This is a genomic window from Symplocastrum torsivum (genome assembly GCF_059505465.1).
This window is the reverse complement of the sequence record NZ_JCACKQ010000126.1, coordinates 136,345-181,420: the sequence shown is the minus strand read 5'-3', so window position 1 is coordinate 181,420 and position 45,076 is coordinate 136,345. Positions and strand designations below refer to the sequence as shown.

The 45,076-nt window shown below is 45.4% G+C and carries 43 protein-coding genes; 29 read left to right on the top strand and 14 right to left on the bottom strand.

Going from position 1 to position 45,076, the window contains the following annotated elements; genetic code table 11:
• Window positions 1-169: 169 nt before the first annotated feature.
• From AC5JL3_RS32145 to AC5JL3_RS32130, 4 genes are all read left to right on the top strand, one after another.
• The gene (locus AC5JL3_RS32145) at window positions 170-1,120 is read left to right on the top strand and encodes an ABC transporter ATP-binding protein (protein WP_496078319.1); all 951 of its coding nucleotides are present in this window, start codon (window positions 170-172) and stop codon (window positions 1,118-1,120) included.
• 144 nt (window positions 1,121-1,264) lie between these two features.
• On the top strand, window positions 1,265-2,968 hold the full coding sequence (locus AC5JL3_RS32140; RefSeq protein ID WP_496078318.1) for an ABC-2 transporter permease: 1,704 nt from the start codon (window positions 1,265-1,267) through the stop codon (window positions 2,966-2,968).
• A gap of 412 nt (window positions 2,969-3,380) precedes the next feature.
• Window positions 3,381-3,668 (top strand): hypothetical protein, encoded by a 288-nt coding sequence (locus AC5JL3_RS32135; RefSeq protein WP_496078317.1) that lies wholly within the window; start codon window positions 3,381-3,383, stop codon window positions 3,666-3,668.
• A 173-nt stretch (window positions 3,669-3,841) separates the two neighbouring features.
• On the top strand, window positions 3,842-4,147 hold the full coding sequence (locus AC5JL3_RS32130; RefSeq protein WP_496078316.1) for a hypothetical protein: 306 nt from the start codon (window positions 3,842-3,844) through the stop codon (window positions 4,145-4,147).
• Between the two features lie 311 nt (window positions 4,148-4,458).
• Here the strand turns inward: AC5JL3_RS32130 and AC5JL3_RS32125 are convergent, their stop codons facing one another.
• Window positions 4,459-5,193 (bottom strand): DUF4388 domain-containing protein, encoded by a 735-nt coding sequence (locus AC5JL3_RS32125; RefSeq protein WP_496078315.1) that lies wholly within the window; start codon window positions 5,191-5,193, stop codon window positions 4,459-4,461.
• A 428-nt stretch (window positions 5,194-5,621) separates the two neighbouring features.
• Window positions 5,622-7,220 (bottom strand): hypothetical protein, encoded by a 1,599-nt coding sequence (locus AC5JL3_RS32120; protein ID WP_496078314.1) that lies wholly within the window; start codon window positions 7,218-7,220, stop codon window positions 5,622-5,624.
• Window positions 7,221-7,752: 532 nt separating this feature from the next.
• Between AC5JL3_RS32120 and AC5JL3_RS32115 the strand changes: the two genes are divergently transcribed.
• Window positions 7,753-8,154, top strand: coding sequence for a fasciclin domain-containing protein (locus AC5JL3_RS32115; protein WP_496078313.1), 402 nt, complete (start codon window positions 7,753-7,755; stop codon window positions 8,152-8,154).
• Window positions 8,155-8,329: 175 nt separating this feature from the next.
• The gene (locus AC5JL3_RS32110) at window positions 8,330-9,457 is read left to right on the top strand and encodes a fatty acid desaturase family protein (protein ID WP_496078312.1); all 1,128 of its coding nucleotides are present in this window, start codon (window positions 8,330-8,332) and stop codon (window positions 9,455-9,457) included.
• A 156-nt stretch (window positions 9,458-9,613) separates the two neighbouring features.
• On the opposite strand, the gene lnt is transcribed toward AC5JL3_RS32110, so the two are convergent.
• Together lnt and AC5JL3_RS32100 are read right to left on the bottom strand one after the other, a co-directional pair.
• Complete coding sequence (lnt, locus tag AC5JL3_RS32105) at window positions 9,614-11,290, bottom strand: apolipoprotein N-acyltransferase (protein ID WP_496078311.1); 1,677 nt, start codon at window positions 11,288-11,290, stop codon at window positions 9,614-9,616.
• 212 nt (window positions 11,291-11,502) lie between these two features.
• Entirely contained in the window at window positions 11,503-11,940 is a 438-nt protein-coding gene (locus tag AC5JL3_RS32100) for a response regulator (protein WP_496078310.1), read from the bottom strand.
• A 473-nt stretch (window positions 11,941-12,413) separates the two neighbouring features.
• On the opposite strand from AC5JL3_RS32100, the gene AC5JL3_RS32095 reads away from it, so the two are divergent.
• Entirely contained in the window at window positions 12,414-12,815 is a 402-nt protein-coding gene (locus AC5JL3_RS32095; protein WP_496078309.1) for a Na-translocating system protein MpsC family protein, read from the top strand.
• On the opposite strand, the gene AC5JL3_RS32090 is transcribed toward AC5JL3_RS32095, so the two are convergent.
• Window positions 12,805-13,263 carry a response regulator gene (locus AC5JL3_RS32090; protein WP_496078308.1) on the bottom strand — a complete coding sequence of 153 codons (459 nt, stop codon included), beginning with the start codon at window positions 13,261-13,263 and terminating at the stop codon, window positions 12,805-12,807. The genes AC5JL3_RS32095 and AC5JL3_RS32090 overlap by 11 nt on opposite strands.
• A 415-nt stretch (window positions 13,264-13,678) precedes the next feature.
• Here AC5JL3_RS32090 and AC5JL3_RS32085 point away from each other — a divergent pair, with 415 nt between their 5' ends.
• The 5 genes from AC5JL3_RS32085 to AC5JL3_RS32065 all read left to right on the top strand — a co-directional run bounded on the left by AC5JL3_RS32085 (window position 13,679) and on the right by AC5JL3_RS32065 (window position 19,973).
• On the top strand, window positions 13,679-15,046 hold the full coding sequence (locus AC5JL3_RS32085) for an NAD-dependent succinate-semialdehyde dehydrogenase (RefSeq protein WP_496078307.1): 1,368 nt from the start codon (window positions 13,679-13,681) through the stop codon (window positions 15,044-15,046).
• A 116-nt stretch (window positions 15,047-15,162) separates the two neighbouring features.
• Entirely contained in the window at window positions 15,163-16,806 is a 1,644-nt protein-coding gene (locus AC5JL3_RS32080) for an acetolactate synthase large subunit (RefSeq protein WP_496078326.1), read from the top strand.
• 83 nt (window positions 16,807-16,889) lie between these two features.
• Window positions 16,890-17,687, top strand: a complete 798-nt coding sequence (gene xth, locus AC5JL3_RS32075) for an exodeoxyribonuclease III (protein ID WP_496078306.1) — start codon at window positions 16,890-16,892, stop codon at window positions 17,685-17,687.
• 260 nt (window positions 17,688-17,947) lie between these two features.
• Window positions 17,948-18,823 (top strand): SDR family oxidoreductase, encoded by an 876-nt coding sequence (locus AC5JL3_RS32070; RefSeq protein ID WP_496078305.1) that lies wholly within the window; start codon window positions 17,948-17,950, stop codon window positions 18,821-18,823.
• A gap of 223 nt (window positions 18,824-19,046) precedes the next feature.
• A complete protein-coding gene (locus AC5JL3_RS32065; protein WP_496078304.1) occupies window positions 19,047-19,973 on the top strand; it encodes a hypothetical protein in 927 nt (308 codons plus the stop codon).
• Between the two features lie 37 nt (window positions 19,974-20,010).
• Here AC5JL3_RS32065 and AC5JL3_RS32060 read toward each other — a convergent pair whose 3' ends face one another.
• Window positions 20,011-20,742, bottom strand: coding sequence for an S-layer homology domain-containing protein (locus tag AC5JL3_RS32060; RefSeq protein WP_496078303.1), 732 nt, complete (start codon window positions 20,740-20,742; stop codon window positions 20,011-20,013).
• 716 nt (window positions 20,743-21,458) lie between these two features.
• Here AC5JL3_RS32060 and AC5JL3_RS32055 point away from each other — a divergent pair.
• Entirely contained in the window at window positions 21,459-23,561 is a 2,103-nt protein-coding gene (locus tag AC5JL3_RS32055; protein ID WP_496078302.1) for an S-layer homology domain-containing protein, read from the top strand.
• 157 nt (window positions 23,562-23,718) lie between these two features.
• Here the strand turns inward: AC5JL3_RS32055 and AC5JL3_RS32050 are convergent, their stop codons facing one another.
• The 3 genes from AC5JL3_RS32050 to AC5JL3_RS32040 form a co-directional block, all read right to left on the bottom strand.
• On the bottom strand, window positions 23,719-24,906 hold the full coding sequence (locus AC5JL3_RS32050) for a redoxin domain-containing protein (RefSeq protein WP_496078301.1): 1,188 nt from the start codon (window positions 24,904-24,906) through the stop codon (window positions 23,719-23,721).
• 5 nt (window positions 24,907-24,911) lie between these two features.
• The gene (locus AC5JL3_RS32045) at window positions 24,912-25,892 is read right to left on the bottom strand and encodes a cupin-like domain-containing protein (RefSeq protein WP_496078300.1); all 981 of its coding nucleotides are present in this window, start codon (window positions 25,890-25,892) and stop codon (window positions 24,912-24,914) included.
• A gap of 165 nt (window positions 25,893-26,057) precedes the next feature.
• On the bottom strand, window positions 26,058-26,732 hold the full coding sequence (locus AC5JL3_RS32040) for a response regulator transcription factor (protein ID WP_192220763.1): 675 nt from the start codon (window positions 26,730-26,732) through the stop codon (window positions 26,058-26,060).
• 73 nt (window positions 26,733-26,805) lie between these two features.
• Between AC5JL3_RS32040 and AC5JL3_RS32035 the strand changes: the two genes are divergently transcribed.
• Window positions 26,806-28,179 carry a sensor histidine kinase gene (locus AC5JL3_RS32035; protein WP_496078299.1) on the top strand — a complete coding sequence of 458 codons (1,374 nt, stop codon included), beginning with the start codon at window positions 26,806-26,808 and terminating at the stop codon, window positions 28,177-28,179.
• A 59-nt stretch (window positions 28,180-28,238) separates the two neighbouring features.
• Here AC5JL3_RS32035 and AC5JL3_RS32030 read toward each other — a convergent pair whose 3' ends face one another.
• Window positions 28,239-28,433 (bottom strand): hypothetical protein, encoded by a 195-nt coding sequence (locus AC5JL3_RS32030; protein WP_496078298.1) that lies wholly within the window; start codon window positions 28,431-28,433, stop codon window positions 28,239-28,241.
• A 146-nt stretch (window positions 28,434-28,579) separates the two neighbouring features.
• Between AC5JL3_RS32030 and AC5JL3_RS32025 the strand changes: the two genes are divergently transcribed.
• The 5 genes from AC5JL3_RS32025 to AC5JL3_RS32005 all read left to right on the top strand — a co-directional run bounded on the left by AC5JL3_RS32025 (window position 28,580) and on the right by AC5JL3_RS32005 (window position 32,951).
• A complete protein-coding gene (locus AC5JL3_RS32025) occupies window positions 28,580-29,701 on the top strand; it encodes a peptidoglycan-binding domain-containing protein (protein WP_496078297.1) in 1,122 nt (373 codons plus the stop codon).
• A gap of 184 nt (window positions 29,702-29,885) precedes the next feature.
• Entirely contained in the window at window positions 29,886-30,260 is a 375-nt protein-coding gene (locus AC5JL3_RS32020; protein WP_496078296.1) for a hypothetical protein, read from the top strand.
• 393 nt (window positions 30,261-30,653) lie between these two features.
• The gene (locus AC5JL3_RS32015; protein WP_496078295.1) at window positions 30,654-32,066 is read left to right on the top strand and encodes an LCP family protein; all 1,413 of its coding nucleotides are present in this window, start codon (window positions 30,654-30,656) and stop codon (window positions 32,064-32,066) included.
• Window positions 32,067-32,473: 407 nt separating this feature from the next.
• Window positions 32,474-32,695, top strand: coding sequence for a hypothetical protein (locus AC5JL3_RS32010; RefSeq protein WP_192220769.1), 222 nt, complete (start codon window positions 32,474-32,476; stop codon window positions 32,693-32,695).
• A 70-nt stretch (window positions 32,696-32,765) separates the two neighbouring features.
• Window positions 32,766-32,951 (top strand): hypothetical protein, encoded by a 186-nt coding sequence (locus AC5JL3_RS32005; protein ID WP_496078294.1) that lies wholly within the window; start codon window positions 32,766-32,768, stop codon window positions 32,949-32,951.
• Between the two features lie 42 nt (window positions 32,952-32,993).
• Here the strand turns inward: AC5JL3_RS32005 and AC5JL3_RS32000 are convergent, their stop codons facing one another.
• Window positions 32,994-33,911 (bottom strand): alpha/beta fold hydrolase, encoded by a 918-nt coding sequence (locus AC5JL3_RS32000; RefSeq protein WP_496078293.1) that lies wholly within the window; start codon window positions 33,909-33,911, stop codon window positions 32,994-32,996.
• 42 nt (window positions 33,912-33,953) lie between these two features.
• On the bottom strand, window positions 33,954-34,184 hold the full coding sequence (locus AC5JL3_RS31995; RefSeq protein ID WP_496078292.1) for a hypothetical protein: 231 nt from the start codon (window positions 34,182-34,184) through the stop codon (window positions 33,954-33,956).
• A gap of 520 nt (window positions 34,185-34,704) precedes the next feature.
• On the opposite strand from AC5JL3_RS31995, the gene AC5JL3_RS31990 reads away from it, so the two are divergent.
• Both AC5JL3_RS31990 and AC5JL3_RS31985 read left to right on the top strand, forming a co-directional pair.
• Complete coding sequence (locus AC5JL3_RS31990) at window positions 34,705-34,935, top strand: hypothetical protein (protein ID WP_496078291.1); 231 nt, start codon at window positions 34,705-34,707, stop codon at window positions 34,933-34,935.
• On the top strand, window positions 34,904-35,191 hold the full coding sequence (locus AC5JL3_RS31985) for an ISAzo13-like element transposase-related protein (protein ID WP_496078325.1): 288 nt from the start codon (window positions 34,904-34,906) through the stop codon (window positions 35,189-35,191). Before AC5JL3_RS31990 ends, AC5JL3_RS31985 begins: the two co-directional genes overlap by 32 nt.
• On the opposite strand, the gene AC5JL3_RS31980 is transcribed toward AC5JL3_RS31985, so the two are convergent.
• A complete protein-coding gene (locus AC5JL3_RS31980) occupies window positions 35,172-35,831 on the bottom strand; it encodes a GIY-YIG nuclease family protein (protein WP_496078290.1) in 660 nt (219 codons plus the stop codon). The two genes, AC5JL3_RS31985 and AC5JL3_RS31980, sit on opposite strands and share 20 nt — an antisense overlap.
• Before the next feature lie 135 nt (window positions 35,832-35,966).
• Between AC5JL3_RS31980 and AC5JL3_RS31975 the strand changes: the two genes are divergently transcribed.
• The 7 genes from AC5JL3_RS31975 to AC5JL3_RS31945 all read left to right on the top strand — a co-directional run bounded on the left by AC5JL3_RS31975 (window position 35,967) and on the right by AC5JL3_RS31945 (window position 41,841).
• On the top strand, window positions 35,967-36,293 hold the full coding sequence (locus AC5JL3_RS31975; RefSeq protein ID WP_496078289.1) for a DUF433 domain-containing protein: 327 nt from the start codon (window positions 35,967-35,969) through the stop codon (window positions 36,291-36,293).
• Between the two features lie 263 nt (window positions 36,294-36,556).
• Window positions 36,557-37,465, top strand: coding sequence for an agmatinase (gene speB, locus AC5JL3_RS31970; protein WP_496078324.1), 909 nt, complete (start codon window positions 36,557-36,559; stop codon window positions 37,463-37,465).
• Window positions 37,466-37,561: 96 nt separating this feature from the next.
• A complete protein-coding gene (locus tag AC5JL3_RS31965; RefSeq protein ID WP_496078288.1) occupies window positions 37,562-38,119 on the top strand; it encodes a thioredoxin family protein in 558 nt (185 codons plus the stop codon).
• A gap of 76 nt (window positions 38,120-38,195) precedes the next feature.
• Window positions 38,196-38,924: a UMP kinase gene (pyrH, locus tag AC5JL3_RS31960; protein WP_192217893.1), complete on the top strand. Its 729-nt coding sequence runs from the start codon at window positions 38,196-38,198 to the stop codon at window positions 38,922-38,924.
• Window positions 38,911-39,459 carry a ribosome recycling factor gene (gene frr / locus AC5JL3_RS31955; RefSeq protein WP_496078287.1) on the top strand — a complete coding sequence of 183 codons (549 nt, stop codon included), beginning with the start codon at window positions 38,911-38,913 and terminating at the stop codon, window positions 39,457-39,459. The genes pyrH and frr overlap by 14 nt, the downstream gene beginning before the upstream one ends.
• Window positions 39,460-40,114: 655 nt before the next feature.
• Complete coding sequence (locus AC5JL3_RS31950) at window positions 40,115-40,552, top strand: DUF6918 family protein (RefSeq protein WP_496078286.1); 438 nt, start codon at window positions 40,115-40,117, stop codon at window positions 40,550-40,552.
• 155 nt (window positions 40,553-40,707) lie between these two features.
• Complete coding sequence (locus tag AC5JL3_RS31945; RefSeq protein WP_496078285.1) at window positions 40,708-41,841, top strand: geranylgeranyl reductase family protein; 1,134 nt, start codon at window positions 40,708-40,710, stop codon at window positions 41,839-41,841.
• A 396-nt stretch (window positions 41,842-42,237) separates the two neighbouring features.
• Here AC5JL3_RS31945 and AC5JL3_RS31940 read toward each other — a convergent pair whose 3' ends face one another.
• Entirely contained in the window at window positions 42,238-43,077 is an 840-nt protein-coding gene (locus AC5JL3_RS31940) for a DUF6816 family protein (RefSeq protein WP_496078284.1), read from the bottom strand.
• A 440-nt stretch (window positions 43,078-43,517) separates the two neighbouring features.
• Here AC5JL3_RS31940 and AC5JL3_RS31935 point away from each other — a divergent pair.
• On the top strand, window positions 43,518-45,076 hold a 1,559-nt coding region (locus AC5JL3_RS31935), incomplete at its 3' end, for a filamentous hemagglutinin N-terminal domain-containing protein (RefSeq protein ID WP_496078283.1).

The following is a 45,076-nucleotide window of genomic DNA, read 5'->3' as shown; positions in this document are numbered from 1 at the left end:
GGGTTTCCCGAACCTGCTTAAGCTGGTCACTTATTTCTGCCAATATGGTCTAGTATTCCGTTCATTAAGACTGAATATTTACAAGCCGCTCTTTTTAGCTAGAGCAGGTACACACTGAAAGCTGGTCTCAGCTTTAGGCACTAACTAATTGTCTCGCCCCAAAACACTCATGGCAAAAGAACTGGCAATTTCTACTCACGGACTCACTAAGCAGTTTGATCGTCATATCGCTGTCAATGACGTTGATTTACAGGTAGAGGCGGGTACCGTTTACGGATTGATTGGCCCAAACGGTGCAGGTAAAACCTCTTTGATTCGGATGTTGGCGGCAGCGGAGGAACCAACAACTGGAGAGATCTATATTAATGGCGATCGCCTTTTACGGGATGATAGCAATCCAACCCTGAAGCGGCGCTTGGGTTATCTCCCTGATGACTACCCACTTTATGATGACTTAACCGTCTGGGACTACCTGGATTATTTTGGGCGACTCTACTGCTTACGGCACAAGCAACGCCGCCAACGCCTACACGAAGTCTTGGAACTGGTACAACTCACGAATAAGCGCAACAGCATGATTTCTACTCTCTCACGAGGGATGAAACAGCGCCTTAGCCTTGCTCGCACGATTATTCATGAGCCAATTCTGCTGCTGTTGGACGAACCCGTGTCTGGACTTGACCCGATCGCACGGATGCAGTTTCGTGAAATTATTAAGACGTTGCAAGAAGCGGGGATGACGATTTTGATTTCGTCACACGTCCTCAGCGATTTAGCTGAACTCTGTACGGCTGTAGGCATTATGGAACTCGGCTATTTAGTAGAAAGTGCCTCGTTAGATGAGTTGTATCAGCGTCTCGGTCGTCAGCAAATTTTCTTGTCAGCACTAGGTAAGCTAGATGCTCTGCAAGCGGAACTCAAAAAGCATCCCTTAGTCGAAAACTGTGAGAGATTACCAGAAGCGGGGCGTGTGCGAATTGACTTTAAAGGAGGTCAGGAGGATTGTGCTAGATTATTGCGATCACTTGTTGCTGCCGGGATTCCTCTAACAGAGTTCCATTGCACCCAGGAAGACTTGGAAACAATTTTTCTCAAGCTGGGTCATCAGCAGGCATCTTGATGTATTGGATCAGGCAACCTTACCTGCTCAAAATTTTGAGTTATGCCCGGAACCGTAAGCGTGTCCTCTTGTGATTTTGAGGCAACTCCTAACTTATTCAGGTTCAAAGCTAGTATCGCTTCTACATACGGAGACTAAAAATACATGGTTGTGAATTTTGTTAACCAAGTGGGTGAGTGGAATCCCCAATGGTTTAGAGAACTCAAAGGACGGCTCAAGCCTCGCAACATCCTGATTGCTGTCGCAATGTCCCTCTTGGGTCAACTACTATTGCTGATGGTGTTCTCAGCTCAGCTACCCGTTGCTAATGGTAAAAATGTAGTTCAAAACCGCTTCTGCACTAACGTCGCCCGAGAGTATGCTGCTCCTACCTGCGTTGCTGACGGTTTGGGTGGTTTTGTGATTAACTGGTCGCTGTGGTGGACAGACGTATTTGCCTCACTAAGTATCACCGCTATCTTTGCCTTACTAGTGGTCGGCACTTATATGCTAATCAGTGACCTCTCGAAAGAAGAACAACGAGGTACGCTGAACTTTCTGCGTCTTGCCCCTCAGTCTAGTCGCAGCATCTTAACAGGCAAGCTTCTGGGAGTACCGATTCTGCTCTATTTGGTGAGTGGTTTAGCTTTGCCGTTACATTTTGTCGCTGGGTTGTTGGGTCAAATTCCTCTCACTCAGGTTTTATCATTTTACGGTGTCCTGGCGGCTAGTTGCTTGTTGTTTTACAGTGCAGCCCTGCTATTTGGTTTAGTGGGTACCTGGTTAGGAGGTTTCCAAGCTTGGTTAGGTAGTGGTGTCTTGCTGCTGTTCGTGTTTGGCATGGCTAGGGTTGGTGGCAATGTCGTCATACACAACCCATTAGACTGGCTGAATCTATTTAATCCCACAATATTGGTACCGTACCTGATTGATTCCTATTCTCTAGATGCTGCTAATAGCTCCCCTACTGGAGGGTTCAGAGAACTACAGATGTTTCATCTGCCAATTGGGGCGAGTTTTTGGAGTCTGGCAGCTTGTATGGTACTCAACTACGGGTTGTGGACGTTCTGGGTGTGGCAAGCACTTAAACGTTGCTTCCATAACCCCAGCGCTACTCTTTTGGGTAAACAACAAAGCTACTGGCTGACGGCTTGCTTTGAAGTCGTGCTGCTTGGATTTGCTCTGAATCCTCAAATTTCAGAATGGAGACCACTTTCAAAAGGTCTATTTGATAATTATCAAATGGTGCTGGTATTCAACCTGCTGCTGTTTTTAGGTCTAATTGCAGCGCTAAGTCCACACCGTCAAGCGATGCAGGATTGGGTACGTTACCGCCATCAAAAGCGTTCTTCCCGCAAAGGAGGCATTGTTGCTGATTTAGTTTGGGGTGAAAAAAGCCCTGCTATCTTCAGTGTGATGTTGAATTTATTGATCGCTTCTGTAAGTTTGCTTGCTTGGATGGCGCTATGGCCGATTAATGAGTACAAGACTTTAGCAATTTGGGGGCTGCTGGTAACAGTGACTCTAATCTCCGTCTACGCTGCCCTTGCTCAAGTCATGCTGTTCATGAAAACACCGAAGCGGGCACCTTTAGCCGCGACAAGCGTCGCTAGCTTAATCGTCCTACCACCAATAGTTTTCAGCCTACTAGCAATGACACCAACCACAAACCCTGGTATGTGGATGTTTTCCGCTGTCCCTTGGATCGGTTTGGAGACTGTTAGTGGAATCAGTGTCTTTCTAGCAGTCATCGGTCAGTCGCTAATGCTGGGGCTTTTGAGTCTACAGCTAACACGACAGCTACAAAAAGCAGGTGAATCTACAACGAAAGCCTTACTCTCCGGACGTTCTCCACTGGCACTTAAGTAAAAAGAGTTTGTGCGTTCCAGGTAACTCTTCTTGCTCTTGGTAACTTGATCTCTAACCTCCTACCGCCCATTTTGAGCTATGGGCGGTTTTTTATATAGCAGTAGCGACGAATGTTATTCTCTTCCTAATTCCACATCATCAGAACGTGAAACTGTATAGAACCCATTTGACATCTTTTGCTGGGGTGCTTGGCTTTGAAGTAAGCCGTTACTTTGCGATCAATGATAGAGCCTGCTTAACAAGACTGTTTTTTGCAAGAACAGGGATAAAACCAGGTGACTTCTCTTCGGCATGGACATCCCAAGGAATCCGCCGCCGCCGCGACCCGTGGTGACTAAACCTCTCTTGTGGTGACTAGCATTTGACCGGAAGGGCGATCGCGACCACGAAGCTCCCGACGACTCTCTTCCACATGGACAACCCTACATCAGTGACCGCTGTCTTCAGGACAGTCCTGTTTGTCCTGGACAACTGGCTCAAGGATTGGCGATCGCTTCCTGACCCCTTGAAAATGACCTACAAGCAATTGACCTTGGTGTTCCTGCCTACCCCTTCCCGTGGCTCTCGTAGGTTGCTAGAACAGAATCCGGAAACTTCTCAACGTCTCCCTCTATCAGGTTTCTGCGATGCGATCTGCTTTGCAGCAACGCTTCGCGATCGCTTTCAGCCTCTACTCATCCCTACTCAATCTTCCAATTAGGCGTATAACCAGAAGTAACTTGGCTATACATTTGCAAGACCGATGCAGAAATACGTCTTGAGAGTTTTGCGATCGCCCATAGCGCTCTTGTAAAATCATTTTCAATTGTTGAGAATTCGCCCAGGAAAAAGTTTATGACAGATATGTCCGGTCAAGACCCCTCGGAAATCATAATGGCAACGGTTGATGAAGAACGAAAAGGCGCAACTTTCAACGGTACGGTCATCCTTGGTATAGCTCCTGAGGCTGGGGAAGTCCTTTTCTTTAGAGACTTTTTAATTGAAGATTATAAAGGCGAACTTACCGCTTATCTGGCAACAGATGGCGATATAACGAAAAGCATTGATTTAGGCGAACTCGATCATAAAAGTCCCAGTTTTGGGCTGCCAATTCCGCTGGGAACGGATACCTCACCCTACAATACAGTCGTGTTGAGCGACAAAAAAAGCAAGAAAAAAATCCTGACGATCAATCTATAAAATTTGTAACTTAGCTCGTAGTTCAGCCAAATTCGATTGCCCTCTTGTATAGAACCCATTTGACATCTTTTGCTGGGGTGCTTGGCTTTGAAGTAAGCCGTTACTTTGCGATCAATGATAGAGCTTGCTTAACAAGACTGTTTTTTGCAAGAACAGGGATAAAACCAGCTAGCTGCAAGGCTTTTAGTTTCAGGAATAGATCTCAAATGGGTTCTATAGAAGGTTGCGGCTGTTTTAGAGCGCGATCGCCTTCAATCCTTTTAGAAGTTATTCCTCAAGTATTGCCTATTTTTCAGATTAGCCATAGGACTTTATCTTCCGGCACAACATACTGTTTGCACCTCTCTACTTTTAGGTAAATCATAAGGGCGATCGCGTAATTCAAGAACGTGAGAGAGCTTGGCGAATCCAGCGCTAATATCAAATAAGGAGAAATTCAATGAGTGAAAAAAGGCAGTATCAAGAATTAAGCTAAGCTGGCAACAATACTTTTCATGAGCGCCACCTAATCCACTCTTTTCTCGCAGTTGCTCTCTTGCTTTAAAAACTTTTTGTAACCAAACGAGTTTTTGCAGCATCAACTCTAAAGCCACTCCAGATACACTCAATCCAGTCATTTCTTGCATCGGTAGTGGCACATTTTGGTCAAATTTAAATAGAGCATCGTTCGCTTCACATAAGGGACATAGTTCTTGCACAACTTGCATTTGAAATAGGTGTTCGAGTTGTGCCATTTGCAGAACACCTTGATTTTTTAGATATAAACCTAGTGGTTGATTGGGAGGAGAAAACTGAGCTAGTTTAGTAACGGCTCGGTTACTCACCCACTGGTATTGAGTAATCAGTGAAACTAATCCGTTGTGATTTAACTGGTTAGCTGCTGCAACAAGGTTCCCTTGAGATACCCAGATGTAATGAAATGATATCAGTGTCGTTGGGGATTCCGGCAATGTACGAAGTGTTAGTAAACCCGTTTTCTTCCCGTTCTCAAGAAACTGAAAAATTTCTTGTAAGGAAAAGTCTGAGAGTGAACCTGTAATTGACATGGTGATACTTTCGTCTTGAAATTGTTGCGTAAGTCTCAAGCTACAGAGTGTCTTCTTGGAGCGAAATTGAGAAGCAGGAATAAATAGTTTAAGTAGATGTAAAGCTTGTAGACTTTTAGCCTTATGTAAGACGAAGGTTGGCTAAAGCCACAGCTACAGGCAATTGGGGGCTTGAGTTGGAAGCGGTAAGGAAAAAGCGATCGCTTTTCCTCTAACCGATTCAAAATTTACCAAAAGCATTATCTCATTGAGCAACGCCTTGCAAGGATTTGCTACAGAATGTTTGCATAATGAGAGTGAAGAGTAGCTATAAGCGGTTTCCTAGAGAGACGAGGTGCAGCAGGAGGTGTGTGAAACAAGAGCAGAGCGAGGAAAACCAAAAAGCTGATAGCTGATAGCTGACGGCTTTCTGCTATAAATTTAGTGAGCTATTTTGCTACCAGTTGTTCTTTCATCGCCTTGAGATCAATCTGGAACTTCTGAGAAATCTTTTCGATGATCTTTGCTTCTTCTGGTGTCGTCGTCCCATCCTGTTGAACAACTCGCTCACATTGGGCTAAGAGTGGCATAGCAAAATCACGGTTGAGTTGAGCAAGAAGTTGATCCAATGGTGGCGGAGATTTGATGTTCGCTTTAATCACCGCTAATGAGGCAGGACTAATGTTCAGTGCTTCTAATTCTGGCAAAATGTCTTCCCAGGATTTTTCTGGATTCTCAGCACAGATGACATGAACCAAAATCTGATCCATGATGATTTGCTGTGCGATCGCACCTTTTAAGTAGTCTTGACTCGCCTCCTTGGAAGCGGCTAAGGTTTCCTCTGTCGCTTCTGAATTCAGCCTCGCTTCATAAAAGCGGCAAGCCGCATAACCTACTGTATATAGCATCACTGCATTGGAACTTGCCCCAATCACCGCACCAGCTACAGGCGTATTTTGTAATAACTCTAAACCTACCTTTATCAGCCTGTTTCCACCCAGAGCTAGACCAAAAACCGTTAAGACTTCACCTTTACGTGCTGGGTCGCGAATGTCAAGCCCATAAGCGGCTGCAATTTGATACACCATTTCCGCCTGTAGTGCAGAGGTTGCGGTTAAATCAACAACAAACAAGGCAGCGGCTGCCCCTGGCACCAAACTCGTGAACAATCCGCTACTTCCGGCATAAATCGCTTTCTCCACCATAAAGCGGTGCGCGAGTTGTCTTGGCGTTTCATTGGGATACTTTTGCTTCAGCTTCTTAACCGCTGTCTCCGCTTTCATCAAATCAACCTGATCGACGACTTTTCGCAGAATCGGAGTACCCGCGACAAATTCTGTGATTTGGCTGAGGACTTGGTAACTGTGCTTTGCTGCACTTCCGCCCACTCCTACTGCTGTTTTGACAGCAGCTTTACTTGCTTGGGACGCATTATTGCCAATTGCCCCACCAACACCTGCGATCGCACCTCCTACTCCCGATGCTGTCTCCACTACCGCTTTTCCGGTGTGAAAGACAGTATCACTGACTGCCTTACCTACGCCAGTCGCGGTATCGACCAATACCTTGCCTGTCCCCAACGTTGTATTACCAACAACCTCACCTACACCTGCGGCTGTCTCCACCACCGCTTTCCCCGCCTGAGATGTGGTGTGGCTAATAGATTCACCAATCCCGCCAATCATTTTGGCAAAGGAGAAAAATGAAAATGGTTCTTCGGTTGAAGATTTACCCTTATTCAGCGACGCTGAGACATCAACTACTACAAAGGTTTGATGCCAATCTGGAATATCATCGCCCGGTTGACGCCCATACACATTCACTGTCTCGACTCGTTCCAGTTGTAAGCGGGTAATTACGTCACGGATCAGGGCGACTGTCTCCTTTTTATTGGGAGTTTCGACGGCTTCAACGATGATATTCAAGCCATCGTTTTTGATAGCCGCTTTCGCCGTCGCGCCTTTAGGTTCCAAAGAGCGATTGAGTAAAGTTGCGATCGCATTAGTATCTCCTCGTTTAGCAAGTTCCTCAAGAGTAGGCTGTGACATAGATAGTGAGTAATGCGGGAGCAGTGAGGGGTAAGTCCGTATTAGTTGGAAACAAACTACACTATTAGCTCTCTTAAATTGCTCTCTCCACAGGAACAATTTTGTTCTGGAGGCTTTTGCACTTCACTAAAGGTGTTAGTGGGACTTAGACACAAACTGAGACAAGTTGTTGAGCGATCGCATTTTCTACGTTGATGGGAGGATGCGATTGCTTTTTTCTTTAACTACTCTTTTTAGAGTACAGTTAAATACACAAATTACATTAAGTAATATTAAATAGATTAAAACCTATACGGCGACTAAGGTTGTAATCGCTTGTCTGCTCTTGGTATTTTTTTTTACTAGGCAACTCAGTACACAACCCAAATCTCAAGTCTTACCCTTTAATTAAACTCCTTTTAAGGTTCAAAATGCGTATACCTATGTATGATAGATGTCACCGTATTTTTATTGCTCAGAGTTGAGTAGCTCAACACAATCCTTAGAAAATAGTTTATAATTCTTAATAGACACACGAAACTAGGTTAATTACATGCCTGATATTGTTGATACTGCTGTTAATGCTGGTTCATTCAGCACCCTAGTTGCTGCTGTCAAAGCTGCTGGTTTAGTAGACACCCTCAAAGGTGCTGGTCCTTTCACCGTCTTTGCGCCCACTGATGAAGCATTTGCAAAGCTTCCTGATGGCACAGTCGATGCCTTACTCAAGGACATTCCAAAACTTAAGAAAATCCTGACCTATCACGTTGTTTCAGGTAAAGTAATGGCGGCAGACGTGGTGAAGCTGAAGTCAGCTACTACGGTTGAAGGTTCAGACGTGAAAATTGACGCTTCCAACGGTGTCAAGGTGAATGATTCTACAGTTACAACGCCGGATGTTGCTACTGATAACGGCGTTATTCACATCATTGATACAGTGTTGCTTCCTGCATAAGCCAACACTTAAATAGAACACTATCTGTGGGGCAGCAACTATATGCAGTTGCTGCCCCATAGTTGTCTAGATAGGTTTTACTCCCTCCCGGTAATTTTAAGATCGGAACAGAGGAGCAAACACATTTAGGTAATTAAATTTTTGATCACTGAATCTGAGACAACTTAAGAGGTTTATGAACTTAAGCGACAAGCAACCACTGATACATCAAGCGCAATACGCAAAGATGTTACGTCCTCTCCTTCCTACTGAAGCATTTGCTCCTGACCCGAATAAGTTGATTATTCTGTTCATTAATCTGGCAATTTTGATACTCGGTTGGGCGATCGCAGCAGATTTAGATCGCTGGCAGCCAAGTCTTTTATGGCTATATTTACCTCTAGCTATAGTCATGGGCAATAGTGTTATTGTCTTGCTATTTAGCTCTCATGCTTTAATGCACGGTAGCGTCATTAAAAATTCTTGGTTGATTCAGACTATTGGCTTGCTGGGGTTAACACTCTGGTGGATGCCACCAACCTTATGGAAAGTAATTCATAATCGAGAGCATCACACTAAAACTAATTCTTTAGCTGATCCCGATCGCAATTATTTGTATGAGCAACCAAAAACATGGGGGAAGTGGATTCAGGATTTATTCGTACCCTCTTCTGAAGTCAATCCTCTAGGGCTAATAGTAGGCATGCCAACCTCATGGGGAGTACATGGTTTTCGCAATCTCACCTCTGTCCTGTTATTTAATCGCAAATCTGCCAATTATGTTCCTGCTGCTTTTACGGTTAGTGATAAAGAATATTGGGCAATTGCTAAGGAGTTTTTGATAATCTTAGCGATTCACCTTAGTATTATCGCCTATTTGGAATTTGATTTAACAAAACTTCTACTTAGCTATTTCCTCCCGATTGGAATTGGCTATGCTGGAGGAATGTTTTATATTTTTACAAATCATATGCTTTGCCAGATGACTAGCACTAATGACCCGCTAGTCAACACTATTTCTTTGCGAGTTCCTAAACTATTTGATCAACTGCATTTAAACTTTTCCTATCATACAGAACATCACATTTTTCCAGGAATGAATTCTGATTATTATCCAATGGTTCAAGAACTATTGAAAAGTCAGTATCCTGAGCGATTAAACTTATTGGATGCTGGGGATGTTTGGCGATTGCTCATGCAAACTCCTCGGCATTATCAGAATGACGAGACTTTCACAGATTGGTCAGGAGAAAAGGCTGTTCCCTGTCCATTGAGCCAGGAAGCTAAAGGTTTGATAAAGCCAAACGGGATTGATTGTACCTAAACACTATCGATAGCCTACCGCTACGAGAGCTTTTTTACTGCCTAGACATCCTCTTGCCTGAACGTTGAGCGCAAAACAAATTGCTCTCTTGGCTCATGCTTCGATGGTAGATCTTTAAAACTTTGTCTCGCCAGTAGCACCCTGTTAATCTTCTTGCTAGAATGTGTTGAGGTGTCTAGATCTACGGCTAAAAACAAACCACGATAATCCAGCACACCCCAACAAAACTGGTGTTAACCAATCCCCCCAGCGCACATATAAAGTCTGCGTTTGCCGCCGATAAACCGTATGTGCATGGATTTCATAGGAATTAATTCCAGAAATCCATAGGGTTCTGCCATGGGGGTCAACAATGCCAGAATAACCAGTATTCGTTGCTCGAACTGCCCACCTATCTGTTTCAATTGCCCGCATCACATCCTGGGCATGATGCTGGGCTGGCATTGTTTCACTGTAGTGGGCATTGTTTGAGGCAGTAAGAATGAACTGACCACCAGCCGCCGCCTGACGTCGGAAATGTTTTGCAAACGCTGACTCATAACAGATACCGACAATTGCCCTACCCAAAGGAGTCTCAAAGATTTGGGCTGGCTTACCCGCAACGAGATGAGCATCTAAAGGAGAAAGTCGGTTAACCAGACCTCCCAAAAACTGCTCAAACGGAATATACTCTCCCAAAGGCACCAACTTCACCTTGTCGTAGCGGCTAACTGTCTTACCTGTGCCTCTAACAGTAAACAAGCTATTGGTAATGCTACGTCCCTCTTCTCCAAAGCCTCCTACCCAGGCAAGAACACCCTGATCCAAAATAGCTGAATAGAAGGAACTTTGAGTGCGAACCTGCTCACTCCATGAGAAAGGCAAAGCCGTCTCAGGAGTTAGAACTGCATCAACACCTTCTGCTGCCAAAGCCTCGTAGCCAGTTGTATATCCTTCAATTGCTCGACGCCAACCAGCCGGAAATAGCTTAATTCTGTTGGGAATATTGCCTTGAATAATCCCTACTTTCAGTGCAGCTTGGGGTGCTTGAACTAATGGGCGACTGTACAGACTGAAGCCAATGAGGTGCAAGAGAATCAGTAGCCCTAGTGCCATGCTTATGTAGGTGATGGGGCAATAGGGCGATGAGGTGATGGGGTGATGGGGTGATGGAGTTGCTGACTTGCCTAGAGATTGGTAAAAAATTTCTCTCTTGTTTCCCTTTTGGCTTACTCGTTCTCGCCCTTGTTCTCTGCTGTGCTGGTAGCTAATCCAAGCTTCAGCAATTAAACCATTGACAGCAACAATTGCTGCTGTCACCGTTGTCGGGCCAGACAATTGACCCAAGTGCAAAATTATTAGGTTATGAGGGCTTTGAGTATAGGATAGAGAACTCCACCACAAGGAACCAGAACTCCAAAGAGCCTCTAAGCTACACCAGAGTGCTGTCCCGATGAGTACTCGAATCACAGCTAAGAGCTTAGATTTTTGATTGAGCCAAAATAGAAAACCTGCCCAGATTGCAACCAAGGCAGCGCCCCAGAGGGTGATAAATATCCAGCAAAAAAGTGCGATCGCAATACTAGCAAGCCACGGCACCCCCATCCAGTCCATCGGGTGAACGCCAGTAATCCAAAACAACGCCAACCCATGGTAGCCAATGCCCCAAAGCAAACCGTACAAAGCACATTGGCGAAGCTTCTGACCATTAGCTACGGCAAACCATAAGGGAACTAGAGCAATCCAAGCTAAAGGCCAAGCCTCTACAGGTGCTGGTGTCAGCCCCATCAGGATGCCACCAAATACTGACAAAAGTAAGAGGCACACCTGCCAAAGTCGCTGTGAGATTTTCATTAGCTTTTCCCGCCTGGAGACCCCATTCTTGATTCTTCCGTCAACAGCCCCACCTATAAAGGGATGGGGCTTGTCCCTAACCGAAGTTATCGGTTGAGACAATAGGCGCATTGACTGACACCCTAAGTTTAAGAAAGTCTTCACGAATTCGGAAGGAATTCTTTAGGTCTAGTCTTAAGAGCGTTAGCTAACAAGCAACATCCTAACTGGACTCAACAACTCAGGTAACGACGAAGCAGCACCTCAAGCTCATCAACAAGATAAGGCTTACTGACATACTCATTGCAGCCTGCCGATAAAATACGCTCTCGATCTTCTACTCTTGCCATCGCCGTCACCGCAATCACTGGAATATTTACGGTTAGAGAGTTTTCCCGGAGGCGATGGACAACTTCCATGCCGTCTAAATCGGGTAACATCATATCCAGCAAGATGAGAGACGGTGTCTGATGTTGCGCTAAGTCTAGAGCCGTTTGACCATCCGCAGCCGTGATAATCGTGCAACCAAGTTGCTCAATTAAGAAGGAAAGAAGTAACAAATTGTCTTCATTGTCATCGACAACCAAAACTAATTGCTGTTGAGCAGCAGACTGATCAGTACTGCTGATGGGACGTTCCATATCCAAGTTCTGCTCCTGGGAAGTCATCATAAACAAAGCGAGACAATCCTCAACAGGAAAATGGACAAGGCATTCACCAAGCGGCAGTGAGGCGCTTGGTATAGACTGGCTTGTATTTAATCTGTGCTGATTCTAAGTTGATGGATTTTATTGAGATTTATTAACTAAATCCCTGTCTGAAGACATATCTTAACTTTAAATCGACAAAAATATAAATTTTGTGGCAAAAATCAGCTAATTGCTGAGTTTCTATCCCAAAAGCATGAAATTCCATTAATTTAGCTTGTTACCTCACTAACAATCAAGTGTGAAGCAAGGACGAATGAAAACTCTCATCCTTTGCCAGCAGCAGATAACTCTTAGGGCGGCGGCAAGCACTCTCGTAGAAAATCGCCAGAAAGTCTTCGACGATTTTCTACGGCTCAGAGCAGTTACGCACAAATTGTTGAATAATTTTAAAATATGCCTTTAGATTGTTTTAGTCCTTTTAAGCAACCCCTTGTATGAACTACGAGTCTTCAAAGCCTACGCGAGGGCAGCTAGAACGTTTGCTTTCTCAACGGCTCCAGGGTTTATACCGTGAGCAGTTAGGACATCAGCCTAGTAAGGTAACCTGTCAACTCTTTGATGAGAAGCTGGCAGTTATTGTCGAAGACTCAATTACGCCGCCTGAGCAATTGTTAGCGAACACAGGTCAAGTTGAGTTAGCCCAAAAAGTTCGCTCAGACTTGGATAAGGCAATCCAACCTCAGCTAAAAGCGCTGATAGAGGAAGTCCTGAGTGTTGGTGTCCTAGATCTTCTGAGCGATGCCACACTGGAAACGGGGCGTACTGGCATCATTGCTGTCTTGGATATCACTCCAGAAGTTCGTAATCCTGAGGCGATTCCTAAAATTAAGAAATAGCGACCTTTTGGCAGAGATGGCGCTGAACTGTGGCTTCAATATCTTCTATGAAGTAGGGCTTGATAATGTAATCATTGAAGCCTGCTTTTAGAAGACGCTCTTGGTCTTCTTTGAGCGCTAAAGCTGTAACCGCAATCACAGGAATCGACTTAGTACTGCTGTCTTTCCGAAGCTGAGTTACAACCTCAATGCCGTCCATGTAAGGCATGAGGACATCTAGCAGAATTAAATCGGGTTGATACGTTTGAGCGAGTAAAAGCCCTCTCATTCCATCAGTCGCAGTTACCACAATGCAACCAAGCGGCTCTAGTGCGTAAGCTAAAAGCAGCAAATTGTCTTCGTCATCATCAACGACCAAAACTAACTGTTGTGTGGCGCTGGAAAGTTGAGTGCCAACAACACTGAGAAGCTTTTGCTCATAAAAAGGGGAAAATTCCAAATTACCCATCCTACCCTCAGGGAACTCCTACGACGGTCACGTTCCTCTTACCCTAAGAGTGGACGAGGCACTCTTCAAGCGGCTGTACGGCGCTTGTTATTGGCTGGTTCGTAGTCAATCCGCCAGGTCGTCAAGTCTTTGCTTTGGGTTTAAGGAAAAACCTCTTCAAGCTAGCAGGGCTGCCTTTGCATTCGTCATTGTAGTGCAAATCTATAACAAAATAAAGAATTGTTTAAGAATTGCTACCTTTGCAAAAGTATTTGCTGAAGCCTATTTTACAGAACTTGTAACAACCTTGACGGTGTGAGTTTTGTGAGAGCATCTGTAAAGCAATCTACATAATCCAAGGCTTTGAATGTTGTATGCACAGTAGACTGGGAGAGCAAGGTTAGTCCCATATACTTTGGGAGTGGAGAGCGAGGCAATGGGTATCGCCACGATTAACCCAGCAACCGGGGAAACACTAAAAACATTTGAACCACTTAGCACAGAATTAATTGAAGCTAAGTTAGCACTGTCGCAACAGACATTCGAGCAATATCGTAAAACACCAATGAGCCAAAGAGCGGCATGGCTCTACAAAGCGGCTGAGATTTTAGAGCGTGATCAGGTTCACTTCGGTGAGATCATGACGACTGAAATGGGTAAAACCATTAAAAGTGCGATCGCGGAAGTCCAGAAGTGCGCCTTAGTTTGCCGCTACTATGCTGAACACGCCGCAGAGTTTCTCGCTGATGTGAGTGTCGGCACTGATGCCAGCCAAAGCTTTGTGCGTTACCAACCACTTGGAGCGGTTCTCGCCGTCATGCCGTGGAATTTTCCCTTTTGGCAGGTGTTCCGCTTTGCAGCCCCTGCTTTAATGGCGGGAAATGTGGGTTTGCTGAAGCACTCTTCTAACGTACCGCAATGCGCGTTGGCGATCGAGGACGTGATTACAGAAGCCGGATTTCCAGAGGGAGCGTTTCAAACATTACTCATCGGTGCCAGCCAAGTTGAAGCAATTATTAATGATGAACGGGTTAAAGCCGCAACCTTAACAGGGAGTGAGCTTGCGGGTGCCAGTCTAGCGGCAGCAGCAGGTAAGCAAATTAAGAAAACTGTCTTAGAACTAGGGGGAAGTGACCCCTTTATTGTCCTAGAAAGCGCTGATATAGAGGCAGCCGTTGCAACGGCTGTTACCGCACGGTTACTCAATAATGGTCAATCCTGTATTGGGGCAAAACGGTTTATTCTCGAAGAGTCGATAGCTGATGAATTTGAGCGACGCTTCCTTGAGAAATTCCAGACTCTGAAAGTCGGCGACCCAATGGATGAGAATACGGATGTGGGGCCACTAGCAACTCCCGACATCCTCGAAGACTTGGATAAGCAAGTGCAAGAGTGCATAGAAAAAGGATCAAAAGTTCTGATTGGCGGACAGCGATTAAGCGATCGCCCTGGTAACTTCTACCCACCAACAATTTTGGCAGACTTCCCACCAGGAACCCCAGCAGACCAAGAGGAGTTCTTTGGTCCCGTAGCACTCCTGTTTAGAGTTAAGGACATTGATGCAGCGATTGAACTCGCCAATTCAACACTTTTTGGATTAGGCGCGAGTGCCTGGACAACCGATGAACAGCAAGCACATCGCTTAATTGATGAACTCGAAGCCGGGGCAGTCTTTATCAATGGTTTAGTTAAGTCTGATCCGCGTCTACCTTTCGGCGGAACCAAGCGTTCTGGATATGGGCGAGAGTTAGGGATTCAGGGCATCCATGAATTTGTCAACATCAAAACAGTCTGGGTGAAGTAATAGAGGCTGCTTTGCGAGGAATTGAAATTGGGGCTAGGGTTGAGATACTAGCTAGCCCCAAAGATGCCTTTGGCAGCGAAACAAATAAATATTCAGGGAGATTAATAATGGGCGAAATGAACACAGCAGAACTGTTGGTGCATTGCCTAGAAAACGAAGGTGTGGAGTATGTTTTTGGATTGCCTGGGGAAGAGAACCTGCATGTCCTAGAAGCGCTTAGACATTCTTCCATTCAATTCATTACAACTCGTCATGAACAGGGCGCAGCCTTCATGGCAGATTTGTATGGACGCTTAACGGGTAAGGCAGGAGTATGCCTTTCGACATTGGGCCCAGGCGCGACTAACTTAATGACTGGCGTTGCTGATGCCAACCTGGATGGGGCACCACTAGTGGCAATTACGGGTCAGGTTGGAACAGACAGGATGCACATTGAATCGCACCAATACTTAGATTTGGTCGCAATGTTTGCACCTGTAACAAAGTGGAACGCTCAAATTGTTCGCCCTAGTAATACAACAGAAATTGTCCGGAAAGCGTTTAAAATCGCTCAAAGCGAAAAACCGGGAGCGGTTCACATTGATTTGCCCGAAAATATCGCGGCAATGCCCGTAATTGGTCAACCGCTCACCAAAGATAGTCGAGAAAAAACCTATGCCTCTTTCCGTAGTTTAGGCAAAGCCGCTGTCGCTATTTCTAAATCAAAAAACCCCTTAATCCTGGTAGGAAATGGAGCAATTCGTGCGAGTGCTGGTGAGGCACTGACAGAATTTGCAACCCGGATGAATATTCCTGCTGTGAATACCTTTATGGGGAAAGGTGTCATTCCCTACACCCATCCTCTATCGCTTTGGACGGTAGGATTGCAACAGCGCGACCATATCAATTGTGCTTTTGACCAAGCCGATTTGATCATTGCGGTTGGTTATGACTTAATTGAATATTCACCGAAAAAGTGGAACCCACAGGGCAATATTCCGATAATTCATATCGGAGCAGAACCCGCAGAGATTGATAGTAGTTACATTCCCTTGGTGGAAGTGGTCGGTGATATTTCTGACTCGCTTAGTGAAATTATGAAGCAGGCAGATCGACAAGGCAAACCGACACCATCTGCCGTTGAATTACGAGGGGAAATCCGGGAAGACTACGAACAATATGCCAACGATGAAGGCTTTCCGATTAAGCCACAAAAACTAATTTATGACTTGCGACAGGTCATGGGGCCAGAGGACATCATCATTTCCGATGTTGGCGCTCACAAAATGTGGATAGCACGTCATTATCATGGTGAGCGTCCGAATACCTGTATTATCTCCAATGGCTTCGCCGCAATGGGCATTGCGCTACCAGGAGCAATAGCAGCAAAACTTGTGCATCCTGATCGGAACGTTGTTGCTGTTACGGGCGATGGGGGCTTCATGATGAATTGCCAGGAACTCGAAACAGCATTACGGGTAGGAACCCCATTCGTCACCTTGATTTTTAATGACGGTGGCTATGGTTTGATTGAGTGGAAGCAACAAAATCACTTTGGCGTAGGTGAATCAGCGTTCGTTAAATTTGGCAATCCGGATTTTGTCAAATTTGCCGAAAGTATGGGATTAAAAGGCTACCGTGTGACTTCCACTGCTGATTTGATTCCTACTTTGAAAACAGCACTCGCTCAAGATGTCCCAACAGTAATTGATTGTCCAGTGGACTATGGCGAAAATCTCCGCTTTACCCAAAAAGCTGGGGATTTAAGTTGCAAGATGTAATGAGTTGTTAGTTATTTGTTATTGGTTGTTGGGAATATGAAAATTACAGACAACCAATAACTAACAACAAGTAACGAAATATAATGAAAATTGCTACCTGGAACGTCAACTCAATTCGCTCTCGCCTTACTCATGTCGTGGATTGGCTACAAGAAACTAACGTTGATGTTCTTTGTCTGCAAGAAACCAAAGTTGTGGATGCTGATTTTCCGCGATCGCCTTTTGAGTCATTAGGCTATCATCTCTACATTGCTGGGCAAAAATCTTACAACGGAGTTGCTATCCTCAGCCGGACGGCAGTAGAAGACATCAGCATCGGCTTTGCACCTGTGCTGGGTACCGATATAGGAGATTTAGACGAACAAAAGCGGGTTATTGCTGGAATCGTCGGCAACGTTCGCATCGTCAATCTCTACGTCCCCAATGGTTCAGCAGTGGGTAGCGAAAAATATGAGTACAAACTTCGTTGGCTTGCTGTGCTGCGTGAGTACATCCAAGCCCTGTTAGTAAAACAGCCTAATGCCCTGTGCGTCTGTGGAGATTTCAACATTGCCCTAGAAGATAGGGATATTTATGACCCCAAAGGCAAGACAAATCAGATTATGGCTTCCCCTACTGAACGCCAAGCCTTACAGACAGTCTTAGATTTAGGGTTAGCCGATGCCTTTCGCAAATTTACCTCCGAAGGCGGTCACTTTAGCTGGTGGGACTATCGTACCCGCGCCTTCAGCCGCAATTTAGGGTGGCGCATTGACCATCACTACCTCACTGCCAACCTCTATGAACATTGCACAAGTTGTAAGATCGATGTAGCACCCAGAAAGCTAGAGAAACCTAGTGACCATACCCCAGTGATTGTTGAATTTAGCCAACAATCTTAATATCTTATAGCCCTTCTCGATTAGATGAGATACACTCTGACCTCTCTCCTACTCTTGAGTGAGGCTTTGATTCTTACTCCCCTTCCCGGAATCGGGAAGGGGTTGGGGGTTAGGTTTTTTGATGTACACGCGCGTAACTGAGAAATGCTATATCCGAATAGTTGGGTAATAGTTGAAACCGCAAATGGACGTAAACATCCCGCTCCCCTACCACCTACCACCTACCACCTAACACCTATTTTCAGGACAAAGATTGAACGATGTATTTAGTTACTGGAGCAACAGGAGGAATTGGACGTCGCATCGTGCGGCTACTAAGGGAGCGGGAACAACCTGTACGGGCGTTTGTCCGATTGACTTCTCGCTATGGAGAATTGGAGCAACGAGGTGCCGAGATATTTATCGGTGACTTACGGGAAGACAAGGATATCCAGAAAGCCTGTAAAGGCGTTCAGTACATCATTAGCACCCATGGTTCTGGAATTGATGCTCAAGCTTTAGACTACCGAGCCAATATTGAACTAATTGACCAAGCAAAAGAGCAAGGTGTCCAGCACTTTGTTTTCATCTCCGTGCTAGGAGCAGATAGAGGGTATGAGGATGCTCCAGTCTTCAAAGCAAAACGGGCAGTAGAAAAGTACCTGGAAGCAAGTGGTCTGAACTACACTATTCTACGTCCCTCTGGATTAGCCTCAAATCTCATCCCACTAGCAGAACAATTTCGGCAAACTGGGATTTATCTACTCAATGGCGACCCCAAGAACCGGACATCAATTGTTAGCACTGATGATTTGGCGCAGATTGCTGTTGATTCTTTCACCATCGAAGGGGCACGCAATCAAATTTTTCCCGTAGGGGGGCCAGATATTCTGAAGCGTGAAGATATTCCTCGCATCTTTGGCAGAATATTTAACCGAGAGCCGATTGTAATCAACCCACCTTTGTTGGTGTTGGATGGGATACGAAATGCGATCGGTTTTGTAAATCCCCAAGCTCGAAAAGGTCTTGGTACCTTCCGAACTTTGCTAGCGAATGAATTTTTCTGCACCAAAAGTGAGATTACTAATTTAGAGTTAATTTACAACCTGAAGCTGGAATCTTTAGAGAGCTTCGTGAGGCGCTATCTAGGGGATTAATATCAACAAACAAGACGGTGTAAGGCAGCTTACGCAAAATCGTTGAGCTGAGGATTCGGCTATTGCTTTTTTCACAAGAGTGCAACTGATGCTCTAAGCAATTAGAGCATCAAAACTGTTAGTTCAGAAGGAATCAAGGGAATCCTATAAGTAAGCTTTTTGAGGTTTATCACTCAGCTTAGTTAATACCCTAAACTCTCTGAATTTTAACAGTGAAGACATCATGACAAGTGAAGCAGGAAGTAACAAGTTGTTTCCAGAATTCAGCCTACCAACAGGAGTATCCCAAGGTTCCAAAGGAATTAAGGATTTTTTAACTGAAACTATCAATAAAGCGGTTGGCACAGTTGCTGAAGCGGCTGACAATGCTAAAGAGACTCTCACCCAAACAACTGGGGTAGCAGTAAACCAGGTTACGCAAGTAACAGAGCAGGCAATTGGCTCAGTCACTCAGACGGCTGAGCAGGCAACAGGAGCGCTAAGCGAAACAGCTTCAAAGGCAGTAAGCACTGTCAAAGAGTCAGCACAGAGAGCGGTTGGTACAGTTGCAGAAACGGCTGAAAAAGCCAAAGTCAGTCTTAACGAGGCAACTGGGCAAGCAGTGAACCAAGTTACGCAAGCGACACAGCAGTCGCTCAACTCCCTTTCCGAAACTACTGAGCAAGCAAAAGCTTCTATCAATGAAATGGTTCAAGGAACCGAGACTTTAACAGGTGGCGTTGCTGATGCTATTCAAGTTCAACTGAGTAAGATGATTCACAATTGGCTGGCGGCTCATCCAGTCATCTCTTGGGCAATTAGCCATCCCCTGCAAACCTTGGGGATAGTGCTACTTGTAATTTTCTTGTTGCGGGGACTTCTCAAACTACTAGCTCAATCAATAGAGAAAGTCTGGCTGCTAATTCTGAAATCTCCCTTTCTACTTGGTCAGTTCTTGTTCAGAGGTAGTAGTAAGTTAATTAGTTTGAAGGGAGTTAATGCCTCGCAACCAGTTTTACCTAAACCTGAGCAATTTCTAAGTCTAGAATCGCCTAACCAGCAAGTACAGTTGGCTCAACTCTTGAAAAGGATAGAGGAAATTAGCCAAGAGCAGAGCCAACTGTTGCAAAAAGTCACAGCAATTTTAGAGTCAAACAAGCAGGTGAATTGATTGTCCTAGCTTCAATTACCAGCAAACAAGGAATACCCTACAAAGGAGCAGGTTCTTCTACTTGCCAAGGAATTGGTGCTGCTGATTCTTGCCGTTCCAGATACTTACTCAAAGCGTAAGCCATATCGCCACGAGTCATTGGTTCTAGGGGATTAATCTGGTTTGTTGTTGGATCAACATTGACAAAACCCTCATACAGTGCAGTAGCGATCGACTTTCTTGCCCAAGCTGGTATCTTCTCTGAATCAGGATGGCGGGAAAGCAAGTCTGTAACACTTTCCTCTGGGAACTGGAACACCCCATAAGCTTGAGCCAAAATCGAAAAGGCCTCAGCACGAGTTACCCGTTGATTTGGGAAAAAGCGTCCCTCTCGGTACCCAGTCATCACATTATTTTTCAAAACTAGCTGGATGTCGTTGTACGCCCAGTGAGAAGGAGGGACATCTTGAAGTGGAACTCCAGTGTTGTTTCGGGATGCCCGCTTATCTAGCTCAAAGGTTTTGACCAAAATTGATGCGAGTTCCGCACGATTGAGAATCCTTTCTGGACGGAAATTGCCATCTGGATAGGGACTCATTAATTGTGCCGCCACTACTTGTTCAATCGGGTCAAGGGGTGCTGTTTCTTGGGCTACTACAGGAATACCTTGCAGCAAAAATACTAAAGGTAGAATGCCAACAATGCGACGCATAATACTTGTTCTAGCTGCTTCATGCAGCGCTACGAGTGTTACAGAAATCTTGACGTTACCAGAAGCCAAGAGGTTCACTTGTACAGCTAGCCTTCTTAGCAAGGAAGCATCTTGCCTGGGAAAAAGGGTGAACGATGGACAATCATGCCAACATACCAGATCGTAGGTGGCTCCAATCACAGATGCCCTCACTCAACTGGGTCACCCTAGTCGTTGAGTCATCGACTCTCCCTTCAACGGTGATTACTTTGGAAGCTGAAACTTCTCCCCCTGCCTCTTTTCAGAGGATGGGGAAGTAATCTTAAAAGCGATCGCTTCAACTCAAATACCTAACACAACTTCTTGCGTAAATTTAATCAGTATGACCCGATCGGTTGATGGACATCCGCTAAACGCCGAGCCTAAACTGTGAGACATCAACAGTAACAACAGGCACAACTGTGGGGCAACAACCCTTATTGCTAGTACGACAGTTGGATTTATGCTGGTCTATTGCTAACTATGGTGAATTTTTGAGGCTTTCCGGATACTCTTTTCAGCTTGAAGGACACAAAAGATAGGCAAGACAATCTATTTCATTAGAGCCTATCTGAAAACTCCTACAGTAATGAGCCAATATCTCTGTACATCGTACATCTATGGTTTCAACACTCAATCCACATTAAGGCTAGGTTCTCAGCGTTATCTGCGACTTTAGTACTAAAGGAGCCTTGCGTCGCGCCTATTAGCTAAAGGTTAAAACACTGAATTGCTTGCCCCGTTGCCTTGTTTACAACTTTTGTGAAATTCTAACCATGGCTCAAACTCTTTTCGTCAACCCATCAACTGGCAGTGATAGCGCTGCTGGTAGTCAATCTGCTCCTTTCAAAACAATTACTAAAGCACTCAGTCAAGCCCAATCCGACACCACCATTCAACTCGTTGCCGGGAACTATAACGCGGCTAGTGGCGAAACTTTCCCCCTAAACATTCCCTCTAACGTCAAAGTTGTTGGCAATGAAGGGAACAAAGGCAATGGCCTTTTGATTGAAGGAAGTGGCGAGTACAATAGCCGCACCCAAGCGGGTCAAAATGTGACAATCTTGCTTGCCAATGCCGCTGAACTCCGAGGAGTAAGTGTTACCAATCTGGCTAAACGAGGCACAGCCGTTTGGGTTGAATCGACTACTCCCACGGTTGCCAACTGTACCTTCAGCAATTCCAAGCGTGAGGGTATCTTCACCACTGGTGATGCCAAACCTACCATCCTCAATAACGTATTCATCGACAACGAGGGCAATGGCATTTCAATTACCCGTAACAGCCAAGGCGAAATTAGAGGAAATACTTGCAAACAAGCGGGTTCCGGTATCACCATTGACGGTACCTCTGCTCCTAAGGTGATCGATAACAAGATTTCGGAAAACCGCTATGGAATAATCATCTCTGGCGAGGCTCGACCCGTACTGCGTAATAACCTGATTGAAAAAAACACAGAAGATGGTCTGTCAGTTACAGGCAAAGCTGTACCCGATTTAGGCAAAAGCAATGACCCCGGCGGCAACACCTTGCGGGATAATACGAAGTTTGATGTCAATAATTCCACCAGTACCAAGCTGATTTCAATCGGTAATCAGTTAAGTGTCTCAAAAGTCAAAGGCGCAGTTGAAGTTGATGGCACTTCAGTTGATAACCCTGACAACGGTTCACCAGATGATGGCGACGAGAATCCACCCACAGGCTTTAAAGATATTCAAACCCATTGGGCAAAGCCTTTCATTGAGGGATTGCTTGCCAAAGGGCTAATTAGTGGCTTTAGTGATGGCACCTTTAAGCCAGATGCCAAGATGACCAGAGCGCAATATGCGGCATTAGTCGTCAAAGCCTTTAATCCTACAGCAGAACGAGCAGCCACAACCTTCACCGATGTCGCGGCTGATTTTTGGGCAAAGGATGTAATTCAACAAGCCTATCGCGGTCAATTCCTCTCAGGCTTCCCAAATAACACCTTCCGACCGAATGATAATGTTGAGCGTGTTCAAGTCATTGTTTCACTGGTGAGTGGACTGGGATTAACCTCAGCACCCGATGCCAACGTCTTAAACGCTTACGATGACAGCAACGCGATTCCTGGCTATGCAAAGGATGAAGTGGCAACGGCGACCAAAAAAGGGATTGTTGTCAATCACCCACAACTCAAACAACTCAACCCGACCAAAGATGCTACCCGTGCTGAGGTAGCCGCAATGGTTTATCAATCTCTTGTTGATGCCAAGCAGGTGAGTGCCATTAACTCTCCCTATATCGTCAGCGCTAGTACAGATGGTGGAACTCCACCAGTAGGGTTCAAAGATATTCAAGGTCACTGGGCAGCTAACTTTATCACAGCTTTAGTCAACCAAGGCTTGATTAGCGGCTTTAGTGATGGCACCTTCAAGCCAGATGCCAAGATGAGCCGCGCAGAATATGCAGCCTTAATCGTCAAGGCATTCAACCCCACAGCGAAACGGGAGGCGACAAAATTCGCTGACATCACTGATGATTTTTGGGCAAAGGATGTGATTCAACAAGCCTATCGTGGTCAATTCCTCTCAGGCTTCCCAAATAACACCTTCCGACCCAAGGACGAGGTTCAACGTGTCCAAGTGATTGTTTCCTTAGTGAGTGGATTGGGCTTATCAGCAGGTGATGCAAATGCGTTGGCAGCTTACGATGACCGCACTTCAATTCCTGACTACGCTAAGGATGAAGTTGCAACGGCAACGAAAAAGCAGATTGTTGTGAATCACCCGCAACTCAAGCAACTCAATCCCACTAAAGATGCGACTCGCGCTGAGGTGGCGGCGATGGTTTATCAAGCTTTGGTCGATGCGAAACAGGTGAGCGCCATAGACTCTCCATACATTGTTTCTGCTTGACCAAGTTCCTTCGGAACGGGAGTACGGAGTGGAGGGTAGGAGAATTATTGCTCCAAATTCAAAGAAGCCCCGTTACTGTTTGTTTGCTTATTTATAGCAACCGTCAGGGATTGAGCTACGGCTCAGATGAGCGTGCTACATTGCTTTTGTTGGCATCTCAGCGTGGCTTTTTTCTGGAAGTAGGATGAAAGCCCACAGATGGTTTGTTTAATTTTGCTTTCGTTTTGGTAGCGGTAGTGGCTTGATGCTCATTCGAGGCAAGGTACTTCCGATTTTGCTCTCGAACGCGGGCAGCCTCATCGTTATAGAAGAAGGAAAGTAGCGCAAATCGTCTGCCACGGGTGACAGGAGTAACTTCATGTAGCAGAGAACAGGAGAAAATTACGGCTTCTCCCACTCCTGGACGAAATAGCCGAGTTCCATACTCCGGGAACCACAAACACCCTCCTTCGTATTCTCCCGTGTTGAGATTGAGCGTCATGGCAAAACGCCGATGGGCTGTGCCTTTGGTGGTGTTGTCTCGATGTCGGTTGAAAAACCCCTGATTCTCCGATTCATAACAGGCGATAACATGGCGCTCAAAGCGGGTGATGCTGAACTGAAAGACCTTTTCAATCTCAGGTTTCACTCGTCGAATTACAAGGTCATTCACTGCTTCACGTAACCTCAGTTCGCCATCTTCTAGATTAAAATCCCGTCGTTTCTTGAAGCTGTAGTCCGATACCTCAACGGTTTTACCGTCCTTCTCGCGCATAAATCCAGAGTCTCGACCACCATTTGTTTGAAACCGTTGGATGAGGTGCTGGCAAAACGCTGGCTCGAAGACATTGGGAATCAGCAGCACTGGAGCCTGACGCACTGCCATTTGATGAGGTTCACGGCTAGGCAAGCTAGTGAGAAACGCGATGACTTGAGCGACGTGTTCTATTGGGTTTTCTGCCTCAACTGAAAAAACACGAAGGATGTGCAAGTTCTCGTCTAAGACGAATGTGGTTGGTGTGACAAGAACTTGCCCATCATCGCTCTGGCACACTCCATACAGGCGGCTGACTTCCCCTTCTAAATCCCAGAGAAACTTGCAGTAGGTTGGATTATTAATAACGTCCGCGAGGTAAGTGTCCTCCGGATCAACGCTAATGCCAAAGAACGGAACATTTAAGATGGCAAACTGTTTTTGGCGATCGCAAAACTCCTTCAGAACAAGCGTAGAGTTGGTATGTTTAGAACTGCCGAAGAAAAACAAGACGGTTCGATACCCACCTACCGTATCAAAATGATAGGTGGGGTTGGAGGTAGAAGGCAAGGTAAACAAGGGAGCAGGATCGCCGACGCTCAAAGCTACCATAACGTTTACAACCTTTGCACTAACTTGCTGAGTTCTCTGTGATGGTTACTGCTGGTTAGGGCTGTCAAGAAATTCCACCCAATATGAGGTGCAGCCAATACGCCCCCTAAGTGCGCTCGCCACTTGTTCCAGGAACACATCGCCCGCGAAAATGGAAAAACATTCCAGAATCGGTTCACAGAGCAAACGATTCCGTTGCCCAATGCTGTCACTTCATGCCACCAACCTGCTGGTATGAAGAGAATTTCTCCTCTGCTGAGAATACCTTCTTGGCAATGAGGAAGGGCTTGTCTAAATTTTGGAAATGCGTTGAAATTGGGATGCTCTGGATAAACCTGGCTATATACAGCCCGCAGTTGCAAACCGTAGCGTAGTTGCTTGAAAACAGGAATGGGGTAGAGGTTGTACGTTTGGGGTGGAGGGAACAACAGGATTTTCTTGGCTCCGTGCAGTTGCATCAAGACACCGTCCATGGCATCGTAGTGAAGGCAAGAGGTGTGTCCTCCTGGACCGACCCAAAGATTAAGGGAGGTTGCAGGCAATCTCAGCCTTAGCCATGCTTCTGCACGTCTCAATGTAGATGCATCTGCTAGTGACGTATCTTGAAGAGAACACCGAGCTAAATAGGCATCTTGCTCGTAGGCTTCTCCACTCCTCAGCATTTCAGCATACTCAGAAAACAGCAGGGTGCGAGCTTCTACACCACTGCCGGAACTCGTCCACTGCCGCTTATCTTGCTTGTATCGCTCTCGCCCGTAATATCGAATTGGAAATTCTTGGTTCCCTATATGTTGGCAGAGGTAGTGAAGATTCCAGTCTGGTTCGCGATCGAGCAAACCCTTGATGATAACTGGTATATCTTTGCGTTGATAGTGTTCAACAAATTCTTCTGGTCTCAAGGACGAGATATGGACTCGCTCTATTGGGGGCGGTAAAGTATCGAGAGCTGGCTGTCTAACTTCTTCCTGATGGTTGTCAACCTTCATAGACTGAGCGATACAGTAGCATGGCAATTCCTGGTGGGTATCTTCATCTAGAATTGTTAGCTGTCTCGCTGCTCACCTCCGTTAGATTTTGATAGGCTCCAATTCGATAAATTTACTTCTTAGACGGGAGAGTTTCGGAAGAATTTCGGGAGGATTTCGGGAGATTTAGAGCTGTTTCATTCGATATCCCAAACCATGTACGGTTTCAATAAAGTCCTCTGACGCACCAACGGCTCGAAGTTTTTGACGTAAGGTCTTGATGTGAAACTTGACGGCTTCCTCTGTGGGAGAATCGTCGATTGTCCACAACCGCTCGATAATGCCCAGCCGTCCTAGCACCCGGCGACCATTGAGGACTAACAATTCCAGAAGTGCATATTCTTTGGGTGTCAGTGTGATGGGTTGGTTTCTGTAAGTGACTTCGTAGGTGACAGAGTTTAACCGTAGATCTCCCCAGCCAAAGCTTGGTTTAGTTGCAGAACCGCCTCGCCGGAGTAGGGCGCGAACCCTAGCCATTAACTCATCTAAGTCAAAGGGCTTCACCATGTAGTCATCTGCCCCAGCATCCAAACCGATAATCTTATCGGCAATGGTGTCACGGGCAGTGAGCATTAGAACTGGAATGCCCCAGTTGCGATCGCGTAATTGTTGACAGAGGCGAATGCCGCTCATTCTAGGGAGCGTAATATCTAGCAAAATCAAGTTATACTCAAATGCCTCAATCCAGTTCCATGCGATTTCCCCATCATGGGCAACATCAACCTGGTAGTGACGGTTTGTCAGTGCCTCAGTAAGCATATCGGCTATCTGCACGTCATCCTCTACAACTAAAATTCGCATTTCAGTCTCAGAATCACTGGGAAGTTACACTCTAAATTATTAATTGCAAGTTAGACTCCAGTAGCAACTTGGTATGAGGTGGTCAAGCGAAGGGAAGTGGGCAATTGGCGGATTTGCGCTAGTCTTGATGCTGATGGGAACGCTCAGTGTGACTTCGCACCAGAATGCTGCACAGTTGGTGGAAAGCGCGAATCAAGTAAGGCAGACTAACGAGCTTTTAGATGTATTAACGGATATTTCGGCGGCACTTACCGAGGCAGAATCAAGGCGATGGGGCTATATTCTCTTTGGCGATCGCAAAGAACTAGATGAATATAATGCTGCCGTTAAAAGTTTAGATGATATTTTTGATAAGCTCCGACAACCTTTAGCCGATACTCCAATTCAAAAACAGCGCCTCGATCAGTTAGAAGATTTAATTGCCGAGCGAGTGAAATTATTTCAACAGTCAATCGAAACCTATCAAGGTAGACAATCTCAGATTGTTTCAACTGACCCCTTAATCAAACGAACAAAAGAAAACTTAGACGAAATCCGTAAAATTATTTCAGAGCTAGAAACAAAGGAGGAAGAACTCCTTGAAATTCAAGTTGAGGAAGCTCAAGCCAATTTACAAATGAGAATGCTCATTGAACCAGTTGGTACAGTCCTGACTTTTGGTATTCTCTCCAGCGTGTTTGTTATATTGTATCGGCAGATGCTGAGACGACAGCAAGCCGAAGCCTTCCAAAGAAAGCTAGTGCAGGAAAAAGAATTGAGCGAACTCAAACTTCAACTTTTCTCAATGGTGTCTCATGAATTTCGCACTCCCCTCAGTTTAATTCTAGGCTCTGCTCAATTGTTAGGAGAGAGCATAAAGCATCAAGTTGAACCTACTAAATTAAAAAATTTGTACCGAATTCAATCATCTGCAAAGATGATTACTCAGTTGCTCAGTGACATTTTGACTTTGGCTAGAGCAGATGCAGGAAAACTAGAATACAGTCCAGACTGGTTAGAAATGCAAACGTTTTGTCTTAATTTAGTAGAAGATTTTCAGCTATTTAGTGAGTCAAAGTGTTCGCTCAAATTTACCGATAAAGGTAGTTGTGTACATGCCTATGTCGATGAAAAACTGCTCTACTCTATTCTCAGTAATTTGTTATCAAATGCCATCAAATATTCTTTGCCCGATAGCCCAGTACACTTCACGCTCATCTGTGAGCCAGAGAGAGTCAGTTTTCAGGTGCGAGATGAAGGTATTGGCATTCCATCTGAGAATCTTGCCCAATTATATGAACCCTTCAGTCGAGGGAGTAATGCCAAAGCAATTCTGGGAACAGGATTAGGATTGGCAGTAGTAAAGAAATGCTTGGATTTACAGGGTGGAGCAATTACGGTCAACAGCGAACTCGGAGTTGGAACAACATTTACTGTTACTATTCCCCAGGCGATTGTTTCAACATGACTACACGGTTATAGCGATTTTCAGTTGAATAAGGTTACCTTAAGCCAGCCCAATGTAGCTTAATTAAGCTGCCGATAATTCCAAGCCCGCCACAAAAGTGTGATCGCTAAAACAATCGTAGGTGTCACTATTGCAATCAGTGCATTAACAGCAGTTGCCTCAACAGGCAAGCTAGAACCACCATACTTAATCAAAGTTGATATTCCTCCTGAGAAGATTAAAACTTTGAGGATGAAGTTCACTTGAGTACCCATAAAACCTTATTAGTAGAAAGTTAGTACTAACGCGATCACTCTTGCCTGATGTAGGGTAGGGTGCGATCGCACAAAATCAGAAAATCCGGATTGGATGATCAAGATACTGAAGTCATCTCCCATACCAGCACCACTGTAAAAGCATCATGAAGCTGCAAGACTTTCTCGAAAAAAACCTGAAATACACAATGGAAGGCATTGCCTCTGATAAAGAGCTTGCTACCCAAATCCAAAGTCGGCTAATCACCTTTGGACTTTTAGATCCACCAGCAGATGGTAAGTTTGGTCCGATCTCAGTAGCTGCCCTTAAGCAATTCCAAACCCTGATGAAGTGTAACGAGCCAGAACTGCTCGGAGCCGTCACTGCCGAAAAGCTAATCGAAACCAAGCCAGAAAATATACCAACCCCTGAACTCAAGCTAGGTAACGACTTGGCAAGCCGCATCATTAGGTATATGCAAGCTAAAGGTTACCAGATTTTTCAGGGAATTAGACAATACAACATTGTCTACATTGAAGGAATGAATGCTGATGGTACCCTCAACAAGGATACTCCCAACCAGTTCAATGACCGTCGGCTGGTCATTCAAATTCTTGATGGTGTTCCGGCGATTATCGGCAACTGGGAAGCCACGACTGAACCAGGCAACCGCTACACTGAGCGTCCAATGAACCCAGGCGGGGCAGCTAGAATCAAGTTTGGTCAGTATAAAGCTTGGCAGGTAGGAATTCACGGAACCTCTGACCGTCATGAGGGGCTTGTACAGACTGGCGGTGAGCTTAGTGTTCATAGGGACTTGAATAAAGATTACCAACGCTCTGGTGACAAGCTAGATACGGGATACTTTGCGATCAATCAGCACTGGGGCTACGACTTACCCTACACCAACGTCTACTTTGCTAGTGCGGGTTGCTTAGTTGGACGTACCCGTCAGGGACATCGGGAGTTTATGAGCCTGATTAAAAAAGATCAACGCTATCAGCTAAATGACCGTTACATCTTCTACACAACGGTGATTTACGGGCAGGATCTGATAGATAGCCAAGGTACAGGTGGCTCAGCACAACTCTTAAAAGAAGGCTCAAGTGGTCCCCTCGTTAAGCAACTGCAACAACGGTTGAAAGATAAGGGATTTAACCCTGGTACAATTGATGGTGTTTTTGGCTTAGGCACAAAGTCGGCTGTTAGATCATTCCAGAAGGCGAATGATTTGGTAGCGGATGGGATTGTTGGTCAACAAACTTGGAAGGCTCTGGGAATGAGCTAAGAACATTGAGAGTAGAGATTTTACTCGCGATCGCACTTTGTCTTGAGAAAAAATAGGGTGCGATCGCTTCACTTAAGCCGTTTACCGACAACCTCAACCAAAAATGTCATCATAAAGAAGGACAAGAGGCTGAAGTTGTGTAAGATATATAGCCTCCAACCCTAAGCCTTAAGCCCTGATTCCAATGAAAGAGCTTGACCCGTTAGACAATCCAGAACTTCAGCACCTACAACTGTATATCTACCTTATTCCAGTACTTGGCTTTTTTCCTGCCCTCTGGACGCTGTACTGTCGTCAAGGTAGTCGGGAACAACAAGCTGTAAGTCGTCTGTCTGTTACCTTGGCTTTTGGTTGGTTGGTCAGTTACATTTTATTATCAGCAGGGGTGCCGTTCTCAGAGTTCTGGACACTACGCCTGTTATTTATGAATACCCTGCTCACTTCGGGCTACTTCTTAGTAAGTCTTGGGTTAATGGTGCGTCTGTGGCAACGTCGGTCACCGCGCTTACCAGGGATCAGCCGTGTTGCTGAAGGAACCGTGCGTAAGCATTTATCTTAAGTTAAAGCTTCTAAGCATTTCGGCATTGGCTGCCGCCGCAGTGAGGCAGTGTTGATGTATCTATCAAAGCGTCGATTACTCAAGCTCTATCTCGCGCAGGGTGATGGGTCTTAGCCTAGTTAGTTTGAGTAATTGGGGATAGAGAGTAGAGAGACTGGGAAATCTTACCCAGCTAACGCCTCACTAGTTCCCAGTCCCCAAAGCAACAAGTTATATTCAGTTGTGCCTCTTTGCTGAGTAATTCCCTGGTATGAGCAGCAAACTGTCCAAAAAACTGCTATGAGTGTTCTTGATTAAACACTTTGTATCAGGCTCAGGGTGAAGCATTAGTACATTGGTGAGTTATCTTTTCTAAATTCCCATCCTTAAATTGCACGTGTGTGAGGAAGCCAAGTGGCAGCTCGAAAAACTTACGACAAATCCAGTCCGGGGCAACAAACGACTAACCCTGGTCGGAAAACGCCTTTGAAGGTCAAGCAAGGGCATTGGCTCTGGCTTTGGTTAGGCTTTACTGGCGTGGCAATGTTGTCCGCCACAGCAGGAGCCTTGCTAGCGGTATCCCTGTCCAGTACGCCCTTACTACAAAGTAAACTTAGCCCAGATGAAGCCGCTATTTTTCGCAAGGGTGGGAGTATCTCTCGCAGTAGTATGCGGCTTCCAGAGCTGACTCGACCAGTCAACATCCTGATTTTAGGAACTAAAGTACTCACCTCTGACTTACCGAGTCCTCCAGAAGAAGATGTGGGCTACCACGCACTAGTCAACTCTTTTGATGGGCTTTCCGATACGATGCTTCTCCTGCGGTTTGACCCAGAGGCAGAAAAGCTCAATGTTCTGTCCATTCCTCGCGATACTCGTACCTATGTAGAGGGGCATGGCATTACTAAAATCAATGCTGCCAACTACCACGGAGGACCAGCGCTGACGGCGAAGGCAGCAAGTGAACTCCTTGAAGGGGTTGGTATTGACCGTTACATCCGCGTCAATGTACAGGGTGTCGAAAAACTGGTGGATGCTTTAGGTGGCGTTACTGTCTATGTCCCAAAGGACATGAAGTACAAAGACGACTCTCAGCACCTCTACATCGACCTCAAGGAAGGCAGACAACACTTAAATGGCGAACAAGCCATGCAGTTTTTGCGGTTCCGCTACGACAAGTATGGTGATGTTGGTCGGGTGCAGCGTCAGCAAACTCTGATGAGAGCGCTTATGGAACAAGCTCTCAATCCCACGACTTTGGCTCGAATGCCAAAAATCCTCTCAGTTATTCAGTCTCATATTGACACGAACTTAACGGTCGAGGAGCTAGTTGCCTTAGTCGGTTTTGGTACTAAGACGAATCGGTCGAATGTACAAATGCTGATGGTACCAGGGCGGTTTAGCGGAACTGGGCATAGTGAGGTCAGTTACTGGCTACCAGACCATCGCCGGATCGAGCAGATGATGGCAACTCACTTTGACCAAGGGTATGGTGGCGATCGCAATACTGACCTAAGCTATTTGCGTGTAGCGATTCAAGATAGTACCGATGATCCAAGTGCTGTTGAATCTTTAGTCAGCCAACTTCGAGAGGCTGGCTATCCAAATGTCTATGTTGATGAGGCATGGAAGGAACCGTTGCGTGTCACTCGTATCGTCGCGCAACAGGGAGACGGCAGCAGTGCTGAGACTATCCGTAAATCCTTGGGATTTGGAGAGGTGCGCGTTGAAAGTACGGGCAGTCTGGATTCGGATGTCACTATTCAACTAGGTCAAGACTGGCTACAAAAGCAAGCTTCTTCGGAAAAGGGTTTGCTCAATTTCTAAGACGTTGATTGCTTCGTTTAGTCACCCAAACTTGGTGGCTAAACGGCTGCTACTTCTGCTTAGTCGTCTTAAGGACAATAGACCTAAAAATAATTGCAATTATCTCTCAATAAGTTGGTATAATTCTTGAATGATATACAACAGTAAAGTTGAGGGCAGAAGGTTGAATAATCACCTCTGCCCTGGTTCTTCTCTCGGATGACAAGTGGTTGATAAACCAGCGAACGAAAAGTTAGTGGCTTAGGCAAGCTACTAAACTTCTTGATTTATATTTTACTTACAATATATCTAATAACTTAAGTATTTTTACTCTTTAATTCATTGGCTACCTTGCTAATGTCTGGCTTTTTAGGTCAAGCAAGCACAGTGACAGTCAAATTTTAAACAATGTAAAAGTCGAGTTGAGTATGGACTACACCGCATTTAGCCAGAGAGCGATCGCTCTTTTTCTCAAGCATCAAAAGTTACCTCATCGGAAGATGTTGCAACAGTGTCGATTAGGACTACGAGGTCTAGAGCTAATTATTGAATGTCCTGATCGAATGACAGTACAGGCTTTGTGGCTTAGACGGAGTCACATTGCCAAATCAGCACCCATACTAGGATTGATGTCAATACGGTTCCGTTGAGAGCGTACAACGAATACTATTGAGTCTAAAAGATGATTTTCACTCTTCAATAGTATTTTGAAACCCGTTCATGCTTAATCATCTAGAAACCTTCGAGGGTTGGCTGTTAATTGTCTTCAGCAACGACCAAGGCTATCATTTTCAATGCTTTAATCCCCTAGGAGAGCACGCAGGTAAGTTTGGTACTTTTATATCAGTTCCCAGCGCCCTACATAGTGGACGTAAATTCATCACAGGAGAGAAGTTAAAGCGATGACTGTCTACAAAGAACAAGACTATTGAAAATAAATCTTAATAGTCATGACTGAGCCACAGAATGCCGTAAAATCCAATTTTGCAAGATTGGATTGACAATTTCTGGTGCCTCATCTTGAGGACAATGACCTAAGCCCTCTAAAGGAATAAACGCTTCTACCTTTGGAAAATTAGCCAACTCTTTCCCTAGTTCGACAGGTTCCCAAGGGTCTTCCGTTCCCCATAAAAATACAGCAGGGCAAGTGAGATGGGGCAAAAGGTCTTCTGCCAAGGGGCCAGAAGAATAGCGCGTAAACGCCACAAAGACATCTACTGCGCCAATATCAGCAGCAGGTGCCATCAGCAAATCAACCAGTTCGTCTGTGACTATTTCAGGATGGCGGTAGGCTTGCATAAGAATTTTCCGGACGACCTTTGGTTTAGCAAGCTGACCAAAAAATAACTGACCAATCCACTTGATACTGAGTAGCGATTGTACTGCTGGTGCCCCGACACGCCTGTGCCAAGGTAGTGCAGTACGTTTGCGGTCATGCAAGAGTCGCAGGGAACAGTTGAGCATGGCTACTCCCAAGGCGATATCCGGATGATCAACGGCAGCTTGCAGCGCCACAATACAGCCAATAGAATTTCCAACCAAAAAAACGGGTTCACCAACTACTTCCCGGCAGAAATCTGCTACTTGCTGCCCCCACGTTTCAAAGGTGTACTCCACTTCAATACCTGGAGTTGGCTTAGCAGAAGCACCGAAGCCAATCAAGTCAATCGCATAACACTTACAGTTTTCTCCCAGTACAGGTAGATTCTTGCGCCAGTGTCCCCAAGATGCCCCAAAGCCATGCACCATGACAACGGCTGGTCCTTTGTCGCCTTGGGTTTGATAGACAATTGGGAAACCTCGCCAAGTCCAGGTTTTCGTCTTGGTGTTCTCGTTGGTTGGGGGGATGGAAGAAGAAAGAGTCATGGATGTTGAACGTGCTACTTTATATTTTGTAACAAAAATAGCTTACTCTTCCTCTTCTACCACCTGTTCGACATAGTTCTGGACTAAAGGCACTTGGAAACTGTAGCCGGATTTTGTTTTCTTCAAAATCTCTTTGCGTTCCAGTTTTCGCAATACGGCTTTGTCTTGCAGTGTGGGAGTTTTCCCTTTCACTAGATGCTGGAGGAGATTGCGATCGCTATCCGTCAGACTTTTCCGCAATTCCCAGAAATACTCGCCACCTCGTTCTAGCACGGTGGGAATAACTGTCTCGACATCCCGTGCAGTGGCTTTTGGAGTACTGGCATCTCGCCTGCTTTCCCAAATATCTTGGTTGAGCCGTTCTAGTATCTCGTAGCAGGTTAGGCGAAATAAGGCTGGCAGTGAGTACAGAAAAAGTCAGTCTAATAAGACTTAGCCACTCGAAATTTCTGACAACAACTCCCTAATAGGTCGGAGATCTGCGGCTCTGTAGTGTAGATAAGCTTCACTTCTAACTGTGAAATGCTCCTCGGTGAAGATAAACGAAGAAAGGATATCTGTATCTCTCAAAGCCAGAACAGACTGTCTTGCAATCTCTAGGTTGTACAAGTTTGATCTTTTCTGCGCCAACATCTCTATCAAACCGGAGTAACACACAAATTCGTAAACTACGTCGTCTAGTACAAAAACAGGAATAAGGGACTTGCGGGAAAATAGAATACCAGCCACTCTAGAGAAGAGGAAACAAAAAAGGCGACGCTCCTGCTCCAATCACACTTGACTCTTTCTCAGGATGATACTCGACGCAACCGTTAAAGCTACGTTCAAGGATGCCAGTGAAAAACTTACGGGATACCGTAAACGAGACTTCATAGCCAAGGTCACCGAAGATTACTTCGATGGGTCAGCGCGCAAAGCGGAAACCATCATGGGGTGGAATCGCCAGAGTGTACAACTGGGGTATCGCCTAAAAAAACACAAAAGATGTAAAAATCCGACTGATTTACTATCCTCCTTACCATAGCAAGTACAATCCCATAGAACGCTGTTGGGCTGCCCTAGAAAATTATTGGAACGGCGCAGTTTTAGACTCGCTTGAAGCTGCTATACAATGGGCTGCCAACATGACTTGGAAGGGCATTGCACCAATTGTGCATCACGTCGAAACCATCTATGACAAAGGCATTAAAGTCCTACCAACTGAGTTAGAACAGTACCATCCTTTCTGGCAGCGTTCTGAGACATTGCCCAAATGGGATATCACGATTGTCCCCGGTTGATTGGTACCTTATTTTCTTGCAATTCCCTAAGCGCAGGCTTTATGTCAGGGTGAGCGCTTCCGCACGTGCTCTCGTAGGTATACCAGTATCCCTTAAGGTTCTTTCCCTTTTTGCTGTGTGACTTGCTGTACGAGTTGAGGATAAGCCCGTCATGGTCATTGACGTTGACGGCTGTAACGATGCAGGTGTACTCTTTTAGCTTTCCCTCTTCATCTTCATCTATTTCTGTGTAGTATCCAATAACGACAGATCTCACATCAGGGAATAGCATAGTCTTCTTGTTTAGAACTTTGAGAAGACGACTGAGTTCCTCATCTGGTTGTGTAGCCTTCCTAGCATACGTTTTGACCCGGCTGTAGTTAAGGTGGGGTTTGAACAGGTCAATGTATAGCTGCTCTTTTTCGTTAAGTTGCTCGGATGGAAAGAATTGCCAGTAAATCTTGTATAACCGTTTATTGTTGGTACGGCTTAATTGTTGATATCTGTGGTGTCCTCTAGCTTTCCATCGAGCGTTGAGGTTTACGGACTGCCCAACATACCAGACTTGTTCTTCTGTGTCCACAACCACGTAGATGCCTGGTTTAGTGGGTAATTGTTCGCGTTGCGTTAGTGGAAGACTAGACCACGCTTTCCATTTCATCAGGAAACCATCTCCTTAGCATATGTCCTGTGCAACATAGCTGCACAGCAAGGAGTACCTCCTCATCAATAGATTAAATAGATTATCCAGAGAGTTGCTATCTCTAACTCACAATGGATTGCAGTTTGCTACAAAATGGGACTAAATGCAGAAGAAATTTTCGAGCGGATGGGTACTTTGCCCTTTGCTCAGATTTATGCAGCTTTGACCTATTACCATGCCAACCGAGAAGAAATTGAAGCTTATCTGACTGCTGAGAAAGCAACCGATACTCACTTGCGTAAACACTCAGTTCTTTTGAACCTTAGCAAGCTGTTTGAATGTACACATTGTAGAGACGTTCCGGCGGAACGTCTCTACAGGATTTCTCTATCTTGCTACGCTGCGTTTAGCGGCTTTTGGTTCGCTGACATTCAGCCTTTAGTATTAAGTTTGGATTTTAAAAACCTGGCTTTCCACTGATTTTTCAACAGGAAGACTTGCCCTACTCTTGAAAGAGTCGCTCAGTTTGGTTGGTAAGGCACCACATCCCAAAAGCAAGAAATTGTTGTTTGAGTAGCAAATTATAGCGACAGCCCAAATTAAAATTCAGTGATTTCTCGTAAATCTCGCTCGACAGGCTGTAAACCCAAAGCAGCCCTTTACAAGTTTTCCCTTTGCATCTAGCTCTGGGAATATGTCACGATAGCTCTGGCAAATTCTTTTTTTGTGTTCCTTCCATGTCCATGTTGGTGCAAACATCTACCGCTGTTCAACCCTTCCTCGGCTCAGACATTAAATCCTCCTATGAAGCTTCGCGAGTGGTCATTTTACCGATTCCCTACGAAGCAACAACGACATACCGGAAAGGCTGTGAAAATGGACCAGATGCTCTTTTAGAAGCGTCGGTGCAACTGGAATATTACGATGATGAGTTAGACCGGGAAACCTGTTGGGATGCCCGGATTTACACTCACTCTTCAATTGCTGATACCCGTGATGGGCAATCGGTTTCTGCGGAAAAGATGCTCAGTGTCACTCGTGATACAGTGTCTCAGCTAATTCAAGATGACAAGTTTGTGATTGCTCTAGGTGGGGAACATAGCATCACAACGGGGATTGTTGATGCTTACCGTCTCGCCTCTTCAGAACCCTTTACGGTGATTCAAATTGATGCTCACGGTGATATGCGCCATGAGTACGAAGGCTCAATCCACAACCATGCTTGTGTAATGCGCCGGATTTTGGATATGGGATTGCCGACGCTGCCAATAGCAATTCGTGCTGTTTGCAAAGAAGAAGCCGATTTGATTAAGGAAAAGTCGATCTCAGTGATTTGGGCGCGGGAGATTGCGAAAGATCCAGATTGGATCGAAAAAGCGATCGCACGGATCTCGACTGAACGAGTATTTATTACTATTGACTTGGATGGAATTGACCCAGCCCTCATTCCTGGTGTCGGTACGCCAGAACCCGGAGGACTAAACTGGTACGCTCTGACTACCTTTCTTCGACGAGTCTTTGAAACTCATCAAGTTATTGGTTGTGATGTTATGGAACTCGCTCCTCTTGGTGATTCTGTTGTCTCTCAATTTACTGCCGCAAAGCTGGTTTATAAGTTGATTGGCTATCAAGTTACTACAAAAGGCTGGTAGGAAGATGCCGCAGAAATTCCTGGCAGCAACTTTGCAACCCTTAAATTTTGAGCGGTTTTTCGACCTGAGAATTGTTGTTCACCAAAAGCAAGTCCTATGAGTCTCATGGAAAAGACTGGCACTCCCATTGGCAGCTATGCTCCGGATTTTGAATTGCCAGGAATTGATGATCAAGTTCACCACCTCTCAAGCTATCTGAGACAGTGGAGTATCGTGGCAGTGGTTTTCATCAGTAACCAATGTCCCTATAGCTGCTCCTATATAGACAGGCTCAAACAAATTCAAACGCAGTTTTGTAAGCAGGGCTTTATATTAGTCGCTATCAATGCGATGGATGCTAATCAACATCCAGCAGAGAGCTTTCAGAATATGAAAAAGTTTGCTCTCGAACGACACTTGAATTTCCCTTATCTCTGGGACCCGACTCAAGACGTAGCTCGTAGCTTTGGAGCGCAGAAGACTCCTGAGGCATTTCTCATTGATGACTTAGGTATTCTGCGCTACAGCGGTCAAATTGATGATAGTGTTCATCAAGATGCAGACGCTAGGCAGATAACTTATCTGCAAAACGCGATCGCATTTCTACTCGCTGGAGAGGAGGTTGTGCCCAAATCGACAGAAGTAATCGGTTGCCCTATACAATGGCGACACTAGACAACCAACTAGAGACATAAAACCGTTGTCCTGTTATCTTATGTGGATGGCAATCTGAGAAAAGAAGAGTCGTAGCATGGGGATTAAATACCGACGGGTTTTACTAAAGTTGAGCGGTGAAGCCTTGATGGGCGGACTAGGCTACGGCATTGACGCAAGCATAGTTCAAGACATTGCGGCGGAAGTTGCAGAGGTTGTGGGCGATGGAGTCCAAATGGCAATTGTTGTCGGTGGAGGCAACATTTTTCGAGGCATAAAAGCCTCTGCCGCAGGGATGGATCGAGCAACGGCTGACTACATTGGGATGATCGCCACAGTGATGAATGCCATGACTCTACAAGATGGTCTAGAGCAAATCGGCATACCAACGCGAGTGCAAACTGCGATCGCTATGCAAGAAGTCGCTGAACCCTATATCCGGCGTCGGGCTATCCGCCATCTAGAAAAAGGACGGGTCGTGATTTTTGGCGCAGGAAGTGGGAATCCGTTCTTCACTACTGATACAACGGCTGCCTTGAGAGCCGCAGAAATTGACGCGGAAGTCATCTTCAAGGCAACAAAAGTTGATGGAATTTATGACTCTGACCCGAAGACCAATCCAAATGCTCGTCGCTTTCAGACCCTAACTTATGGACATGTCCTCACTCATGACTTGCGAGTGATGGACAGCACTGCGATCGCATTATGTAAAGAAAATAATATTCCAATTATGGTATTTGATCTTACGGTGCGGGGTAACATCCACCGCGCTGTTAAGGGAGAAGCTGTTGGAACAATTGTGGGAGGTTCTTGTGAAGTTAGCTGATGCCGAAACTAGTATGCAAAAGGCAATTGAGGCAACTCAACGCGCATTCAATACTATTCGCACAGGTCGTGCTAATGCGAGTCTACTTGACCGGGTGCAGGTGGAATACTACGGTACACCAACACCCCTAAAGTCTTTGGCAAACATTAACACGCCAGATGCTAGTACGATTATGATTCAACCTTACGATAAGACCAGCCTAAACCAGATAGAGAAAGCGATTTCCCTGTCCGATATCGGCTTGACCCCAAGCAATGATGGTCAGCTCATTCGGTTGAATATTCCCCCATTAACAAGCGATCGCCGCAAAGAATTTGTCAAAATGGCGGCAAAATTTGCAGAAGAAGGGAAAGTTTCCGTTCGCAATGTCCGTCGTGATGCTGTTGATTCTGTTCGCAAACAAGAAAAAAATAGCGAAATTTCTGAGGATGAAGCGAAAGATCTCCAGGATCAGATTCAAAAGCTGACTGATAAGTACACAGCCAAAATTGATGAACTGCTAGCAGAGAAAGAAAAAGATATTACTACTGTCTAACACCAACAACCACAAGTGACTTGCGTCTTCAAGATCGGGTCTTTAACAGCTATGCCCCAGCAAGCCAATAGTTAGGGAGTAGGGATAACTTTTCACTAGCAAAACTTCAGTCGGCTACCAAGCAAGCTGAAGTTCTGCTTTTTCTGTGACAGGACAAGCTCCCAACCTTAAAGCGGGGCATGAGCTTACGAATACGAAAATTCATTTTCTCCCACTCCTCTAAGGAGTGTAAAGCTTTTGTGAATCCTATTAGGGAGTTACCTGAAAATTTTGCACTCTATGTAACTATTGAAGTTGCAGTACTGATGATTTAGTTAGGTCAGCTAACTAAAGGAAGACCATGCAGATGACATCCAAAAAATACGGATATCATGGTGAAACCCTTGGAAAGATAAGAACACCCTAGACTTGGATTAATTTCAAAAGTTTAAACGGGAAAACCTACCTAGTACTGAACTGATGAGAGAGGAATCGCTCAAAATAGCTAGTCTACAGCGTTTATCAGTGAGCTTTAAACCAGCATTTAACCTCTCAAAAATTTTCTGTTTACTAATCTACTCAATCAATTAAATATATCGGGAGTTACAGAAAATATCATCAGCAAAGTTTATCACAATCCAGAAATCAGGCACTTTGACATTTAAGGAGAATTGAAATGGGACTTAGCGACGGTCTAAATGATCCGAATAAAAAAGAGAGCGTTGTAGCTGACTGCGTAAAATTGATAGACGAGCAGGTCGCTGCGAAGGGCGGAATTGGCGGACTTGGAATGAAAGCCGCTTATGGCACCGTCAAAGGGGTTAGGCCCGGTTATGTTGCATCAGCTATTGATGGGCTTCTGCCCCAAGCCTTTGACGCACTCGATCCCATTTGGGCTGAGGGCGCACAGACAGCTGACCCAGTTGGATATCTCACCCAGAACCGTTCTCGTGCGGCGGACGCGCTGCTGGGCATCACCGATGCAAGGATCGAGAGAAGCAATAACGGGATTGTGCGAGGTGCATATAACAGATTCCGCAAGTCAGCTAAGAGTGATGTGGAAGAGGCGGTACCGGGCTTAGCCAAGATAATCGATAACTACACCAAGGGTTGAATGAAACTGATCTATGAGTGGTCGGAAACTGCACTAGAGATGTAGTGAACCGTGACTTCAAGCGCCTCAACCCTGCAACTGTTAGGGTTGAGCTATACCAAGCCGCCCAGGTCAGATGAATGCTACAGTACTGCCAGGAGTAAAGCATAAGCGCAATGTTTGACTGTATCATCGTGGGGGCTGGTCCTGCTGGTGGCACTGCTGCCTATCACCTCGCTAAGCGTGGGCGGTCTGTAGTGGTTCTGGAAAAAGAATCTTTACCTCGATATAAGCCTTGTGGTGGCGGAGTTTCACCGATAGTGCAACAGTGGTTTGATTTTGACTTTTCCCCCGCCGTATCTGTGAAAGCGGATGAAATTCGCTACACATGGAAGATGGGTGACCCGGTGGATGTGAAATTAGAGAAGAACGAATCAGTATGGATGGTACGGAGGGATGTTTTCGACCACTTTTTAGTCAAGCAAGCGCAAAAACAGGGTGCTGAACTCCGCACTCAAACAGCAGTGACTGGCATTGAATTTAAAGGCAATGCTTGGCAGGTAAACACAGTTAATGAACCTGTTGAAGGTCGCTATATTATTGCTGCTGACGGGGCAAAGGGACCAATGGCAAGATGGCTCGGATTCCAGAATCGCAAGCGACGTATGGCAGGAGCGATAGAGATAGAAACCCCCGCTCCAAGAGACCAAGAGCCGATAGTTCACTTTGACTTCGGTCTGGTTAAAAATGGCTACATCTGGAATTTCCCCAAAGCAGACGGTTACTCCATTGGGATTGGGAATTTCCGAGGCGGTGGCGCTCAAGACCTTAAAGGAATGGTAGCTGAGTATGCCAAGCAGTTCGACATCGATCTCAATGCGTATAACCAGTATGGTCATGGGATCTGCCTGTGGGATGGTAATCAGAAGCTACACACCCAAAATGCTGTTTTAGCGGGGGAAACTGCATGTGTCGTCGATCCGTTCACGGCTGAAGGAATTCGCCCTTCCATATTTAGCGGTTTGAAAGCGGCTGAGGCAATTGACAAGGCTTTAGCGGGTGAGAACGATGCCTTGGAGAAATATACCGAGGTGATTAGCGAGGAATGGGGAAGCGATATGGTGTGGGCGAAACGCTTAGCTGGAGCCTTCTACAGTATTCCTCATGTTGGCTACAAAGTCGGTATTAAGCGACCAACTGCTACTCAATCGATGCTCAAGATTCTGTGCGGAGAATTACGCTATTCAGATGTAGCCAATCGTGCCCTCAAGCGATTGGGAGGCGGCTTCATACCAGGAATGGGGGGGTGAAATGTTTTTAATTCCTTATTCTAGGCGAGGAGCTTTGCTTTCTGGGGAGAAAGAGGCTGATAGGCTAGTAGCATTAACCATTCTTTAAGTTATGGAAAATACTGATTTACTCAATGGCATTGCAGGGGGTTTAGCGATCGCAATTTTCATTGGCGGTTTGTTGATGATGTTCACCAGCGTTTGGACAACTAAGAAAAAATAAACACTTAATCCCATTGCTGTTGACCAAACATGGGGTGGTTACCAAAACCGTTACCAGCATCTTCCCCCTAGCCAGTTACCTCTACAATTCAATGTAAGTTAAGACTCCTCATGCCGAACGCCGTGGAACTCCCAGTACCACGGCTTTTTGTTTCTCGTTTCTTATCGTGACTTAACACTCAACGCTTTTTAGGTTCAAGTAGGGGACGATTCCACTGGTAAAATCTCCAGTTGATAACGATAGAGAGCGACTGGTTTCCCCTGAGCTTTAAAATAATCAGCGTCTTGAGGTGAGAGGTAAATGGCAGTTATCTGCAATGCCTCGATCGCTAAATTAGGCAATTGTCGTAGTTGATAAGCTGTCGTTGTCTCAACTTCGTTGAAATAAGGCTGAGTTGTGCCTCGAAAGACTTGGGTTGAAACCTCTGTGGCAATAAACTGATCAGAGCTTGGCGTTTCACTTGCTCGACCTGTAACCACTGAGATTAACTGGTGTCCATTGCGTAAAGCCGTAATTTGGCGATTTGGCGAATTAGGATCAACCTTAACAGAGCGAATTATGCGATCGCCCAGATAAGCTTTGGAAATATTCAACCCATTGAAGGCTCGGTCTGCTACTACAGCAGGAGTATTAGGTTTTACGAAAGAGTTACCTCGAAAGCTACCCTGTGGGATAGAGGGGAGGAAAGGAAGAACGCGATCGCTCATCGCTGATATTGAATCATTAACCGCTTGAAACCGTACCAAAAAATTCACAGGTTGATTCAGATAGCGGCGATTACTTTCAAACCCTGGCGTTACTAGCTCTGGTGCTAAAGGTGCTACCTGAGCGACTAACGTGCTAGTGACTTTCCAAGTGCCTTCCATCCAATCTGGATACAGCAAATCCCCATCAGCCATGCTAACAGGGGGTTTACTCTCCCAATAGGGAAACTGCGTTAACCGCTCAGCCAATTGTCCTGCTTGTGCCTCACCACTGCAGAGCAGCAAAACCAAAATCAAGCATGAACCCCAAATGAATCTTACAATTGCCACAACTTGGTCAACGCCTCTAAATACTTGCCTAGCTCTAACCAATTATTCAATAGTGCAGTTCGAGAGTTCTACCAGCTTATGAAAATCTCTTAAAGAGGATGACCATAAGACTGAGTTTATGAAGATTTAGTGAAGTTACTAAACATCCCTGAAAGTCTGGTATTAGTAAATTGTGTTGATGTTTATAAAATTCGGGAGATGCTAGTCAGCACCTAATTTGGGGTGTATTTCTGGGTTTAAATGTAGCCGTAGACAGAAGAGTTGACTAACAGATAGCTGTATAGTCTTTTCCTTAGCTTTAAATAGACTGCATTACAGATAAACTCAAAAAGGCAATTCTGCTTGCTTTTAGTAGTTTCCTGGTGCCTAGTCGTATCAGTGATAGTAACTCGCCAGCAGTAGAGAAAGCTAACATTTTCCAGGCACCTTTCCTTTAAAAAATGAGCCAGATGAAACGAGCTGTGAGTAGAATCAGTCAGGCACTGGCAGCCCTCTCTATCTTGATGGGGCCCTTGAGTAATATGTCCGCTCAGGCACAGCCGATTACCCCGGATACCGAGGAGGGTATTACAAATGTAATGCCTAACGGTAACAGTTTTGACATAACTGGCGGTCAGATTTCCAGTGATGGAACAAATCTTTTTCACAGCTTTAACCAGTTTGGACTAGAGGCAGGTCAAATTGCTAATTTCCTGTCCCAACCCAATATTCAAAACATTCTGGGTCGAATCAATGGTGGAAATTCTTCCTTCATCAACGGGATCATTCAAGTCACAGGTGGCAACTCGAACCTCTTCTTGATGAACCCAGCAGGGATTATTTTCGGTGCCAATGCTCAGCTAAACGTACCTGCTTCATTTTTCGCCACGACAGCAACTGGAATAGGTTTTGATGGCGGTAGGTTTAATGCCTTTGGAAACAATGACTACAGTAATCTTATTGGTAGCCCAAATGTCTTTCACTTTGATGTCGCTCAACCCGCTGCAATTACTAATGATGGTGACTTGGCAGTAGGAGAGGGACAAAACCTCGGACTGTTTGGAGGGACAGTAGTCAGTACTGGCTCTCTAACCGCTTCAAATGGCAAGATTACCGTAGCAGCAATACCCGGAACTAGTAGAGTTCAGATTAGTCAGGAAGGGCAAATTCTTGCCTTGGAGGTTGAACTACCTATAGATGCTCAAGGTAAGGCTGCGCCACTTACAGCCGCCCTATTGCCGCAACTACTTACAGCTAGTGGTGCGCCCCAGACAACAGATGTGGCTGGAGTAGAAACAGGTGATGTTGTGGTGAATCAGGTGATAGCTGATTCAGTGTCAATTTTCGCACAAAACAATCTGACATTGAATGGCGGTTATGAGGGTGTAGCCCTCAAGCTTGAGGCGACGACTGGCAACATGGTCGTCAATGGGGACATCAGAATTACAAGCCCAGACTTGAGTGGTAATATTCCGGCTGATGATCCAGATGCTGCCGCCTTGACTACCACACGGTCAGTAATTATTAACGCAACAAATGGCAGTATTACTACTGGAGACATTTACACAGATTCAGATCAAGGCGATGCAGGTTCTGTAATTTTTACAGCTTTAGACGACATCACCACGGGCAATATCAGGACAATTGAGGAGGGATCTGGTGATTCTGGTTCGGTAACATTGATTAGCACCGATGGCAGCATTAGTACAGGAAGTATTAATACTAGTAATAGAGTTAATGGTAGTGCGGGTTCTGTAGAGTTGACCGCCGCTGGGAACATCACTTTTGAGGCAATAATCGCTTCAAATCGAGGTACTGGTGAGCCTGGTTCTGTAGATATTACACTTGCTAGTGAATATATTGCCAATATTGATCGTAATGATATTGATACAAGAAATTTTGGACCAGGAAACCCACCGGATGGCAGGGTAACCATCTCCCCTACGGATATACCTCCGGGCAATCCGCCAGAACCCACACCTCCGGGCGAACCGCCAGAACCCACACCTCCGGGCGAACC

What these genes read in the sequence shown, in the direction of transcription:
- AC5JL3_RS32145 (WP_496078319.1), top strand. Translation starts at nt 170, where the DNA reads ATGGCAAAAGAACTGGCAATTTCTACTCACGGACTCACTAAGCAGTTT.
- AC5JL3_RS32140 (WP_496078318.1), top strand. Translation starts at nt 1,265, where the DNA reads ATGGTTGTGAATTTTGTTAACCAAGTGGGTGAGTGGAATCCCCAATGG.
- AC5JL3_RS32135 (WP_496078317.1), top strand. Translation starts at nt 3,381, where the DNA reads ATGGACAACCCTACATCAGTGACCGCTGTCTTCAGGACAGTCCTGTTT.
- AC5JL3_RS32130 (WP_496078316.1), top strand. Translation starts at nt 3,842, where the DNA reads ATGGCAACGGTTGATGAAGAACGAAAAGGCGCAACTTTCAACGGTACG.
- AC5JL3_RS32125 (WP_496078315.1), bottom strand. Translation starts at nt 5,193, where the DNA reads ATGTCAATTACAGGTTCACTCTCAGACTTTTCCTTACAAGAAATTTTT.
- AC5JL3_RS32120 (WP_496078314.1), bottom strand. Translation starts at nt 7,220, where the DNA reads ATGTCACAGCCTACTCTTGAGGAACTTGCTAAACGAGGAGATACTAAT.
- AC5JL3_RS32115 (WP_496078313.1), top strand. Translation starts at nt 7,753, where the DNA reads ATGCCTGATATTGTTGATACTGCTGTTAATGCTGGTTCATTCAGCACC.
- AC5JL3_RS32110 (WP_496078312.1), top strand. Translation starts at nt 8,330, where the DNA reads ATGAACTTAAGCGACAAGCAACCACTGATACATCAAGCGCAATACGCA.
- lnt (WP_496078311.1), bottom strand. Translation starts at nt 11,290, where the DNA reads ATGAAAATCTCACAGCGACTTTGGCAGGTGTGCCTCTTACTTTTGTCA.
- AC5JL3_RS32100 (WP_496078310.1), bottom strand. Translation starts at nt 11,940, where the DNA reads ATGATGACTTCCCAGGAGCAGAACTTGGATATGGAACGTCCCATCAGC.
- AC5JL3_RS32095 (WP_496078309.1), top strand. Translation starts at nt 12,414, where the DNA reads ATGAACTACGAGTCTTCAAAGCCTACGCGAGGGCAGCTAGAACGTTTG.
- AC5JL3_RS32090 (WP_496078308.1), bottom strand. Translation starts at nt 13,263, where the DNA reads ATGGGTAATTTGGAATTTTCCCCTTTTTATGAGCAAAAGCTTCTCAGT.
- AC5JL3_RS32085 (WP_496078307.1), top strand. Translation starts at nt 13,679, where the DNA reads ATGGGTATCGCCACGATTAACCCAGCAACCGGGGAAACACTAAAAACA.
- AC5JL3_RS32080 (WP_496078326.1), top strand. Translation starts at nt 15,163, where the DNA reads ATGAACACAGCAGAACTGTTGGTGCATTGCCTAGAAAACGAAGGTGTG.
- xth (WP_496078306.1), top strand. Translation starts at nt 16,890, where the DNA reads ATGAAAATTGCTACCTGGAACGTCAACTCAATTCGCTCTCGCCTTACT.
- AC5JL3_RS32070 (WP_496078305.1), top strand. Translation starts at nt 17,948, where the DNA reads ATGTATTTAGTTACTGGAGCAACAGGAGGAATTGGACGTCGCATCGTG.
- AC5JL3_RS32065 (WP_496078304.1), top strand. Translation starts at nt 19,047, where the DNA reads ATGACAAGTGAAGCAGGAAGTAACAAGTTGTTTCCAGAATTCAGCCTA.
- AC5JL3_RS32055 (WP_496078302.1), top strand. Translation starts at nt 21,459, where the DNA reads ATGGCTCAAACTCTTTTCGTCAACCCATCAACTGGCAGTGATAGCGCT.
- AC5JL3_RS32050 (WP_496078301.1), bottom strand. Translation starts at nt 24,906, where the DNA reads ATGGTAGCTTTGAGCGTCGGCGATCCTGCTCCCTTGTTTACCTTGCCT.
- AC5JL3_RS32045 (WP_496078300.1), bottom strand. Translation starts at nt 25,892, where the DNA reads ATGAAGGTTGACAACCATCAGGAAGAAGTTAGACAGCCAGCTCTCGAT.
- AC5JL3_RS32040 (WP_192220763.1), bottom strand. Translation starts at nt 26,732, where the DNA reads ATGCGAATTTTAGTTGTAGAGGATGACGTGCAGATAGCCGATATGCTT.
- AC5JL3_RS32035 (WP_496078299.1), top strand. Translation starts at nt 26,806, where the DNA reads ATGAGGTGGTCAAGCGAAGGGAAGTGGGCAATTGGCGGATTTGCGCTA.
- AC5JL3_RS32030 (WP_496078298.1), bottom strand. Translation starts at nt 28,433, where the DNA reads ATGGGTACTCAAGTGAACTTCATCCTCAAAGTTTTAATCTTCTCAGGA.
- AC5JL3_RS32025 (WP_496078297.1), top strand. Translation starts at nt 28,580, where the DNA reads ATGAAGCTGCAAGACTTTCTCGAAAAAAACCTGAAATACACAATGGAA.
- AC5JL3_RS32020 (WP_496078296.1), top strand. Translation starts at nt 29,886, where the DNA reads ATGAAAGAGCTTGACCCGTTAGACAATCCAGAACTTCAGCACCTACAA.
- AC5JL3_RS32010 (WP_192220769.1), top strand. Translation starts at nt 32,474, where the DNA reads ATGGACTACACCGCATTTAGCCAGAGAGCGATCGCTCTTTTTCTCAAG.
- AC5JL3_RS32005 (WP_496078294.1), top strand. Translation starts at nt 32,766, where the DNA reads ATGCTTAATCATCTAGAAACCTTCGAGGGTTGGCTGTTAATTGTCTTC.
- AC5JL3_RS32000 (WP_496078293.1), bottom strand. Translation starts at nt 33,911, where the DNA reads ATGACTCTTTCTTCTTCCATCCCCCCAACCAACGAGAACACCAAGACG.
- AC5JL3_RS31990 (WP_496078291.1), top strand. Translation starts at nt 34,705, where the DNA reads ATGATACTCGACGCAACCGTTAAAGCTACGTTCAAGGATGCCAGTGAA.
- AC5JL3_RS31980 (WP_496078290.1), bottom strand. Translation starts at nt 35,831, where the DNA reads ATGAAATGGAAAGCGTGGTCTAGTCTTCCACTAACGCAACGCGAACAA.
- AC5JL3_RS31975 (WP_496078289.1), top strand. Translation starts at nt 35,967, where the DNA reads ATGGGACTAAATGCAGAAGAAATTTTCGAGCGGATGGGTACTTTGCCC.
- speB (WP_496078324.1), top strand. Translation starts at nt 36,557, where the DNA reads ATGTTGGTGCAAACATCTACCGCTGTTCAACCCTTCCTCGGCTCAGAC.
- AC5JL3_RS31965 (WP_496078288.1), top strand. Translation starts at nt 37,562, where the DNA reads ATGAGTCTCATGGAAAAGACTGGCACTCCCATTGGCAGCTATGCTCCG.
- pyrH (WP_192217893.1), top strand. Translation starts at nt 38,196, where the DNA reads ATGGGGATTAAATACCGACGGGTTTTACTAAAGTTGAGCGGTGAAGCC.
- AC5JL3_RS31950 (WP_496078286.1), top strand. Translation starts at nt 40,115, where the DNA reads ATGGGACTTAGCGACGGTCTAAATGATCCGAATAAAAAAGAGAGCGTT.
- AC5JL3_RS31945 (WP_496078285.1), top strand. Translation starts at nt 40,708, where the DNA reads ATGTTTGACTGTATCATCGTGGGGGCTGGTCCTGCTGGTGGCACTGCT.